A 57671-nucleotide genomic window follows, 5' to 3' on the forward strand; every position below is an offset into this window, starting at 1 on the left:
GACCGGCCTTTTTCATGGGAAATGGTTTCTAGTGTGTGAAACAGCCAAAATCATTTGCGAAAATAAATTGTTTCCTAAAAAAGGAAAGGAGAACCTTGTCAGCCCAAGCTTATATTCACCACGTGCTGATTGAGGTCTTCTGTTTTTCGTATTAGTCATTATTTCTAGTTTATGCTACAATTCAAAAGTGAAGATTTGATTAGTTTGGGGGAAAAAATGTGTTTTATTACTTAATTGCCCTTTTGGTCATAGCTTTCGATCAGCTGACAAAATGGATGATTGTGAAAAAAATGGAGTACGGAGAAAGCATTGAAATTATTGAAAACCTTCTATATATCACCTCGCATCGTAACCGTGGGGCCGCATGGGGAATTCTACAAGGTCAAATGTGGTTTTTCTACATCATCACCATCGCTGTCATTATTGGACTTGTCTATTATATTCAGAAAATGGCGAAGGAAAGCCGTTTGCTTGGAGTTTCACTTGCGCTCATGCTAGGCGGTGCGATTGGTAATTTTATCGACCGTGTTGTTCGTCAGGAAGTAGTCGATTTCGTTCATACCTATATATTCAGCTATAGTTTCCCGGTATTTAATGTTGCTGATGCTGCGCTTTCAATTGGTGTCGGACTGCTCGTGATTCATATGTTTTTAGAAGAAAAAAACGCTAAGGAGTAAGATAATGGATAAAAGGTTATACAGCATCGATGAAACACTAAAAGGCGTTAGGATTGATAAGGCTCTTTCTACATTAAATGAGGAATGGTCACGTACTCAAGTCCAGCAATGGATTAAAGATGACCATGTTTTAGTTAATGGGGCTGCAATAAAAACGAATTACAAATGTATTACAGGCGATACAATTGAAGTAACGATTCCTGAACTTGAGGAATTGGATGCAATCGCTGAAGAAATGAATTTGGACATCTATTATGAAGATGCAGATGTGCTGGTTGTTAATAAACCGAGCGGTATGGTTGTCCACCCAGCGCCAGGACATGTATCTGGTACACTTGTAAATGGATTGATGGCTCACTGCCAGGATCTTTCTGGAATCAACGGTGTAATGCGTCCAGGTATCGTTCACCGAATCGATAAAGATACATCAGGTTTATTAATGGTTGCTAAAAATGATATGGCGCATGAAAAGCTTGTTCAGCAACTGGTTGATAAAACTGTTACCCGTAAGTATCAAGCTGTAGTTCATGGGGTTATCCCACATGACTTCGGAACGATTGACGCTCCAATTGGCCGTGATAAAAAAGAACGCCAAAGCATGACGGTAACAGACTCTAACTCCAAAAATGCTGTAACTCATTTCCGTGTCATCGAACGTTTCACTGCTTTTACTTTGGTGGAATGTCAGCTTGAAACAGGAAGAACTCATCAAATCCGTGTTCATATGAAATATATCGGATTCCCGCTTGCAGGAGATCCAAAATATGGTCCGAAGAAGACGTTGAAGTTAGATGGACAAGCATTGCATGCCGGATTGCTTGGTTTCGTTCATCCTCGTACAAATGAGTATATGGAATTCGAAGCACCAGTTCCGGAAGAGTTCGAAAATCTTATTAATCAATTACGTAGAAGTAAGGATTGACAATAGAGTTTTTATGATATATTATAATAATAACTTAATGAGAACCTTTAACACAGTCCAGAGAGACTGAGAAGGAAACGGATACGCTAAATGGGATAATTGTACCCATAGCGATGAAATCCTCACGCCTTCTGGGTGTGAGGATTTTTTGTTAAAGGGGACAAATCAGATGAAAGAATTCGGGGTGGCCAATATGTTGAATGAGAAAGCAATAGTACTTGATGAACAGGCCATTAGCAGAGCCTTGACGAGAATTGCCCATGAGATTATTGAGAAAAATAAGGGGATTGAGGATTGCGTCTTAATTGGGATTCGTACACGCGGGATTTTCTTGGCTGACCGACTTGCAAAGCGCATCAATCAAATTGAAGGTAAAGAAATTCAGTTAGGTGAACTTGATATTACACTTTACCGCGATGACCTAACGAAAAATACGAATGATGGTGAACCGGTCGTAAAAGGTTCAGACATTCCAGTCAATATTAGCGATAAGAAAGTGATTTTAGTAGATGATGTTCTCTTTACCGGTAGAACTGTTAGGGCGGCAATGGATGCACTTGTAGATCTGGGAAGACCTTCACAAATCCAGCTCGCAGTATTAGTTGACAGAGGACATAGGGAGTTGCCGATCCGTGCAGATTTCGTTGGGAAGAACGTTCCAACATCACAATCGGAAAAAATTACCGTTACTTTAACAGAAGTAGATGAAGTAGATCAAGTCACTATACTAGAAAAATAAACAACAACATGAAAATTAAATAAGACCCTTTTAAAGACAGTCCAGAGAGGCTGGCAAAGGGGAGTCAATCGGGAGAGTTGTGCCTATGCATAGGCATCCGCCTTCTGAGAAACCCTCTTTGTATATACTGCAAAGAGGGTTTTTGCAGTTTTGATGCAATTTTCATGGGGGGGATACGAATATGGAAGAAATAAAAAGTGACGTCGTACTTGATGTTGAAGACGTACCTAGAGTTGGCCAGTGGATTACATTAAGCATCCAGCACCTATTCGCAATGTTCGGTGCAACGGTGTTAGTACCATTCCTAGTAGGGTTAAGCCCGGCTGTAGCACTGGTTTCAAGTGGATTAGGAACACTTTCATACTTATTGATTACCAAAGGTCAGATTCCCGCTTATCTCGGTTCATCCTTCGCCTTCATCACGCCAATTATTTTGGCAAAGGGGCTGGGCGGACCGGAAGCGGCAATGATCGGCTGTTTTGCAGCAGGGTTCATATATGGGATAATCGCCTTGATTATCCAAAAAGTCGGGTTACGCTGGTTAATGAATTTACTGCCTCCGGTTGTGGTTGGACCAGTTATCATTGTAATCGGGTTAAGCCTCGCTGGAACGGCTGTAGACATGGCGATGTATGATCCGCAAGATAAATACAGTGTCACATATATTATAATAGCGCTAATAACTTTAGCGGTAACCATTATCTGCAACGTTTTCTTTAAAGGATTCATTAACTTGATTCCCATTTTAATAGGGATTATAGTTGGCTACAGCTGTTCAGCAGTTGCGGGAATTATAGATTATGAACCAATTAAATCTGCACAATGGTGGGAAATGCCGAAATTCATGTTTCCTTATATAACTTATACACCAATCTTCTCATGGGAAGTCATTGCTATCATGGTCCCCGTGGCCGTCGTCACATTATCAGAACATATCGGCCACCAGATGGTACTGAGTAAAGTAGTTGGCAGAAACTTTTTGGAAAAGCCTGGTTTACATCGATCCATCCTAGGGGATGGAGCCGGAATCATGATTGGTTCCCTCATTGGTGGGCCACCACTAACATCATATGGTGAAAATATCGGGGTCCTGACGATGACAAAGGCATTTAGCGTGTATATCATCGGCGGAGCTGCTTTAACTGCAATCGTCTTTGGCTTTAACGGTAAGATTTCAGCTGTCATAAGCTCGATTCCTACAGCTGTGATGGGTGGAATATCAATCTTACTTTTCGGTATCATCGCTTCAAGCGGATTAAGGATGCTAATTGATAATAAAGTTGATTTTGATAAAAAACGCAACCTGATGATAGCTTCAGTCATCCTGGTACTTGGAATCGGCGGAGCGTTTGTACAATTATCGGATACGGTATCGCTATCTGGAATGGCACTTTCAGCGATTGTTGGAATCTTGCTTAACTTGATATTACCGGACAGAGAAAAAATTTCCGGAGACATCTTTGAAAAATAAGTCAAACTGTATCACACAATATATCACCTTTTAAAAGAAGTCCAGAGAGGCTTGAAAGGGTGTTGCTGTAAAGACAAATGAGAACGGGAAATAAACAGCCCTAGTTCTTGCAAGTCTTTATTACCTACACCCTGTCCTTAATGGCGGGGTGTTTTTTTTACCCCGCATCACAACAAATTGTGAAAGGAGCAGGATCAATGAAAAAATTATTGACGATGAAAGAATTGACCATAACTGAAATTGAAAAAATTCTACAAGAAGCAGAGGGGTTTGCTAATGGAACGAGCTGGAACCCTAAACAGCAGACCATGGTTGCCAATCTATTCTTTGAACCAAGTACACGTACGAAATCAAGCTTTGAAATGGCTGAAAGAAAATTAGGTCTTGAGGTCATTCCTTTTGATGCCGGGACATCATCCGTTTTAAAAGGAGAAACCTTATATGACACAGCAAAAACGTTTGAATCAATCGGTGTCAATGCCTTAATTATCCGCCATGAACAGGATAATTACTTTGATGAACTAAAAGAAAAACTCAACATTCCTATAATCAATGCAGGTGATGGTTGTGGAAATCATCCAACGCAGTCATTGCTGGATTTATTGACGATAAAACAAGAGTTTAATAGTTTTACCGGTCTGAAGATTGCAATAATTGGGGACGTAATGCATAGCCGGGTGGCAAAATCGAATGCAGAAGCCTTAACTCGTCTAGGAGCGAATGTCGTATTTTCAGGTCCGCCTGAATGGTTTGATAGAAACAACAGCTTAGGGAGATATGAAGACATCGATCAAGCCATAGCGACATCGGATGTGGTTATGCTACTTCGAATTCAGCATGAAAGACATAATGAAAAATACAATCAGGCAAATGGGGATTATTTGGAAAGATTCGGTTTAACCAAACAACGTGAAAAAAATATGAAACCGGGTGCGATCATCATGCATCCTGCACCAATAAATCGCGGCGTTGAAATTGACAGTGATTTAGTCGAATGTAGCCGTTCAAGAATTTTTAAACAAATGCAAAATGGTGTGTTTATTAGAATGGCCGTATTAAAAAATGTGCTAGAACAATTTGAGGGAGGAATCATCCATGAAAACTGTCATCAAAAATGGAGTATTGCTAGATAATCAAAATTCATTCAAGAAAGCAGATATTGAAATAGAAGGAAAAATCATCACGAAAATCGGAGAGAACCTGGCAACAGAAAATTGTAAGGTAATAGATGCCAAAGGGTTACTTATTACACCAGGATTTATTGACCTGCATATCCATTTACGCGAGCCAGGCGGCGAGCATAAAGAAACAATAGCAACTGGAACGCTTGCAGCAGCAAGAGGCGGTTTTACCACCGTAGCGGCGATGCCTAATACAAGACCTGTTCCTGATACAATTGAAAATCTTGAAGCACTTAACCGGAAAATTGAAGAAACAGCACATGTTCGTGTACTGCCTTATGCATCCATCACGATTAGAGAGGCTGGCAAAGAATTGACTGACTTTTCTTCTTTAAAACAAACTGGGGCTTTCGCCTTTACAGACGACGGCGTTGGTATCCAAGAAGCCGGAATGATGCTGGCTGCGATGAAACAGGCTGCCGCTCAAGATATGGCTATTGTTGCTCATTGTGAAGATAATAGCTTAATCAATAAAGGCTCTGTACATGAAGGAAGATACTCCAAAGAACAAGGAATCAATGGAATCCCATCTGTATGCGAAGCTGTACATATAGCCAGGGATATCCTGCTTGCGGAAGCAGCGGACTGCCATTATCATGTCTGCCACATTTCTACGAAAGAATCGGTGAGAACTGTAAGAGATGCCAAGCGCGCCGGTATCCGGGTCACAGCAGAAGTTACACCTCATCACTTATTGCTGTGTGAAGATGATATCCCAGGACTTGATCCGAATTATAAAATGAACCCGCCTTTAAGAGGACGAGAAGATCGTGACGCATTGATAGAAGGCCTGCTGGACGGAACAATCGACTTTATTGCTACAGATCATGCTCCGCATACAGCTGAGGAAAAAGCTCAAGGGATGCAGCTAGCTCCTTTTGGAATTGTGGGACTAGAAACGGCCTTCCCGCTGCTTTACACAGAATTAGTCAAAAAGGATGTAATCACCTTAAAGCAATTGGTTGACTTCATGACCATCAAACCATCTGAGAGTTTCTCACTTCCTTATGGACAGCTAGTGGAAGGTGCTACTGCTGATATCGTATTAATCGATTTGGATACGGAAAAAGAAATTAATAAAGAAGAGTTTGCTTCAAAAGGTAAGAATACACCTTTTAATGAAAAGAAATGCTATGGCTGGCCAGTTATGACGATTGCAGAAGGAAAAACAGCTTGGGAAAAAGGACGTGTTCAAGGATGAAAAGACAGCTTATTTTAGAAGATGGAACGGTATTCCTCGGCGAAGCATTCGGAGGGGACGTAGAAAAAATAGGTGAAGTTGTTTTTAACACAGGGATGACAGGATATCAGGAGATTTTATCTGATCCCTCTTATTGCGGCCAAATAGTTACGCTAACTTACCCGCTAATCGGAAACTACGGAATAAACCGAGATGACTTTGAATCTATCAATCCAGCGATATCAGGGTTCGTCGTTAAGGAAACAGCTGATCTTCCTTCCAACTGGCGTAACCAATTATCTCTTGATGAATATTTGAAAAAGAAGAACATACCTGGCATAAGTGGAATTGATACGAGAAAGCTGACAAGAATCATCAGGAAATCAGGTGCACTTAAAGGAGCGCTCTGCAATATCAATAAAGATGCTGAAGAGATTGTGTCCCAGCTAAAAGCAACGGTGATTCCTTCTAATCAAGTGAAGCAGGTTTCTACAAAAGCTGCCTACTCAAGTCCTGGAAGAGGCCCACGAGTCGTTCTTGTTGATTATGGCATGAAGCATGGTATTCTACGCGAATTGACGAAGCGTGGTTGTGATGTTGTGGTTGTACCTTATAACGTTACGGCAGAGGAAGTGCTGCAATATCATCCAGATGGAGTGATGCTTTCAAACGGTCCTGGAGATCCGAAAAGTGTTCAGGAAACGCTTGAAATGATTCGTATAGTGCAGAAAGAAGTACCGCTATTTGGAATTTGCCTGGGTCATCAGTTATTCGCGCTGGCTAACGGTGCAGATACAGCAAAATTGAAATTTGGTCATCGAGGATCAAACCATCCGGTTAAAGACCTTCGTACTGGAAAAGTATCCATCACTTCTCAAAATCATGGATATACAGTCGAGGAGCTTTCTATTGAAAACACTGACCTTGTTGTGACACATACAGCATTAAATGACGATACAATTGAAGGCTTACGCCATAAAAAATATCCGGCTTTCACAGTTCAATATCACCCAGAGGCTTCACCTGGTCCGGAAGACGCCAACTACTTATTCAATGAATTTTTACAAATGATTGAAGCTGCACCTACGAAGGGGGAAAAAACATGCCAAAACGCACAGATATAAAAAGCATCCTAGTAATTGGTTCTGGTCCAATCGTAATCGGCCAGGCTGCTGAGTTCGATTATGCAGGAACTCAAGCATGTATTGCCTTAAAGGAAGAGGGTTACCGAGTAATCCTAATTAACTCAAATCCTGCCACAATCATGACAGATAGTGAAATGGCGGATGCGGTATATATCGAGCCGATCACTCTGGAATTTGTTAGCAAAATCATCCGTAAAGAGCGCCCTGATGCTCTGCTTCCGACTCTAGGAGGACAAACGGGTTTGAATATGGCAGTTGAACTAGCCGATGCAGGGATTTTGGAAGAATGCAATGTGCAGATTCTTGGTACGAAGCTTTCCGCTATCCAACAAGCAGAAGACCGTGATTTGTTCCGAACCCTGATGAACGACCTTGGGGAACCTGTTCCTGACAGCGATATTATTCATAATTTGGATGAGGCTTATACGTTCGTGGAACGAGTCGGCTATCCAGTTATCGTACGCCCAGCCTTTACACTAGGTGGAACAGGCGGCGGGATTTGTGATAACGAAGAGCAGTTAATCGAGATTGTTGAAGGTGGCCTAAAAAGCAGCCCGGTTCATCAATGTCTGCTTGAGAAGAGTATTGCCGGTTTTAAAGAAGTGGAATATGAAGTAATGCGTGACTCCAATGACAATGCGATTGTCGTTTGTAATATGGAAAACTTTGATCCTGTGGGAGTACACACAGGAGACTCTATTGTTGCGGCACCAAGCCAAACGTTAAGTGACAGAGAGTATCAAATGCTTCGAAATACGTCATTGAAGATTATCCGCGCCTTGAAAATTGAAGGCGGATGTAATGTTCAGCTTGCGTTAGATCCTAACAGCTATCAGTATTATGTCATCGAAGTTAACCCAAGGGTTAGCCGTTCGTCAGCACTTGCTTCAAAAGCGACGGGCTATCCGATTGCAAAGCTTGCGGCCAAGATAGCGGTTGGTTTGACGCTAGATGAAATGATGAACCCGGTTACAGGCAAAACATATGCCAGCTTTGAACCTGCGCTTGACTATGTAGTCACGAAAATTCCACGCTGGCCTTTTGATAAGTTCGAAAGCGCCAACCGTAGACTCGGTACACAAATGAAAGCGACTGGAGAAGTCATGGCAATCGGTCGTACATTTGAAGAATCAATTTTAAAAGCTGTGCGCTCCCTTGAAGCAGGACTTTATCATCTCGAGTTGAACGACGAGTTCGAGGATGAAAAAATAGAAAAAAGGATTCGGAAAGCAGGAGATGAGCGGTTATTTTATATCGGTGAGGCACTAAGAAGAGGCAAAACAATCGAAACCATTCACGAATGGAGCCAGATCGATTTATTCTTCCTGCATAAGCTGAAAAAGATTATCGACTTTGAAAAAGAGCTTCGTGAACATTCATTCGATTGTGAAGTCCTGCAGAAGGCTAAGGAACTTTGCTTTTCAGATAAAACGATTGCAGATATATGGGAAGTTGCTGAAAAGAAAATTTATGAGTATCGGAAACAACAAGGAATCGTGCCGGTTTATAAAATGGTCGATACATGCGCAGCGGAATTTGAATCGGAAACACCATATTTTTACGGAACATACGAAGATGAAAATGAATCAATTGTTACAGATAAGAAAAGTGTCATTGTGCTAGGATCGGGTCCAATACGGATTGGACAGGGGGTAGAGTTTGACTACGCGACCGTCCATTCAGTCTGGGCCATCAAAGAGGCAGGCTATGAAGCGATCATCATCAACAACAATCCGGAAACGGTTTCGACGGATTTCAGTATATCTGACAAGCTTTATTTCGAGCCATTAACACTTGAAGATGTGATACATGTTATCGATTTGGAAAAACCAGAAGGTGTTATCGTCCAATTTGGTGGTCAGACTGCCATCAATCTTGCAGATGGTCTTGTTGAAAGAGGAGTGAAGATCCTAGGTACTTCTCTAGAAGACTTGGATCGTGCGGAGAATCGTAATAAATTCGAAAGTGCTCTTAAGGATTTAGGAATTCCGCAACCAAAAGGTAAAACGGCCACATCTGTAAATGAAGCTATCGTCATAGCTGAAGATATCGGCTATCCAGTTTTAGTAAGACCTTCGTATGTTCTCGGAGGAAGAGCAATGGAAATCGTCTATAAACAAGAAGAATTGCTGCATTACATGAAAAATGCGGTGAAAATCAATCCGGATCATCCTGTCCTGATTGACCGTTACTTAACGGGGAAAGAGGTCGAAGTCGACGGGATTTCTGATGGTGAAACGGTCGTTATTCCTGGAATCATGGAGCACATCGAGCGCGCAGGCGTCCACTCCGGTGATTCGATTGCCGTCTACCCTCCGCAAAGCCTAACGGAAAAACAAAAAGAAGTGATCATCGATTACACGACTAGATTGGCAAAAGGCTTGAATATTATCGGTCTCTTGAACATTCAATATGTCATCAGTGATGACGAAGTGTATGTCATTGAAGTAAATCCGCGTTCTAGCCGCACGGTTCCATTCTTAAGTAAGATCACGAATGTGCCGATGGCGAACTTGGCCACGAAGGTCATTTTAGGACACTCTCTTGAAAGCCAGGGCTACCAATCCGGTTTAGTTCCGGAACAAAGCGGAGTCTTTGTAAAAGTTCCGGTCTTCTCCTTTGCAAAATTAAGAGGTGTGGACATTTCACTCGGACCTGAAATGAAATCGACTGGTGAAGTAATGGGGAAAGACAGTACACTTGAAAAGGCTTTATACAAAGGGCTTGTTGCTTCCGGCTTCAAAATTCAAGGTCACGGTTCAGTCTTGTTAACGATATCGGATAAAGATAAGCAAGAAGCACTATTGCTGGCAAGACGTTTTCATAATATTGGCTTCAAGTTGATTGCCACAAGCGGAACCGCCGCCCTGTTGGAGCAATCTGGTATCCCAACTGCGGTTGTTGGTAAGATTGGTGAAGAGGGAAGAAACCTTTTGGATGTTATCCGAAATGGGGACGCACAATTCGTCATCAACACTTTGACGAAAGGGAAGCAGCCGGAACGAGATGGTTTTAGAATACGTCGCGAATCTGTTGAAAATGGAGTGACATGTCTGACATCCCTGGATACAGCAGAAGCCATATTAAGAGTGATTGAATCCATGACCTTTTCGGCAGAAGCCATGGGGAAAACGGAAAAAAGTCGTGAGGTGAGCTATACATGATCAAGAAGGAAACGATGAAGGTGTTGACTCATAAAGAACTGGCTCCATCCATATTTGAACTTACCCTACAAGGTGAATTAGTTTCAGAAATGAAGCAACCGGGCCAGTTTGTACACGTAAAGACAACTGAAGGCAACGAGCCTTTGTTAAGACGCCCGATTTCGATTTCTTCTTATAACAGTAGTGAAAAACAGTTCACGATGATATACCGGGCTGAAGGGAAAGGAACGACACTGTTGTCACAGTGTAAGCAGGCAGAAGGTGTAGATATCCTCGGTCCGCTTGGCAACGGCTTTCCGGTTCATGAAGCAAATAAGGGAGAAACAGCTCTGTTGGTTGGTGGTGGGATTGGTGTCCCACCTCTGTATCAGTTATCGCAGATGTTGGTTGCTAAAGGAGTTAGGGTAATACATGTACTAGGCTTCCAAACGAAGTCTGCCATTTTTTACGAAAAAGAGTTTAGTAAATTAGGTGATACCTATATTGCCACAGTAGATGGATCGTATGGAACAAAAGGATTTGTTACGACAGTGATTGACAAGTTGGATACGGAGTTTGAAACAATCTTTTCCTGCGGGCCAACACCAATGCTAAAAGCATTGGAAGCGGGCTATCGTGAAAAAAAGCTTTACCTGTCTCTTGAAGAAAGGATGGGCTGCGGAATTGGTGCGTGTTTTGCCTGCGTGTGTCATACAGGAGATGATCCGAATGGTTTCAGTTACAAAAAAGTATGCAGTGACGGACCCGTATTCCGGGCAGGAGAGGTGGTATTATGAGCAGACTTTCAGTTGAGTTACCAGGATTACACCTGAAAAATCCGGTCATGCCAGCATCTGGTTGCTTTGGATTTGGTCGTGAATACAGCCAGTTCTTCAACTTGGATGTACTGGGTGCAATTATGATTAAAGCGACAACTCCTGAGCCGCGGTTCGGTAATCCAACCCCGCGTGTTGCGGAAACTTCTTCGGGAATGCTGAACGCGATTGGTTTACAAAATCCAGGTTTGGCTAAAGTCATCAATGAGGAACTGGACTGGCTAAGTGGGTATGATGTTCCTATTATCGCTAACGTTGCGGGATCTCAAATAGCTGATTATGTTAAGGTGGCTAGTAACATCAGTAAGGTGGGAAATGTGAAGGCTCTTGAGTTGAATATTTCTTGTCCAAATGTAAAAGAAGGTGGCATCGCTTTTGGTACGGTTCCGGAAGTTGCCAAAGAGGTAACCAAGGCAGTCAAGGAAGTCTCCTCTGTGCCTGTTTATGTGAAGCTTTCTCCAAATGTCAGCAATATTGTGGAAATGGCCAAAGCGGTCGAAGATGGCGGTGCCGACGGGCTGACAATGATTAATACATTAGTCGGTATGCGTTTGGATTTAAAAACAGGTCGACCGATTCTATCGAACAAAACTGGTGGGTTATCAGGTCCTGCGATTAAACCGGTCGCTCTCCGGATGATATATGAGGTAAGCCAGCAAGTTTCGATTCCAATCATTGGAATGGGAGGAATCGCTTCAGCGGAAGATGTCATTGAGTTTTTCTACGCAGGTGCGAGCGCTGTTGCAGTGGGAACCGCTAACTTCGTGGATCCGTTTGTATGCCCAACGATCATTGAAGAATTACCCAATCTGCTGGATGAGCTAGGATTTGATCATATTTCACAATGTACCGGAAGGAGCTGGAAGCAGAATGAAGCAGTCGCTAATTATCGCGCTTGATTTTCCCAACCTTATACAAACAGAACAATTTTTAAACCAGTTTTCATCTGAAAAACTAGCTGTAAAAGTGGGGATGGAATTATTTTATCAGAATGGACCGTCCATCATTTCTTACGTAAAAGAACAAGGCCACGATGTGTTTTTAGACTTAAAGCTTCATGATATTCCGAACACAGTCAAAAAGGCAATGACAGGTCTGGCAGCATTAGGCGCTGACATGGTAAATGTCCATGCGGCAGGTGGCCGAAATATGATGGAAGCAGCTCTGGAAGGTTTAGATAGTGGAACAGCTGCAGGAAAAAAACGTCCGTTATGTATAGGGGTTACACAGCTGACAAGCACGTCACAGGAACAAATGAATCTTGACCAAAACATTGCCGGCTCTCTAGAGGATTCGGTGCTTCATTATGCAAAGCTTACTCAGCAGGCCGGATTAGACGGCGTTGTTTGTTCGTCGCATGAAGTAAAGACAATTCATGAACGTATTAGCCCGGAATTTTTAACGGTCACACCTGGTATCCGTAATGCAGGTGGCCAAACACACGATCAAGAAAGAATTGCCACGCCTGAACAGGCAAGAAATTTTGGAGCTGATGCCATCGTTGTAGGTAGAGCGATAACTGGGGCGAAAGATCCATTAACAGCATACTTAGATATGAAAGCAGCCTGGGAGGGAATATCATGTTAAACCAAACTATAGCCGAACACCTATTAGAAATTAAAGCAGTGTACCTACAGCCGAATGAACCATTCACATGGGCATCTGGAATTAAATCCCCTATTTACTGCGATAACCGCTTAACCCTTTCTTACCCTGAGGTTCGAAAGGAAATAGCAGAAGGATTGAAAGTATTAATTGAACAGCATTTCCCTGAGGCTGAATTGATTGCCGGTACTGCAACGGCAGGCATTCCGCATGCGGCTTGGGTGAGTGAAAAATTAGATGCACCAATGTGCTATGTTCGCTCCAAAGCGAAGGAGCACGGTAAGGGCAATCAAATCGAAGGTCGCGCTGTTCCAGGGCAAAAAGTTGTGGTTGTGGAAGATTTGATTTCAACCGGTGGAAGTGTAATTACGGCTGTAAACGCGCTTAAAGAAGCAGGCTGTGATGTCCTTGGGGTCGTTTCTATCTTTTCTTACCAACTGGAAAAGGGAAAAGAAAAGTTCCTTGCTGAAGGCATTACGAACTATTCATTAAGTGACTATTCGACCTTAATCAAAGTCGCTAACGAAAAAGGCTACATCACAGAAGGCGAACTGGAAAAGTTGAAAAAATGGCGGGAAAACCCAGAAGATACCGCGTGGATTTTAGCATAAAAAAGTGTGTCCCAATCTTGTAGATTGGGACACACTTATATTTTTGTATTTAAATCAATCCTTTACAGCTTCTGCTTCTTTTAAGCGAATAACTGTATCTGCATCTGGTGTAATATATACGGTTTGCTGCTGTTCATAGATGACAAAGCCGGGCTTCGAGCCATTCGGCTTCTTTACATGGCGAACTTGTGTAAAGTCTACGGGCACCGAACTCGATTGCTTTGCTTTACTGAAGAAGGCTGCTAAAACTGCTGCTTCTTTTATGGTTTCTTCACTCGGTGATTCATTCCTAATCACAACATGTGACCCAGGGATGTCTTTTGTATGAAGCCAAATTTCATCGCGACGTGCAAATTTATTCGTTAAATAATCATTTTGTTTATTGTTTTTCCCGACAAAAATGAGATCTCCATCTGTGGAATAATATGTTTCAAGTTGTGGTTTTGCATTGGCAGGCTTTTTCATGCCTTTTTTCTTTTTTTGACGAATATATCCTTCTTCCTGAAGTTCCTCGCGTATTTCCTCAATATCTTTAGGTGAAGCCGATTGGAGTTGCTGATGCAACGCTTCAAAGTAGGCTAATTCCAATTTTGCTTTCTCGATTTGCTCTTGTACGACACCGACTGCATTTTTGGACTTTTGGTATCTAGAGAAGTACTTTTGCGCATTATCAGATGGGTTTTTTAATGGGTCAAGAGGGATTATGACCATACTTTGTTCATCATCATAATAATTGACCACTTCAATTTCCTTCATGCCTTTTTTCATTTGATATAAGTTAGCTGTCAGCAGTTCACCGAACAATTGGTATTGTTCTCCGCGTTCCGTTTCCTTTAATGTTCGTTCGAGTTTGCCGATTTTTTTTGAGTTCTTTTCAATTTCATTCGCAATGAAACGGTCTACATCCTGACTCTTTTGCTTTACCCGATCTCGCTCTGCCTTTCCAAAGTAATACCGATCAAGCATCTCGCTTAATGAAGAAAATGTTCTGTGTTTTCCAGTCAGGTGCTCTAGCGAAAGCATATAAAACACTTCTTTGTTGCCGTCTTGTTTTATAGTTGCGGAATATTTTTGTTCCGATATTTCCTTGATAAGACTTGAAAAGGCCGATGGAAGAGTGGTACTGTTGGCCAACCCTGCCCGATAAACGGCCTCCTTTGCAACTAACGGAGAAACTCCAGAAAATTGGGCAACAAGTTGACGATCGAGTTTTCCCGCATTAAAGTCGATATTTTTCCTTATATCATCCTCAGTAGCATCAAAGGGGTTATGCTTTTCTTGTGCAGGGGGCACTTTGTATTCCTGCCCAGGTAATATCGCCCGATAGCTGTTCACAGCGTAAGAGACATGCTTAATGCTGTCTAATATCATATTCCGTTCTTTATCAACTAAAACAATATTACTGTGACGACCCATGATTTCCACGATTAACTGCTTTTGCGAGACATCACCAAGCTCGTTACGACCCTTCACCTCAAAAATAATCATCCGATCTAGTTCATATTGATAAATATCTTCAATCGTATAGCCTTCGAGATGCTTTCGAAGCAGCATACAGAACATTGGCGGCTCTTTTGGATTTTCATAACTTTCTTCTGTCAACTGTACTCTTGAATAGCTTGGATGGGCTGATAATAAGAGTTTATGGTTCTTACCTCCAGCGCGAACAACCAGGATAACTTCATTTTTATAAGGCTGATGAACTTTATTGATGCGTCCACCTTTTAGTATAGAAGCGATTTCTTCCGTCATCGCTTTCGTAAATAATCCATCAAATGACATTCTATTTTTACTTCCTTTACATAAGATTTTCTATGACTCCATTGATTTTAATTGATGTTAGTTACAGAGAGTTTTTCGTCCTATAATTAACTCGCAAAAGTGACATTTGCAAGTTTAGAAAAACTCGATGAAGCGAGCTTTAAAATGTTCAGGTAAATTGAATTGATCAATTCTTATATGTACCTAGTTTAAACTAGCCAAAGTTTACCTTTTAAGGTGGCCTATTTTTATACGCAGTTGTTCGTTCAATTTTGGATAAGGTTCGTTCATCTTTCGCATTTCTGTTTAATTATAGCATTTTTTTGGACGAGTCTGAATAATCATGGAAGAAGAGCAGATTGTTTTATGTATTTAGTATGCGGACAGGTGTTGGATGAGCAGAGCTAGAGCGCCTGTTTGGTTGTATACAGGGGCCTATTTCATTCTATTCAAAGGGATGTGTGATACTTGATGGAGTTCAAGGAAATGAATAAGCAAGAAATGGAGAGAGCGCTTCAAACAAACGTTACACACGGTTTGGACGATGATGAAGTAAAGGACAGGCTGCATAAGCATGGTTTTAACGAATTAAAAGAAGGAGAAAAACAGTCAGCTATCCTTTTATTTTTCGCACAATTTAAAGATTTTATGGTCATTGTTTTACTTGCGGCGACCTTGGTCTCCGGTATTCTGGGTGAGTATATCGATGCGATTGCCATCATGGCGATTGTTTTTTTGAATGGAGTGCTAGGCTTTTTTCAAGAACGAAAGGCCGAAAAATCTTTGGATGCCCTGAAGGAAATGTCAGCGCCACAAGTTCATGTTCTTAGGAATGGTCACTGGCTGAAGATTCCATCTAGAGAAGTCGTAGTGGGGGATATCTTGAAATTTTCGAGCGGGGATAGAATTGGCGCCGATTTACGGATTGTTGATAATTCAAGCCTTGAGATTGAAGAGTCGGCACTTACCGGTGAGTCGCTCCCGGCTGTTAAATGTTCTGATCCGATAATTAATGAGTTAGAAGGTATTGGTGATCAGGAAAATATGGCTTTTATGGGAACCATGGTTACAAGAGGGAATGGAGTCGGTATTGTTGTCGCTACAGGCATGAATACTGCGATGGGGAAGATTGCCGACTTGCTTCAGACAGCTGAAACAAAAGAAACACCTTTACAGCGCCGTTTAGAGCAGCTTGGTAAAATTTTAATCGTCACGGCGTTGATATTAACGGTGATCGTCGTACTGACTGGAGTCATTCAAGGACATGATCTCTATACAATGTTTTTAGCAGGCGTTTCTTTAGCAGTTGCGGCGATTCCGGAAGGATTGCCAGCAATTGTGACTGTAGCCTTGTCGTTAGGCGTTCAGCGTATGATCAAGCAAAAAGCGATCGTACGTAAGCTTCCAGCGGTCGAAACGCTTGGTTGCGCAACAGTGATTTGCTCAGATAAAACAGGTACACTGACGCAAAACAAAATGACGGTGACTAAAATTTGGAGTGGAGGTAAAACCTGGGATGTCAGTGGGACTGGATATAATCCGATTGGGGAGTTTTCATTAGGTGGAGTTTCCGTTGCTCCGAAAAACCACAAAGCTTTGCTTCAAATGATGACATTTGGACTGCTCTGTAACAAAGCTGAACTAAACGAGAAAGGAAAACAATATGTCCTTGATGGAGATCCGACAGAAGGGGCGATGTTGGTTGCCGCAATGAAGGCAGGTTTGACAAGGGAATACTTATCTAATCGGTTCACGATAGTGAAGGAGTTTCCATTTGACTCGGGCCGGAAAATGATGAGCGTTATAGTGAAGGATGATAAAGAGAATCATTTCGTCATCGTAAAAGGGGCCCCTGATGTATTGCTCGCCCAGTGCGACACGATTCTATGGGAAGGGAAGTCGGGCCCGCTGAATCGGGAAAGTAAGGAAAGAGTTCAACAAGACATGAGCGAGTTAGCTTCACAGGCACTGCGGATGATTGCCGTTGGTTATAAGCCCCTTTCGAAAGGAACAATTCTGCTCCATGAAACAGAAGCTGAGCGCAATTTGACCTTCATGGGACTGCAGGGCATGATTGACCCTCCGCGTCCAGAGGTGAAGCAGGCGGTTAAAGAGTGCCGTGATGCGGGAATCAAAACCGTCATGATCACTGGTGACCATGTAATAACCGCAAAGGCGATAGCTAAAGAACTTGGTATTTTAAAAGGGAAAGACCTCGTACTAGAAGGCAGACAATTATCAGATATGGAAGTAGGAGAGCTTGAGGAAATAGTAGAAAATGTTTCGGTGTTTGCTCGCGTTTCCCCGGAACATAAGCTAAAAATCGTAAAGGCATTGCAAAATAAAGGACATGTAGTAGCGATGACAGGTGATGGAGTCAATGATGCACCAGCAATAAAATCAGCGGATATTGGTATATCTATGGGAATCACCGGGACAGATGTTGCCAAAGAGGCTTCCTCCTTGATATTGGTTGATGATAATTTTGCAACAATAAAATCAGCCATTAAAGAAGGCAGAAATATCTATGAAAATATCCGAAAGTTTATTCGTTATTTGCTAGCATCCAATGTTGGAGAGATTTTGGTTATGTTTTTTGCGATGCTATGCGGCTTGCCTTTACCATTAATCCCGATCCAAATTCTATTCGTGAACCTCGTTACGGACGGTCTTCCTGCGATGGCTTTGGGGCTTGATGCGCCAGAAGACGATGTGATGAAGAGAAATCCTAGAAATGCAAATGAAGGTGTATTCGGCAGAGGACTTGGATGGAAAATTATCTCTCGTGGTTTTCTAATTGGAATTTCAACACTGATAGCGTTTTACGTGGTATATCGAGCGAACCCTGATAATCTGACTTATGCACAAACGATCGCATTTGCTACCCTTGTTCTTGCTCAACTAATCCACGTTTTCGATTGTAGAAGTGAACGATCAATCTTTTCGAGAAATCCATTTGGTAATCTATATTTAGTGGGAGCTGTGCTGTCTTCCCTTTTGTTAATGCTCGCCGTCATGTATGTTCAGCCCTTGCAAGCGATATTCCATACCGTTCCGATTTCGGGGAGGGATTGGCTTTTAGTATTAGGAATGTCGTCCATCCCAACTTTTTTACTAGCAGGAACTTTTTTAGCAAGAAAAGCACAATGAAATATGATATAATCTTTAAGGTGGTAGAGTCTTGCTCTATTACCTTTTTATTTTTATAGCCTTTTATTTATAAGCTCAAGCGTTCGTGCTGAAGCTGATATATAATTAATGTAAACGCCAAGTTACTACATTATGCTTGATAGGAAGTGAAGCCATGGTTACCAGTATGACGGGCTATGGAAGAGAAGAAGCAGCAAACGAACAGGTCAAGATTTTTGCCGAAATCAAGACGGTGAACCATCGTTTTTGTGAATATACGATTCGAATGCCGCGCCAACTTTTGGTTTTGGAAGAAAAAGTGAAGAAAAAGGCGAATCAATACATAAGAAGGGGACGGGTGGAAATCTTCATTACAGTAGAAGGTGATAGCCTAGTTTCCAAAAAGGTCAAGATCGATTGGGATCTTGCTGATCAGTATGTGAGTTTGATGGATAAGGTTAAAGGGAAATACAACCTGGAAAGTTCCGTTACATTACAGGATATGCTACAACTTGAATCAATTTTCGTGACGGAAGAAGTACCGATTGTTCCCACTGATTTGGAAGCCTTGCTTATGGAGGCTGTTTCGGGGGCATTGGAAAACTTGAAAAAAATGCGGACTCAGGAAGGTCAGGAGCTGGCCCAGGATCTGCAACATCAGCTGAAAAAGTTTGGTGAGATTGTAGTGGGAGTTAAAAACTATGCGCCTTCAGTTGTCGAGAAATATAAAGCACGGTTGGCAATCAAGCTAGCTGAGTTGACAGAAGGATTGATTGAGGATAGCCGTATTGTGACAGAAGCGGCCATTTTTGCTGATAAATGTGATATAAATGAAGAGCTGACGAGACTTGAAAGTCATGTACAGCAATTTTCAGAAACGCTTACACATGGTGAACCAATCGGTAGAAAACTTGACTTCCTTGTTCAGGAGATGAATCGAGAAGTCAATACAATTGGATCAAAGGCAAATGATTCGACCATTACTAAAGAAGTGGTTGAAATGAAAAGTCTGCTTGAAAAATTAAAGGAACAGGTTCAAAATATCGAGTAGTCGGTTTATGATGAACCTATCAAGGTGACAATAGAATATGAATGGGGGACAAAAATGTCAATAAAGCTCATTAATATTGGATTTGGGAATATCGTTTCCGCAAACCGGATCGTATCCATCGTGAGTCCTGAATCAGCTCCGATTAAAAGGATTATCCAGGATGCTCGAGATCGCGGATCCTTAATAGATGCTACATACGGTAGAAGAACAAGGGCCGTTATTATTACAGACAGCGACCATGTTATCTTATCAGCGGTTCAACCAGAAACGGTTGCAGCAAGGCTTCAAGATAGAGATGACAGCGTAGAAGAGGGGTAACTAAAAGAATATGAGAGAAAAAGGTTTATTAATCGTTTTGTCCGGTCCATCCGGTGTTGGTAAAGGAACAGTAAGGAAGGCGATCTTTTCTCAGCCTGGTACGGCATTTGAATATTCAATTTCGATGACGACACGACTGCCACGCCATGGTGAAGTGGACGGAGTAGACTATTTCTTTAAAAAACGTGAGGAATTCGAAGCGTTAATTGAAGAAGGTAAACTGCTTGAATATGCTGAGTTCGTCGGCAATTATTATGGAACACCTGTGGATTATGTTCGTGAAACAATCGACTCTGGAAAAGATGTTTTTCTGGAAATCGAAGTTCAAGGAGCCAAACAGGTCAGGGAGAAATTTCCTGAAGGGCTTTTCATTTTTCTTGCACCCCCAAGCTTGACTGAACTCGAAAGCCGAATTGTAACACGCGGTACCGAGACAGAGGAAGCGATTAAGGGGCGGATGAAAGTAGCTAAAGAAGAAATAGAACTTATGGATCTGTATGATTATGTCGTTGAAAATGATCATGTGGATGCTGCTTGTGCTAGAATTAATGCAATTGTAATTGCCGAGCATTGCCGTCGGGAAAGAGTTGCTGTTTTATATAAAAAAATGTTGGAGGCGGAATAAACTATGTTATATCCATCAATTGATTCCCTATTACTAAAAATCGATTCAAAATACTCACTTGTATCAGTAGCAGCTAAACGTGCCAGAGAAATGCAAATTAAAGATAATTGCCTCATTAATAAACCAGTTTCTCATAAATCTGTTGGTCGTGCCCTTGAAGAAATTCATACTGGTAAATTGACTTACGATAATTCTTACGAGGAAAACTAAGCGAACACATAAGCTTGACCTATCGGGCCTGACACCCTAAAGCAAACAGGATGCGTTACATTTGAAAGTTGCTTCCTTCCTGCGGCCAAGGTGTCAGGCCTGTTTTTTTTGATTTTTAGAAATGCTCCTTAAGCAGACGGAAAGCATTGAAAAAGCAGGCATAGACATCACAATAATGCAAAAATCCATATGTTGCTGCGCATATCAAATGAAATTTCTTCTGTAATCCTTCATAATTAAGAAAAATAGAATATATAGTTAGGGGAAATTTGCATGCTTATCGATAAAAAAGTTCTTCTTTGTGTCACCGGCGGAATTGCTGTATATAAGGCTGCTGCCCTGACCAGTAAACTCACACAGGCAGGTGCCCAAGTTAAAGTAATCATGAGTGATTCGGCACGTCAATTTGTGACGCCGCTTACCTTTCAAGCACTTTCGAGACATGATGTTTATACTGATACATTTGATGAAAAAGATTCTTCAGTTATTGCCCACATTGACCTGGCTGATTGGGCAGATATCATCCTTGTGGCTCCAGCTACGGCAAATGTTATTGGCAAGATAGCCAATGGAATCGCAGATGATATGGTCACGACGACAATTTTAGCCACGGAGGCTCCTATTTGGGTGGCACCCGCAATGAATGTCCATATGTACGCACACCCAGCGGTCCAAAAAAATATAGAGACACTTCGTACGTTCGGGTATCAATTCATTGAACCAGGTGAAGGTTATTTGGCTTGCGGATATGTTGGGAAGGGTAGATTGGAGGAACCGGAAACGATTGTAAAACGCCTCAATCTATATTTCGGTGAAAGAAAATTACAACCTCTTAAAGGAAAGAAATATTTGATAACTGCTGGACCGACTCGTGAAGCAATCGATCCGGTTCGTTATGTGACGAATCATTCCAGCGGGAAAATGGGCTATGCCCTTGCTGAGCAGGCAGCTGAGCAGGGGGCTGAGGTGACATTGATTACCGGCCCCGTAAGCTTGACACCTCCTTCAAAGGTCAAGGTCATCCATGTGGAATCAGCAGCAGATATGTATGATGCGGTTTTTGAACAATATGATACTAGTGATGTCGTGATCATGACGGCCGCAGTGGCAGACTATAAACCGAAATTTTATCATGCTCAGAAAATGAAAAAGCAGCCGGGTGAAAATGTGATTGAATTTGAACGGACAAAGGATATCCTTAAGGAACTAGGTGAGAATAAAACCCATCAGATATTGGTAGGGTTTGCAGCGGAAACGAATAATGTTGAAGAGTATGCAAGAGGGAAATTAGCGAAAAAGAAAGCAGATATGATTGTTGCCAATAATGTTACCGTTGCCGGGGCAGGCTTTGGCACGGACACAAATATTGTGACGATTTTCAATAAAGATGGACGTGCTACCGACCTTCCTAAAATGAGTAAAGCGGATATAGCCAAAAGCATTCTGTCAGAAGTATCTCGCATGCAAAAGGAATGATGTCTTATGGATATTGCATCCGTTATTGTGGATGTACCTGCAAAACAAACAGATCGAGAATTTGACTATCGCATCCCTGAAAAATGGAAACAAGTCATCAAGCCTGGAATGCGCGTCATTGTCCCATTTGGCCCGAGAATGGTACAGGGCTTCGTGACCGGATTAAAATCCAAAAGTGATTTTGCGAAATTACGCAATATCAAAGAACCAATGGATTTGGAGCCAATTCTAAATGATGAATTGCTTAAGTTGGGTGACTGGTTGACCAAAGAGGCCATGTGTTTTAAAATTTCAGCGCTTCAGGCAATGCTTCCTGCTGCAATGAAAGCAAAATATGAAAAAGTGATCAATATCATTGAAGATAAAAAGGAGCAACTTCCACCTCTCATTCAAAAGCTTTTCGGAAAACATGATTCATTATCCTGGAAAGATGTGATTGAAGGTGAGCATGCCTCCCTTTTTCAAAAAGAAGTACAAAACGGCAATTTAGAGCTAATGTATTATGTGAAAAACCGCCTTAATAAGAAGACGGTCCGTATCATTAAACCGTTACTTTCCCCAGAGGAATTGAAAGAAATGGCTTCTACACTTTCCGGTAATGCAAAAAAACAACAAGAACTTCTTCAATACTTTATTGAACATCCAGAACCAGTCTCGCTTAAGGAACTACTTGAAATGGTTAATGCCTCAAGCGGCACGGTAAAGTCCCTTGTATCAAAAGGGGCTTTAGTGGAACTGGATCAGGAAATATACCGCGACCCCTATGAAAATCGTGTGTTTGAAAAATCCAATCCCTTTACTTTAACGGATGAACAAGCAGCTGCCTTGAAGCCCATTCAGGAGAAAATAAAACATGACGAACATGAAGTTTTCCTTTTATATGGTGTAACAGGAAGCGGGAAGACTGAAGTGTATTTGCAGGCGATTGCCTCTGTCATGGATAAAGGTAAGGAAGCCATTATGCTGGTTCCCGAAATCTCCTTGACGCCACAAACGGTGAAAAGGTTTAAGGAGCGCTTTGGTGAGCAGGTAGCGGTCATGCATAGTGGTTTGTCTGTGGGCGAAAAATATGATGAATGGCGGAAAATCCATCGAAAAGAAGTAAAAGTAGTGGTAGGGGCCCGTTCAGCCGTATTTGCACCTTTTGAAAACCTGGGCCTAGTCATCATTGATGAGGAGCATGAATCCAGTTATAAGCAAGAAGAAACGCCCCGCTATCATGCAAGGGACGTTGCCATTCAAAGAGCGAAATCATATTCATGTCCGGTCATTCTCGGTAGCGCCACTCCGACTCTTGAATCCTTTGCACGTGCCAAGAAAAACGTCTATCAGTTATTGACTCTTAGTCAGCGGATGAATAAAAATGCGTTGCCGGAAGTGGATATTGTTGATATGAGGGAAGAATTAAGGACGGGAAATCGATCGATGTTTTCAGAGCTGCTCTTTACGAAGTTGAAAGACCGGCTTGAAAAGGGGCAACAGGCGGTGTTGATGCTAAATAAACGAGGACATTCCTCCTTCGTGATGTGTCGAAGCTGTGGATTAGTCATCAACTGTCCAAATTGTGACATTTCACTCACCTATCATCGCTTTAATGATATAATGAAATGCCATTATTGTGGATTTGAGGAAGGAATGCCTTCTGATTGCCCTGAATGTGCTAGTGAACATATCCGATTCTTCGGTACAGGTACGCAAAAAGTGGAGGAAGAACTTGCAAAAATTCTCCCAGATGCACGAGTAATACGAATGGATGTCGATACAACAAGTAAAAAAGGTTCACATGAGCGGTTGCTGAATGCCTTTGGTGAGGGGAAGGCTGATATATTACTCGGCACCCAAATGATTGCCAAGGGACTTGATTTTCCCAATATCACTTTAGTTGGAGTCCTTTCAGCGGACACAATGCTCCATTTGCCCGATTTCCGTTCATCGGAAAAAACGTTCCAACTGCTGACACAAGTAAGTGGAAGAGCGGGACGTCACCAACTCCCAGGAGAGGTAGTCATTCAAACCTATACGCCTGAGCATTACAGCATCGAGCTTTCAGCTATGCAGGATTATGATTTCTTTTTTGAGCGAGAGATGTATCTCCGCAGGCAAAGTCATTACCCTCCCTATTATTATGTTGTGCTTATAACTGTTTCACATGAAGACTTAATGAAAACAGTGAGTGTCACGGATAAAATCACCAATTATTTAAGTTCACGATTGAATCGGGATTCTATCGTACTCGGTCCTGTTGCTTCGCCCATTAGTCGAATCAACAATAGATATCGCTACCAATGTCTGATAAAATACAAACGAGAGCCGGATCTTAATCAGCATTTACGTACACTTTTAGAGCATTATCAAAAAGAAACGGCCCAAAATCATCTGCAGATTTCAATAGATTTAAATCCGCAGATTATGATGTAATTGTTTTAGCGTTGGATGATTACCGCGAGCTGTTCTAGCTTGCGTTTTTATATAGTGAAGTTTTGGTTTTTATATTTAGGAGGGTACCTTTAATTTTGGCTATTTTACCGATTGTCTTGTTTCCTGAAAAAATTTTACAACAAAAATGCGATAAAATAACAAGTTTTGATAAAAAATTGGCTAAGCTGTTAAATAACATGTACGAAACGATGGTTGAAGCTGATGGCGTTGGCCTTGCTGCACCTCAGGTTGGCGTGAAAAAGCAAGTCGCGGTCGTTGAAATAGATGAAGGATCTGGTGTAATCGAACTGATTAATCCAGAAGTGCTAGAAGTGGAAGGCGAACAGACAGCCGTTGAAGGCTGTTTGAGTTTTCCAAGTATATACGGGGAAGTATCACGCCCATACCGCGTCAAGGTGCGGGCACAGGACCGAAAAGGATCCTTTTTCGAAATAGAAGCGGAGGATTTCCTGGCTAGAGCTCTCCAGCACGAAATAGATCATTTGCAGGGAGTGTTATTTACAAGTAAGGTTTCACGCTATATTACGGAAGAAGAGTTAGAAAGGTTTGAAGAAGAATGACAAAAATTATTTTTATGGGAACTCCGGACTTTTCAGTACCGGTACTTAAAAGAATCCTTGACGAAGGTTATGACGTGATTGCGGTTGTTACACAGCCTGACCGTCCAGTGGGTCGCAAAAAGGTGCTAACACCTCCGCCTGTTAAGGTTGAGGCTGAAAAGCAGGGAATTCCCGTTTATCAACCCGAAAAAATCCGTGAAAAAGAAGATCTAGAAAAAATCATTGCATTGAAACCTGACTTAGTGGTGACGGCTGCTTTCGGACAAATTCTACCGAATGAATTGTTGGAAGCTCCAAAATACGGATGTATTAATGTACATGCTTCCCTGCTTCCTGAACTACGTGGAGGAGCACCTATCCATTATTCCATATTACAGGGGAAAGAAAAGACAGGAATAACTATCATGTATATGGCCGAGAAACTGGATGCTGGGGATATATTAACACAGGCAGAAGTTACCATAGAAGAAGAAGACAATGTCGGCACTCTACATGATAAATTAAGCAAGGTCGGTTCTGATTTACTTGCAGAAACATTGCCAAAGCTTATAAATGATGGGTTAAATGCGATTAAGCAAGAAGAAGATAAAGCAACTTTCGCACCTAACATTAGGCGGTCGGAGGAAAAAATCGACTGGTCGAAAACAGGGGAAGACATTTATAACCATGTACGTGGCCTGAATCCATGGCCTGTTGCCTACACACTCTTAAATGAATCCATTTTAAAAATTTGGCAGGCAAACAAGCTTGAACATAACAATCAGGCAGTGCCGGGGACGATTATTGATGTACGTAACGATGGTTTCGTCGTTTCGACAGGCAATGAGACGGCTATACTAGTTACGGAACTGCAGCCTTCAGGAAAGAAAAAAATGCCGGCGAAAGATTACTTGCGCGGAGCCGGGTCGTTCATTAAAGCAGGCATGAAGTTAGGAGAACAGAATGAAGCAAACTAAAAAGGGAGTACGTGAAATTGCTCTCGATATTTTGGAATCTGTAGAAAAAAACCAATCCTACAGCAACCTTTTACTTAACAACTTGATTAAAAAGCACCAGTTATCCGGTGTGGATAGTGGTTTGCTAACAGAAATAAGCTACGGTACGATTCAGCGGAAAATGACTTTGGATTACTATTTGAAGCCATTTATTAAGCAACCGAAAAAAACGCTAAGCTGGGTCATCAACCTACTTAGGCTCTCCGTTTATCAAATGATTTATTTAGATAAAGTACCAGATCACGCGATTATTTTTGAAGCTGTCGAAATCTCGAAAAAGCGTGGCCATAAGGGAACGTCTTCAATGGTCAATGGTGTGCTTCGTAATATTCAAAGAAATGGTGTAGCTCCTCTTGATGATATCAAAGATGAGCTTGAGCGCCTCTCAATCGAGGTAAGCCATCCTGCTTGGCTAGTCAAGCGTTGGGTAGAGCAATTTGGCTATGAGAAAACCAAGGAAATGTGTGAAATTAACTTAACTGCTCCACTGCAGACGGGAAGGGTTAATTTAAAGCAGATTTCTCGCAGTGAACTAATCAGCGTTTTGACAGAAGAAGGCTATGATGTTGAAGCAAGTGATGTTGTTCGAGAGGCAATTGTTAGCTATAAGGGAAATCTTGCTCATTCAGAAAGCTATAAATTGGGGTATCTATCGATTCAAGACGAAAGTTCGATGCTAGTCGCTCATGCGTTAGGAGCCAATGAGAATGATGCTGTTCTCGATTGCTGTGCTGCACCAGGAGGTAAGACAACTCATATCGCAGAAGGCTTAACCACAGGACAAGTATATGCCCTTGATCTTCATGAGCATAAGGTTAAACTCATCAAAGAGCAGGCAGAGCGGCTAAAGCTAAGAAACAACATTAAGACAATGGCCCTTGATAGCAGAAACGTCCAAGAACACTTTAATAAAGAAGGGTTTGACCGGATTCTTATAGATGCACCATGTTCAGGATTAGGTGTTATGCGCCGGAAGCCGGATGTAAAGTACACAAAAACAAAAGATGATATAATGAAACTCTCAAGTATACAAAAACAGTTATTGGAATCAGCTGCCCCGCTAGTAAAACAAGGCGGACGGTTAGTATATAGTACATGTACGGTGGATAAAGAAGAAAATGATAAAGTTGCTGCAGCATTTTTGGAAAACCATCCGGATTTTGAAAGTGATACGACATTGGCCACAAGAATGCCTGAAAGTGTTCAGCCATTTATTGAAGGCCATACGTTGCAAGTGTTCCCGCAATATTTTAGCAGTGATGGATTCTTTATTGCGAGTTTTAGAAAGAAGGTGCTGTAAATGGCAGAGATTACTAAATCATCAAGAGTAAAAAAAGACACAACACCAGAAAAACCATCGATTTATTCATTTGAGCTTCACCAAATTAAAGAATGGCTGGTTGAAAACGGCGAGAAGGCATTCCGTGCAGATCAAATTTATGACTGGCTTTACAAAAAGCGTATTTCTAGTTTTGAAGATATGTCCAACCTTTCGAAATCTTTACGCGATAAACTAGAAGAACAGTTCACATTCACTACATTAAAAACATTGATTCAGCAAACGTCAAATGACGGGACCATGAAGTTTTTATTTGAACTGCATGATGGATATTCGATTGAAACGGTATTAATGCGCCATGAATATGGAAACTCTATCTGTGTTACAACACAGGTGGGTTGTAGGATTGGTTGTACATTCTGTGCATCAACTCTTGGCGGCTTAAAACGAAACCTTGAATCAGGAGAAATCGTTGCCCAGGTCGTTAAGGTACAACAGGCACTTGATGAAGTGGAAGAACGCGTTAGCTCAGTCGTAATCATGGGAATCGGTGAACCGTTTGATAACTATGATAATATGATGTCTTTCTTGAAAAATATAAATCATGAAAAAGGCTTAAACATTGGAGCACGTCATATTACCGTTTCAACAAGTGGTATCATTCCAAAAATTTATAAGTTTGCTGAAGAGAGCATGCAAATCAATTTTGCGGTTTCCCTTCATGCCCCTAATACAGAATTGAGAAGTAAATTGATGCCAATCAACAAGGCCTATAAACTGCCAGACTTGATTGAAGCCATCAAATACTATACAGAAAAAACAGGGCGCCGGGTCAGTTTTGAATATGGTCTATTCGGAGGCGAAAATGATTCTGTGAAACACGCCGAAGAATTAGCCGATTTAATAAAAGACATTAAATGCCATGTCAACTTAATTCCGGTTAACTATGTACCGGAACGCGACTATGTACGTACACCTCGGGACCAAATTTTTGAGTTTGAAAAAACATTGAAAAAGCGTGGTATTAATGTAACGATCCGAAGGGAACAAGGCAGTGATATTGATGCAGCCTGCGGCCAGCTTCGGGCCAAGGAGCGCAAAGAAGAGACGAGGTGACCCTATGAGGGCAATATTTAAAACTGACCGTGGAAAAGTCCGCCAGCATAATGAAGATAATGGCGGAATCTTTAAGAATTCGGAAGGCGTTCGCCTTGCCATCGTTGCAGATGGCATGGGCGGCCACCGAGCCGGAGATGTAGCAAGTGCAATGACGATCGACCTTTTGAAAAAGGGCTGGGAGGAATCCAACGGGATTGATACAGCAAATGATGCAGAGGATTGGCTGAGAAAGAAAATTTTCTTGGTTAATCAATTGCTTTTTGAACATGCCGAGGCGAATACAGAATGCAAGGGCATGGGGACAACCATTGTTGCAGCCATTTGTACTGATAAATTTTCAACTATTGCCAACATCGGGGACAGCCGATGTTATTTGTATAATGAAAGTGGTTTTAAGCAGGTCACTGAAGATCATTCGCTTGTTAATGAATTAGTCCGTTCAGGCCAGATTTCTAAGGAAGACGCCGAGAATCATCCACGGAAAAATGTTTTATTACGAGCCTTAGGTACAGAAATGCAAGTGGAAATGGACATTACGACGGTCATTTTTGAAGAAAGTGATTTACTTTTGCTTTGCTCGGACGGTTTAACGAATAAAGTGAGTGAACAGGAACTTGAAGAAACAGTTACCAATGAGCAACCACTTGAAGAAAAGGCGAATTCGTTAATAGATAAGGCCAATCACTATGGTGGAGAAGATAATATCACCCTTGTGCTTGTTCAATTTATCGATGAAAGCGAAAGCAGGTGAACTCAATGTTGATTGGTAGAAGAATCAACGGCCGTTATAAACTGATCGAGATGGTCGGTGGCGGCGGTATGGCGAATGTTTACCTTGCAAGGGATATGATTTTGGACCGTGATGTAGCGTTGAAAATCCTTCGTATGGATTTTAATAATGACGAGGAGTTCATCAAGCGTTTTAATCGTGAAGCACAATCAGCAACAAGTCTAGCTCATCCGAATATTGTAAGTATTTATGATGTTGGTGAAGAAGATGCTATCTATTATATTGTCATGGAATATGTGGCCGGTTTTACACTAAAGCAATACATACAAAAATATTATCCGATTCCTGTTGAAAAAGCCTTGGATATCATGAAGCAAATTACGGCAGCGATTTCCCATGCCCATCATAACGGGATTATCCATCGGGACATCAAGCCACAGAATATTTTGATTGATAAAGAAGGAACCGTCAAAATTACGGACTTTGGTATTGCATTGGCTCTAAGTGCAACGAATATAACTCAGACGAACGCAGTCTTAGGCTCTGTTCATTATTTATCTCCAGAACAGGCTAGAGGCGGAATGGCCAATAAGAAATCTGATATTTATTCACTTGGTATCGTCATGTTTGAATTGCTAACGGGGAGATTACCCTTTTCAGGTGAATCTGCCGTTTCGATAGCTCTTAAACATTTACAATCAGAAACTCCTTCGCCAAAACGCTGGAACTCTGAAATACCACAAAGTGTGGAAAATATTATCTTAAAAGCGACAGCAAAAGATTCATATTACCGCTATGAAAGTGTAGATTCAATGGAAGATGATATTCGAACGTCGCTTAATCCAGAGCGTTTAAATGAATCTCCTTTTGCTATTCCTGAAGATCATGATGCAACAAAGGCCATACCAATCATCACGGATGATCAACTTTCAAGTATTGATGAGACAATAGTAAGGGGCCCGGAAAAAAACACTCTAGTCTATGTGGATGATGAGGATAGTGAGTCAGAAGCGGACACTAAAACAAAAAAGAAACAGAAGAAACAGAAAAAACAAAAAACAAAGTCAAAACAAAAAGATAAAAAACGAAAAAAATTGTCTACCATTTTAGTTACCATCTTTTTAGTTCTTGCCCTTTTTGCTGTTTTATTTATAACTCTTGCACCGACGATGCTTGATTCGAAGGAAGTTACCATCCCTGATCTTAAAGGGAAAGAGTTGGATGATGCTATTACTGAATTGGTTAATTTGAAACTGGTTGTTGGAAATACGATTGAGATTGAAGATGAAGAGGTCGAAAAAGACCTAGTGATTAAAACGAACCCTAAGCAAGGCAAGACGGTCAAGGTAGGTGCGAAAATTGATATTTACCAGAGTATTGGTAAAGAAACGATTTCGTTGTCTAGCTATGAAGGCAGAAAGTATTCAGATGTCGAATCCTTCCTTGAAAAAATGGGGTTCAAGGACATTGTCGTGACCGAAGAGTATGATGACAGTGCAGCAGGTACGATAATAAAACAAACTCCTTCGGGAGGTACCGAAATCGTACCATCCGATACGGAACTAGAGTTTACCATTAGTAAAGGTGCAGATCGATTAAGCTTAAAGAACCTAACTGGTTTCAATGAAGCTGGCCTAAATGATTACTCTAATGACAGTGGAATAAAGATTGAGGTGGAAGATAAAGTCTATAATGATTCCATTGCAGAGGGGCTTGTCATATCTCAGTCACCTGAACCGGCTACTAGAGTCGAACAAGGTAGTACGGTGAAAGTAGTCCTTTCAAAAGGGAAAGAAGAAATCCCTCCAAAAAAGGTAACAGAGGAAATTACGATTGAGTATGATCCAGTAGAGCCAGGCAAAGCGCAAGAGATCCAAATTTTCATTGAAGATATCAACAATAGCATGACGGAGCCTCAAGAATCATTTTTTATCGTAGAAACGGTAAAACGAAAGATTGATCTAATGGTATCTCCAGATAAGAAAGCCGGATATAAAGTCATGCGGGACAATCAGGTCATTATCGACGAATCCGTCTCTTATCCAAATTAAATATATTAAATTAGGAGTGTGGCTATGCCCGAAGGAAAAATTATTAAAGCATTAAGTGGATTTTATTATGTTCTTGATGGAGAAGAGGTTTTTCAATGCCGAGGCCGTGGAGTATTCCGGAAAAATAAGGTAACACCTCTTGTTGGTGATTATGTGGTTTATCAGGCGGATAATAAAACAGATGGGACTGTAACCGAAATAAAGCCACGTAAGAATGAATTGATTCGTCCTCAGATATCAAATGTAGATCAAGCCATTCTTGTGTTTTCGGCCGTTGAACCTGATTTCAGCCCAGCCTTGCTTGATAGATTTCTCGTTCTTATTGAAGATAACGAAATCGAACCCATTATCGTTGTAACGAAGATGGACTTAGTGACTGCTGAGAGCCAAGAGAAATTGTCTCAGTATATCAAAGACTATCAGAAGTTGGGCTATACAGTGCTGGAGACTTCTTCAGTTTCCACTGGTGGTATTGAAGAGCTTGTTCCTTATATAGAAGGAAAAACAAGTGTATTTGCCGGTCAGTCAGGGGTTGGGAAATCTTCATTGCTGAATGCAATCAATCCTGAATTAGCTTTAAAGACAGATGATATATCGTCCCACTTAGGACGTGGAAAGCACACCACTCGTCATGTGGAATTGATTCATATTGGTTCTGGACTTGTTGCGGATACACCTGGATTTAGTTCACTTGAATTTATGGAAATGGAAGCTGAACGCTTATCCTATTGCTTCCCAGAAATGCATAAGCATGGAGAAGACTGTAAATTCCGGGCTTGCTTGCATGACAAAGAGCCGAAGTGTGCTGTGAAGGAAGCGGTTGATACAGGGGAGATTCCACGGTATCGTTATGAGCACTATATGCAGTTTTTAGAGGAAATTAGAGATAGAAAGCCGAGGTATTAGAATGGTTAAAATTGCACCATCTATTTTATCAGCTGATTTTGCTAAACTTGGAGAAGAGATTCTGGATGTGGAAAGGGGCGGTGCGGACTTTATCCATGTGGATGTCATGGATGGTCATTTCGTGCCCAATATTACGATAGGCTCATTAATTGTCGATGCTATCCGACCGGTGACAAGGCTTCCGCTTGACGTACATTTGATGATTGAACACCCTGATCGTTATATCGAAGCATTCGCGAAAGCGGGAGCTGATTATATAACTGTACATGTTGAGGCATGCACGCATTTGCATCGCACGATTCAGTTAATTAAATCTTTTGGTGTGAATGCAGGCGTTGTGCTTAATCCGGCTACGCCGGCTTCCTTAATTCAGCCTATCATCGAAGATATTGACATGGTGTTGTTAATGACTGTTAACCCGGGGTTTGGCGGGCAAAAGTTCATCGCATCCGTACTACCGAAAATTGCTGAAGTGAAGGCGATGGCAGACAAATATAATCCAAAGCTTGAAATTGAGATTGATGGCGGAGTAAATGAAGAAACGGCTAAACTTTGTATCGAGCAAGGAGCAACCGTGCTTGTGGCCGGATCTGCCATATATAATCAAAAAGATCGCCATGCAGCTATTCAAAGGATTCGTGGAAACTAAAAGAAAAAAGCCGACATTATCATATTCGTATGATAGTGATCGGCTTTTTTTACACAGAAAGTATGTGCTAATAAATAAAAACGATGTTTCTGTAACGATATGAGTGATAAGAATATTTTATGAAGAAGGATGATTTCATGATTATTAGTATAATGGCTGGGGGCCCTGAGTATTTGTGGCCGGATTTAACAGGATATAAAGAGATGACAGATTTATGGGTTGGAGTCGATAGGGGAGTATGGGCGCTGCTTGAAAATGATATAGAGCCTAGGTTCGTATTCGGCGATTTTGATTCAGTTTCAGAAGATGAATATATGAATATTAATCAAAGACTGGAACATATCAATCTATATCCTTCTGAGAAGGATGAAACGGATCTAGAAATTGCTTTTAAATGGGCTGTAGAACAAAAACCAAGTGAAATTCATATATTGGGTGCTACAGGAGGGAGATTGGATCATTTTCTTGGTAATATCCAGTTACTTCAGAAAGAAAGCATCCTTCCTGTTCATAAGGAAATAGATATGTACATAGTTGATAAACAAAATATATTTTCAGTAAAGACACCGGGCTCTTATAAGGTCACTGCATTGAAAGACAAGAAGTATGTGTCTCTACTCCCTGTTACAGCAGAAATCACTGGCATTACACTCTCAGGCTTCAAATATCCGCTAATTGACGCAAGGCTAGAGATAGGGTCGACACTCTGCATTAGCAATGAACTAATTTCTGATTGTGGGAATGTTTCATTTGAGGAAGGCATATTAATGGTGATAAGAAGCAGTGATTAAAATTCATGCTTAGAGCAGATTCGGATATATACGATCATCCTATATCCGCTTAAAAGCTTATGTTGTAATAGAAAAAATTCCACTTCATCTTATTTGTGGGATGCAAAGAGGAGGGGCATGATGAAATTTTATACGATTAAATTGCCAAAAGTTCTGGGCAGTTTGGTAAGGGCTATGCTCGGAGCGTTTAAAAAAGGCTGATACTTATCTCCATAACACCTCTCTATTTAAGGGGGGTGTTATTTTTTCGGAATTATTAGAGGACAATGAAAAGAATAGGCAAGCCATTAATGGGTGATGACTTTATTGAATGAGGACTAGGCCAGATCAAATAAAGCATACCCATTAAAAATGCAGCCATTTCAAATAAAAAGGCATCCTGAGAGGATGCCGTAACATTATACGCGTTCTACTTTGCCCGATTTAAGAGCTCTTGCAGAAACGTATACACGTTTAGGTTTACCGTCAACTAAAATACGTACTTTTTGAAGGTTAGCGCCCCATGTACGCTTGCTAGCGTTCATTGCGTGAGAGCGGCTGTTACCAGAACGAGTTCTTCTTCCAGTGATTACACATTTACGTGCCATGTTAAATTCCCTCCTAACTACAACAAGCTTAAGTTTTTCAAAGTCGTCTTAAGTCTTTGTAAAATACTTTAATAATTTATCATACCTACCGTGAGAATGCAATACTTCAGTTAATTACTTTCAAGAAAAAAACCTTGACATACATACTTTAAAATTGAATTATAATAAGAACCGTAAGACATTTACTTTTAAAACAATAGACATTATAGTAAAATGTCTTTAGTTGATTTGATTTTTGGGAGGGAAAAGAAAATGTCTATCGAATTACAAACAAAATATGGACAAATTGATATCTCTAATGATGTGATCGCTACTGTAGCCGGCGGCGCAGCTGTGGATTGCTACGGAATTATAGGAATGGCTTCCAAAAAACAATTTAAAGACGGCATTGCCGAAATTTTAAGAAAAGAAAACTTTACAAAGGGTGTAATAGTGCGTCAAGTAGAGGAAGAAGTTCATATCGATATGTATATTATCGTGAGTTATGGAACTAAAATCTCGGAGGTTGCGCATAATGTGCAATCAAAGGTAAAATATACTCTGGACAAAACTGTCGGATTAGCTGTTGAATCCGTTAACATTTTTGTACAGGGAGTTCGTGTGACGAACCCTTAAGCAATAGGAGGAAAGTTTTGTGTCAATTACAAGTTTAGACGGAATGCGCTTTGCAGAAATGATCATTCAAGGAGCCAATCATTTAGCAGCTAATGCCCAAATGGTTGATGCATTGAATGTTTTTCCTGTTCCGGATGGTGATACTGGAACAAATATGAATTTATCAATGACTTCCGGAGCGAAGGAAGTACAAAATAATGTGCAGGAACATATCGGGAAAGTGGGTACTTCTCTTTCAAGAGGCCTATTAATGGGTGCACGCGGTAATTCTGGGGTTATCCTTTCACAACTTTTCCGAGGTTTTGCTAAAGCGATTGAACATAAATCGGAAATTAATAGTGAAGAATTTGCCCAAGCTTTTGATGCAGGTGTTCAGACAGCGTATAAAGCCGTTATGAAGCCTGTTGAAGGTACCATTTTAACGGTTGCGAAAGATGCTGCCAAGCAAGCGGTTTCATCAGCAGCTAAGCACCAGGACCTTATTCAGGTAATGGAGGAAATCGTAACTGAGGCAAATGCTTCACTAAAACGCACACCTGATCTTCTTCCTGTATTAAAAGAAGTGGGAGTTGTTGACAGTGGCGGACAAGGGTTGGTTTTCGTGTATGAAGGCTTCCTTGCTGTATTGAAAGGTGAAGCTCTTCCTGTCCGATCAGCAAACGGTCCAAGCATGGATGATTTGGTCAGTGCCGAGCATCACATGAACGTACAAGGACATATGAACACTGAAGATATCGTGTTTGGCTATTGCACAGAATTCATGGTCCGATTGGAAAGTGACAAGCTGGCTAACAAATCGTTTGATGAAGAAAAGTTCCGCAACGATTTAAGTGAATACGGAGATTCATTATTAGTCATCTCTGATGATGAAGTTGTAAAAGTACATATTCACTCAGAACAGCCTGGTAACTGTCTTAATTATGGACAGCAATATGGTAGTTTAATCAAGATGAAAATCGATAATATGCGCGAACAGCATACAGCGATTGTTGGTGAAACAAATGCGTCGCTTCAAACGAAGCCAAAATCGAAAGAAAAATACGGTGTTGTGTCGGTAGCTATGGGCACAGGTATCAGCGAGCTATTCAAAAGCATCGGTGCTAAATCGGTTATTGAAGGCGGACAAACGATGAACCCTAGCACAGAAGACATTGTAAAAGCAGTCGAAGAGGCGCATGCCGAACATGTCATCATCTTACCTAATAATAAAAATATTATTATGGCTGCCAATCAAGCTGCAGATGTTCTGGGAGATTATGTGACTGTTATTCCTACGAAGACAGTGCCACAGGGCATGGCTGCATTGTTGGCTTTTAATCCATCACAAGATGCTTCTGAGAATAAAAAGGCGATGATTGAAGCCCTTTCACATGTGAAAACGGGTCAGATTACTTATGCTGTCCGGGATACGAACATTGATGGCCTTACAATCAAGACCGGAGACTTCATGGGAATCGATGAAGGAACCATCAAAGTGAAAGATAAAGACAAATCTCAGGCAGCAAAGGACCTTCTTTCTGAGATGATCAATGAAGATTCCGAAATCCTGACCATTTTATATGGAGATGATGCAACTAAAGAAGAAGTAGAGGACCTTGTTGCATTTTGTAATGATAATTTTGAAGATGTTGAAGTTGAAGTCCATAACGGAAAACAACCGTTATATTCTTTCATTTTTTCAATTGAATAATTAAGGCATCATTAAAATAAGGGACTGATCCGTCGCTTTGTTATGATACTGTAAGAATAAAAGGCAATAAACTGCATATGTCATTAGGCTATGCAGTTTATTTTTGCGATATTAAGGATAAAAAACAGCTTTGATGGAGCGACTGTAAATTTGGGTACTATATAAATAACTCCCAGCGTGTTCCTTTGAGTTCAGTTATAAAGAAGGAGGAGTAGATCATGAAATTTAGAAGTGTATTTGATATCATAGGCCCAGTAATGATTGGTCCTTCTAGCTCTCATACAGCAGGAGCTGCAAGAATCGGTAGGGTAGCCAGGAATTTATTCAACAGAGAACCAAAATGGGCCCATATTTCCTTTTATGGTTCATTTGCCCAAACCTATAAAGGTCATGGAACAGATGTAGCCATTGTAGGAGGCCTGCTTGATTTTGATACATTTGACGAGAGAATCAAAGAATCTCTTGAAATAGCTCGTAAAAAGAAAATGAAAATTACTTTTCGGGAAGAAGAAGCCGTCCCGGAACATCCTAATACTGCGAAAATAACGGTGGGAGATGATGATGGTGAGCTTGAGCTTGTCGGAATATCGATTGGAGGGGGTAAGATCGAGATTATCGAATTGAATGGGTTTAAATTGAGGCTTTCTGGCCATAACCCTGCAATACTGGTTGTTCATGATGACCGCTTTGGTGCAATTGCCAATGTTTCAAACATTTTAGCTAAGCATCAAATTAATATTGGCCAGATGGAAGTGTCCCGCAAAGAGAAAGGGAAGATGGCTTTGATGACCATAGAAGTGGATCATAATCTAGAAGACCTTGTCATCGATGAAATTGCAGCACTCCCTAACATTACACAAGTGGCAAGGATTGTCGATTAATAGGGCAATCGTTTCCACTTAGGAAGGAGAAGATAATATGTTTCGAAATGTAGCGGAATTAGTAGAATTAGCAGAATCAAAGCAGAAAAAAATATCAACTCTCATGATTGAACAGGAAATGGAAGTAACGGGTAAAAGCCGTGATCAAATTATCGATCAAATGGGAGTTAACTTGGATGTGATGGAACAGGCTGTTGAAAAGGGACTGCAAGGTGTACGTTCTGTTTCAGGCCTTACAGGTGGAGATGCAGTTCTTCTTCAGAATTACATTAAATCTGGAAATGCTTTATCAGGTGAACTGTTGTTGGATGCGGTCAGCAAAGCTGTGGCAACAAACGAAGTGAACGCAGCTATGGGGACTATCTGTGCAACACCCACTGCAGGTTCTGCTGGTGTGGTACCTGGCACCCTTTTTGCTTTGCAAAATAAATTAAAACCGAATCGGGAACAGAAAATTGAGTTTTTATTTACAGCAGGTGCGTTTGGTTTTGTTGTAGCGAATAACGCATCCATCTCTGGAGCGGCAGGAGGCTGTCAGGCGGAAGTCGGCTCGGCTTCGGGTATGGCGGCTGCAGCTATCGTTGAATTGGCGGGAGGGACGCCAGCACAAAGTGCAGAAGCGATGGCAATTACTCTAAAGAATATGCTGGGTCTTGTGTGCGACCCGGTTGCTGGGCTCGTGGAAGTACCGTGTGTGAAGCGAAATGCAATGGGTGCAGCAAATGCAATGGTTGCCGCTGATATGGCGTTAGCAGGGATTACAAGCCGGATACCGTGTGATGAAGTCATCGATGCGATGTACAAAATCGGACAAACGATGCCGTCAGCTCTGAGAGAAACAGCACAAGGAGGTTTAGCGGCTACACCGACTGGACGGGAGTTGGAAGCAAAGATCTTTGGCTTGCCGCTAAATAAAAAGTGAACGTTGCTTTACAGGAACCCATAACAGCAGTTAAAGGTATTGGGGGTGAAACGGCTGCGGCCTTGCAGGAAATGGAGATCCATACCGTCGTAGATCTCCTTGAACATCTTCCCTATCGCTATGAAGATTACCGATTGAGAGATTTAGAAACGGTTGAACATGATGAGAGGGTTACTGTAGAAGGGAAGATTCATACGGTCCCGACTTTAGGTTACTTTGGGAAGAAAAAATCCAGACTGACGATCAAATTACTTACAGGCAGATATTTGATAAATGTCATTTTTTTTAATCAACCTTATCTGAAACCGAAGCTTACGATTGGCGAAACCGTCACGGTGACTGGAAAGTGGGACCGACATCGCCAAACCATTACTGGTTCCGAATGTCATGTCGGGGACCATAGTCGGGAAAAAGAGTTCGAACCCGTGTATTCAGTAAAAGGAACTATTACTGTAAAAGGGATGCGTCGCTTTATCGCCAATGCTTTTTCTCAATATGGGGCCATGATTGAAGAAAATTTGCCACCACAACTGTTGGCCACATACAAACTGATGCCGCGTAAAGAAGCTCTTCGCATGATGCATTTTCCTATATCGGTGAATGATGTCAAACAGGCCCGACGCCGTTTTGTGTATGAAGAATTTTTATTCTTTCAATTGAAAATGCAGGCGCTTCGTAAAATACAGCGTGAGCAGTCAAAAGGAACTGGCCAGGACATTGAGGGAGAGCAAGTGAATACATTCATAAAAACCCTACCTTTTCCTTTAACAAACGCTCAAAATAGGGTCGTCGAAGAAATTTTAAATGACATGAAATCTCCTTACCGGATGAACCGTTTGCTTCAAGGGGATGTTGGGTCAGGAAAAACGGTGGTTGCCGCGGTTTGCCTAAATGCAACGATTTCAGCTGGTTTCCAAGGCGCACTTATGGTCCCAACTGAAATTTTGGCTGAGCAGCACACTCAATCATTGAAGGCAATGCTAGAACCCATCGGAGTAAAGGTAGCCTTGTTGACGAGTTCGGTGAAAGGCAAGAAGCGCAGAGAACTATTACAGAATCTTGAATCAGGGGAACTAGACCTTTTGATAGGAACCCATGCATTAATCCAGGATGAAGTGAATTTTAGGAATCTCGGTCTTGTCATAACCGATGAACAACATCGTTTCGGGGTGGAGCAGCGTCGTATCCTTCGTGAAAAAGGCGAAAATCCAGATGTTCTATTTATGACGGCAACACCAATTCCGCGTACGCTTGCGATTACTGTGTTTGGAGAGATGGACGCTTCGACCATTGACGAAATGCCTGCTGGACGCAAAGCTATTGAAACGTATTGGGCGAAGCACCAAATGCTTGATCGGATTTTAACTTTTGTGGAAAAGGAACTTAAGCAGGGTAGACAGGCATACGTCATTTGTCCTTTAATTGAGGAGTCGGAAAAGCTTGATTCTTTACAAAATGTTCTTGATGTTCATGCAATGATGACACAGTACTTTGCGAACCGTTATAAAGTAGGGCTTATGCATGGGCGTTTGCCAGCGGATGAAAAAGACGAAGTAATGCAGCAATTTAGTTCCAATGAAGTGCAAATTCTTGTCTCGACAACGGTTGTCGAAGTTGGCGTAAATGTCCCGAATGCAACGGTGATGGTCATTTATGATGCTGAACGCTTTGGTCTATCCCAGCTCCATCAGTTGCGAGGGCGAGTAGGACGGGGAAGTGATCAGTCTTTTTGCATTCTTCTGGCTGATCCTAAGACAGAAGTCGGCAAAGAACGAATGAAAATCATGACAGAGACAAATGATGGCTTTGTCCTATCAGAGAAAGATTTAGAACTTAGAGGCCCCGGGGACTTTTTCGGCAAAAAACAAAGCGGGCTTCCTGAGTTCAAAGTAGCCGACATGGTCCACGATTACCGGACCCTAGAAGTTGCTAGGACAGATGCCGCAAAATTGATTGCCTCCCAAAGCTTTTGGCATTCACCAGAATATGCACCTCTAAGGGCTTATTTAGAGAGAACAGGCGTATTAACTGGAGAAAAGCTGGATTAATGAATAATAAAGAAATCCATTAACAGATTGCGAGAATTTCTACAATATCTTGCAATCTGTTTTTAAAATATATATACTACTATTAGTACCTAGTCATAATACTACGGATGGTGACCTTCAAATGCGAAGAAACAAGAAGGAACGCCAGCAATTATTAATCGATACGATTAAACAGAATCCTTTTGTAACGGATGAGGAGCTGGCTGAAAAGTATTCGGTGAGCGTCCAAACAATTAGGCTCGACCGTCTTGAATTATCGATACCGGAGCTTCGAGAACGTATTAAAAACGTGGCCGAGAAAAAATTCAGTGACGAAATTAGAGCTTTGCCTTTGGATGAAATCATCGGGGAAGTAATTGATCTTAATTTAGATGAAAATGCAATTTCTATTTTAGATATAAAAAAAGAGCATGTCTTTAAGCGGAATGGAATTGCAAGGGGACATCACCTTTTTGCCCAAGCAAATTCTTTAGCTGTCGCGGTTATCAATGATGAACTGGCATTAACAGCGAAAGCATCCATTTTATTTACTCGTTCTGTTAAAGAAAATGAAAGAGTGGTAGCTAAAGCGAAAGTTAAAAACGTGGACCACACTACAGATCGTTCCGTGGTGGAAGTCAGAAGCTACGTGGGAAATGAACTGGTTTTTAAAGGCGAGTTCGATATGTATCGCTCTTAACTTTCTAGAAAAGGATGAAAGAACATGAAAATAACGATAGATGCAATGGGTGGCGATAATGCTCCCAAGGCACAGGTGTTAGGGGCAATGAAAGCTGTCGAGGCCTTTTCCGATGTAGAAATAACCTTGGTAGGCAATAAAGCTGAAATTAGTCCATACTTAACGGAACATGACCGGATAAATGTTATACATACAGAAGAAAAGATTTTAAGTACCGATGAACCAGTTCGTGCAGTTCGCCGCAAGAAAAGTGCTTCGATGGTATTGGCAGCTCAACAGGTGGCTGACGGAGAGGCAGATGCATGCATTTCTTCCGGTAATACAGGTGCATTAATGGCTGCAGGCTTGTTTGTTGTTGGTAGAATAGAAGGAATTGAACGTCCTGCATTGGCTCCGACCTTACCGACAATCGATGGAAAAGGTTTTGTTCTTCTTGATGTAGGTGCGAATTCCGATGCGAAACCGGAGCATCTGCTTCAATTTGCCATAATGGGTTCTGTATATGCAAAAAAAGTACGCGGTATTGAAAAGCCCCGCGTCGGACTTTTGAATATCGGGACTGAAGAAAAAAAAGGAAATGAACTGACGAAGCATGCTTTCACATTGCTGCAGCAATCATCAGAAATTTCCTTTATCGGTAATGTAGAAGCTAGGGATCTCCTTAACGGACCAGCAGATGTAGTCGTAACGGACGGCTTCACTGGCAATATGGTATTGAAGACCCTTGAAGGTACGGCTATGAGTGTCTTTAAAATGGTAAAAACAGCGTTGATGAGCAATCTGAAGAGTAAGATTGCTGCAGCACTAGTGAAACCGGAACTAAAAGGCATTAAAAATAAAATGGATTACTCGGAGTATGGTGGTGCCGGATTATTCGGTTTGAAGGCACCTGTCATTAAGGCGCATGGATCTTCCGATGCGAACGCTGTCTATAATGCAATCCGCCAGACACGTGATATGGTTAGCCATGACGTCATTCCGACCATTGCGAAGACGATAGAAAAAGATCAATAATTTATAGAGGTAGGGGATTAACTGATGGGTAAAATTGCTTTTGTCTTTCCCGGACAAGGTTCACAGTCAATAGGAATGGGTCAGAACTTATTTCAGGAAAACGAGCGAGCTCAGCACATTTTCCGAACAGCGGATGAAAAACTTGATTTTCCACTTTCTGAGCTTATCTTTAATGGAACACAACAAGAATTAACGGTAACCTACAATGCGCAACCCGCATTATTGACTACAAGTTATGCCTTTGTTAGGGCATTAGAAGAAGAAGGTATCAAACCCGATTTTACGGCAGGACATAGTTTAGGAGAATATACTGCATTAGTAGCGTCAGGTGCAATTTCTTTTGAAGATGCCGTTTATACTGTCCGTAAGCGTGGCGAATTCATGGAAGCTGCGGTACCGAATGGTCAAGGCTCAATGGCTGCGATTCTAGGAATGGACCGTGAAGCACTTACTGAGGTAACTGCTGGAATTACTGCAACAGGGGAATCTGTTCAATTAGCTAATATAAATTGTCCGGGACAAATCGTCATTTCAGGGACTACAGAAGGCGTAAAGCTGGCTAGTGCAAAAGCAAAGGAAAATGGAGCAAAGCGGGCACTTCCACTTGAAGTAAGCGGGCCGTTTCATTCAGAATTGATGAAACCAGCGGCTGAAAAATTACAGAATGTACTTGATGAAGTGAGCTTTCAACAAGCGGAAATACCAGTGATTTCAAATGTAACGGCAAACCCTATTACCGCTCCGGCAGAAATTAAAGAAAAATTAATTGAACAGCTGTACTCACCAGTACTTTGGGAAGATTGCGTTAAAAAACTACTTGAATTAGGTGTTGATACGTTCATCGAAGTAGGCCCTGGAAAAGTATTAGGCGGATTAATAAAGAAAATTGATCGTTCTGTTAACATTTACTCAGTTTCTGATCTAGATACTCTAACTAAAACAGTTGAAGCATTGAAGGGGGTATAAGCATGATCTTAGAAGGTAAAAAAGCACTTGTAACTGGAGCGTCCCGTGGTATTGGAAGGGAAGTTGCTTTAGAACTTGCTCGACAGGGAGCAGATGTTGCTATCAATTATGCTGGCAGCGAATCGAAAGCCAATGAAGTGGTAAGTGAAATCAAGGCATTGGGCCGTAAAGCATTTGCGATTCAATGTGATGTTGCAAATAGTGAATCGGTAACAAGCATGATCAAAGAGGTCGTCGAACAGTTTGGCCGAGTAGATATTCTAGTTAATAATGCTGGTATCACACGTGATAACCTACTGATGCGGATGAAAGAAGAAGAATGGGATTCAGTCATTAATACGAATTTAAAAGGTGTGTTCCTTTGCACAAAAGCAGTCACTAGACAAATGATGAAGCAACGTAGCGGAAGGATCATCAATATGGCATCAATCGTCGGCGTTAGCGGAAATGCAGGGCAGGCTAATTATGTAGCGGCCAAAGCTGGAGTGATCGGCTTGACTAAAACTACAGCCAAGGAACTTGCATCAAGAGGGATTACGGTCAATGCGATTGCTCCAGGCTTTATCTCGACGGATATGACAGGGGAATTGCCTGAAGATGTCCAAAAAGCGATGCTGGATCAAATTCCACTGGCACGTTTTGGTGACCCTAAAGACATAGCTGCAGTGACGTCTTTCCTGGCTTCAGATGCAAGCAAATATATGACTGGACAAACACTTCATGTTGATGGCGGCATGGTTATGTAGATTTTCTTTGATTTTTTTCAAAATTAATTTATAATGTTTTGAGGGGAGGTGAACACATTGGCAGATGTATTAGAAAGAGTAACTAAAATCGTTGTAGATCGTTTGAACGTTGAAGAATCAGAAGTGAAACTTGAAGCTTCTTTCAAAGAAGATCTTGGTGCCGATTCCCTAGATGTAGTCGAACTAGTTATGGAATTTGAAGACGAGTTTGATATGGAAATTTCGGACGATGATGCTGAAAAAATCGCCACAGTAGGTGATGCTGTGAATTACATAAAAAGCACTATGTAATGAAATGTCCTTTGACTAAAAGCTCCGTTTTTTAACGGAGCTTTCTCTTATTAAGAAGCCTGAAGCAGCGGCCGATTTTAAGGGAATAAGTATACATCCAACTGAGCCTCCGTCTGCTTAGCTGTAAGCCGGCCGGCTAGTTTTCATTAAGCGGATTATACTGTATGATGGTACATAGGAAGGCTTGACAGGAATTCCTGCCAAGTTTCTTTTTATATATTGGAAAAATATGTTTTTTGAACCGTTGTGGAGGGTTTTGTGTGATACGTAGGAACGGAAATAATCGTAAACCATCAATCAAAGATAATAAATTTAAACAGTTACAAGAAAGTTTAGGTTTCTATTTTCAAGATGAAAATTTATTGAAACAAGCTTTTACACATTCATCTTATGTGAATGAGCATCGCCGTAAGCCTTATGAAGATAACGAAAGGCTTGAATTCTTAGGAGACGCTGTACTTGAACTGACTATATCTAAATACTTGTATCAAAAATATCCGATGATGAGTGAAGGGGAGCTTACAAAATTAAGGGCAGCCATTGTCTGTGAGCCATCACTTGTTGCCTTTGCCAATAGTCTTTCTTACGGGGAATATGTATTACTTGGAAAAGGGGAAGAAATGACAGGCGGAAGAGAACGTCCTGCCATGCTTGCGGATGTATTTGAAGCTTATATAGGGGCTTTGTACCTCGATCAAGGATTAGAGCCAGTTGTGCAGTTTTTGAAAAATGTTGTATTTCCGAAGATAGACGAGGGTGCTTTTTCTCATGTGATGGATTATAAGAGCCAGCTTCAAGAGCTCATACAGAGAGATGCTATCGGTGTCCTGCAATATAAAATTTTGCATGAAAAAGGGCCGGCCCATAATCGTGAATTTGTTTCGACTGTCTCTTTGAATGGAGAAGATTTGGGTTCTGGAGTAGGAAAATCGAAAAAAGAAGCGGAGCAGCATGCTGCCGAGCACGCATTGATCGTTTTAAAAGAAAAAAGCTCAACAAGATAGTTGAACAGTAGAGGAGGAAAGGTCATGTTCCTCAAACGCTTGGACGTTGTAGGATTTAAATCTTTCGCAGATAAAATTTCGATTGATTTTGTACCTGGTGTCACGGCAGTGGTTGGACCAAACGGAAGCGGTAAAAGTAATGTGACCGACGCAGTCCGCTGGGTACTTGGAGAGCAGTCTGCAAAATCGCTGCGTGGTGCAAAAATGGAAGATATCATCTTTTCAGGAAGTGACACGAGAAAAGCGTTAAATTTTGCAGAGGTTTCCCTGACCCTTGATAACGAGACCAATACCCTGCCGATTGACTTTCATGAAGTCAGTGTGACAAGACGGGTGTATCGATCGGGTGAAAGTGAATTTTTCATTAATAATCAAGGTTGCCGACTGAAAGATATCATTGAATTGTTTATGGATTCTGGTCTTGGTCGCGAAGCATTTTCTATCATTAGCCAAGGGAAAGTAGAAGAAATCCTAAGCAGTAAGGCAGAAGAAAGACGTGTTATCTTTGAAGAAGCAGCCGGCGTCTTAAAATATAAAACAAGAAAACGTAAAGCGGAATCGAAGCTAACGGAAACACAGGATAACTTAAACCGGGTCCATGATATTCTCCATGAATTAGAGGGCCAAGTGGAACCGTTAAAAATTCAATCTTCCCTCGCCAAGGAATATTTGGAGAAGAAAGAGGAGCTTGAACAAATAGAAGTAGCTTTAACCGTTTTTGAAATAGAAGAACTTTATGCAAAATGGGAAAGCTTGTCCCAAGAGCTTGAAAAACATAATGAGATGGAGCAACAAATGGGTGGCCAGCTTCATGAGCGGGAAGAGCATCTCAAAAATGTCCGGGGCAATCTAGCCACACTTGAGACATCAATTAATGGACTTCAGGAAATACTGTTGAATGCAAGTGAAGAGCTTGAAAAGCTTGAAGGCCGTAAAGAAGTATTGAAAGAACGAAAAAAAAATGCTGCCCAAAATAAGTCACAGCTTCAAAAAGCGATCGTAGAAGGTGAAGCAGCGGTTGAGCGTTTGTCTTTACAAAAGGAAAGAGAAACGGAAATTCTAAATGTACTCAACTCCGAAGTAAAGGGCATACAAGAAATTTTACATGAAAAGCAAAAAAGCCTAGGCCTATTCAATAGCGATATCGAAGCCATGATCGAAGTGAAAAAGAGTGACTACATCGAGTGGTTGAACAAGCAGGCATCGGCAAAAAATGAAAAGCAATACCTGCTTCAGCAGCTTACACAGCAGGAACATAAAAATGCCAAGCTTGATCAGGAAAACGAAAAGTTTTTAAAGGAAAGAACAGATATCACCGCAAAAAAAAAGGAATATACACAGCTGATGGAAAAGGTGACCAAGCAGCTTGAAGACCATGTTTCTTTTTTCCGAAATCAGCAGAATAAACTAAATGCAGCAAAAGATACGTATCAAAAACAAGAAACGACACTATATAAGGCCTATCAATTCCTTCAACAAGCAAAATCACGCAAAGAGCTGCTTGAAGAAATGGAAGATGATTATGCAGGCTTTTTTCAAGGTGTTAAAGAAGTTTTAAAAGCGAAAGAAACCCTTCGAGGCATTGAAGGGGCAGTTGCAGAATTAATTAAGGTTCCAAAGGAATATGAAACGGCCATTGAAACGGCACTGGGTGGAGCGATGCAGCATGTGGTTGTAGAGCGCGAAGAGCATGCACGTGAAGCCATCACCTTCCTGAAGAAAAATCGGTACGGCAGAGCGACTTTCTTGCCTTTATCAGTCATAAAAGGAAGAGAGATTTCACCGAACCAATTATCGATGCTGAAAAACCATGCTGCTTTTGTCGGGACTGGTTCATCATTAATCCAATATGATGAAAGACATGCAGCAATCGCGGCAAACCTACTTGGCACCGTCATTATCACGACAGATTTAAAGGGTGCTAATGACCTGGCAAAAATGGTGCAGCACCGTTTCCGCTTTGTAACGCTTGAAGGGGATGTCGTCAATCCAGGTGGTTCAATGACAGGTGGAGCGCTTAAGCAAAAAACAACCTCTCTGCTTTCAAGGAAAACTGAATTGGAAGAACTGCACCAAAAACTTGCCGCCATGGAATCGAAAACGAATCAGCTTGAAAAGCAGGTCAAACAGTTTAAAGTGGATGTTGGTGTTCAAGAGCAAACGCTTGAACAAACCAGAAAAGCAGGTGAAACCCTTCGTTTACAGGAACAATCCCTAAAGGGTGAACTTCGTGAAGTGGAGCTGCAGGAAAGAAATGTGAATGATCGTCTGCATCTTTATGATTTGGATAAAAATTCATATTTAGAAGAGCAACAGCAAAAAACAGCTAGACTGGAAGAATTGGAAGAGCTCTTGGATTCATGTAAAACTGAAATTGAAGAGCTTGACCGATTGATTGCTGATATGACGAAACAAAAACAATCTCAACAAACCTCTAAAGAGAGCCTTTCTGAAGAAACAAATGAGTTAAGAGTTACATTGGCCTCTAAACGTGGACAGCTACAAAACCATAAAGAAAAGATGGAGCGCCTTGAATCGGATCTTGCAAAAGAAACAAGCAGACTTGCTGAAAATAAGGATGATTTGGGACTCTTGACTAATGAAATGACTGACAGTTCGAGTGGAGAAGAGACACTTGAGGATATGGCACAGCAGAAATTGCTTGATAAAAATAGAGCAATTGAAGAAATTTCCCTGAAAAAACAAGAAAAAGCCGAAATGCAATCGCAGGTTGAAGCGTTTGAAATATCCTTAAAAGAGGAAAGCCGCCTTTATAAGGGTATCGTAGAAGTGATTAAGGATGAAGAGGTTAAACTAACCCGACTTGATGTGGAATTAGAAAATCGACTAGACCATTTACGCGAAGAATATACGCTATCCTTTGAAGGGGCTAAAGAACAGTATCCATTGGTGATGCCTGTAGAAGAAGCTCAAAAGAAGGTGAAGCTCATCAAACTTGCCATCGAGGAATTAGGGACGGTTAATTTAGGGGCGATTGAGGAATACGCGCGCGTGGCCGAACGCTATGAGTTCCTTCTTAGCCAAAAGGAAGATCTTCAGCAGGCGAAAGATACATTATTCCAAGTTATCGATGAGATGGATGATGAAATGAAACGCCGCTTTGCGGATACCTTCTATGCGATTCGTGAAGAGTTTGAGCAAGTCTTTAAAGCGTTGTTTGGCGGGGGTAGGGCTGAGTTGAAACTGACAAATCAAGATGATTTACTTAATACGGGAGTAGATATCATTGCTCAGCCGCCGGGGAAAAAATTGCAGAATTTAAGTCTCTTATCCGGTGGAGAACGAGCGTTGACCGCGATTGCACTTTTATTCTCCATTTTAAAAGTTCGACCAGTGCCTTTCTGTATCCTTGATGAAGTCGAGGCAGCTCTTGATGAGGCGAACGTAGTACGTTTCAGCCAATTTTTAAAGAAATTCAGTAGGGAAACACAGTTTATCGTGATTACTCATCGTAAAGGTACGATGGAGGAGGCAGATGTCCTCTATGGCATTACGATGCAGGAGTCAGGTGTCTCCAAACTCGTTTCCGTCCGCATGGAAGAATCAGAGAACTTTGTAGAAGTATAAATTCATGAATTAGAGGAAGTGGGACAATGAGTTTTTTCAAGAAGCTAAAAGAAAAATTTACGACCCAGGAAGAAAAAGAAGTAGAAGTATCCATTGGCGAAAAATTTAAGCAAGGTTTAACTAAGACGAGGAATTCCTTTACTGGACGGGTTAATGAACTCGTTGCCCGTTACCGGAAAGTGGATGAAGACTTTTTTGAAGAACTTGAGGAAATCCTCATCCAGGCTGACGTAGGCTTCGATACAGTAATGGAATTAATCGATCAATTAAAAATGGAAGTGAAACTCCGCAATATCTCTGATACGAGAGAAGTGCAATCTGTTATTTCCGAAAAACTTGTCGAAATCTATCAAGGTGATGAGGAAAAGACATCAAGCCTGAACATACAAGAAGATGGTTTAACTGTCATACTGTTTGTCGGAGTGAATGGGGTAGGTAAAACAACGACAATTGGTAAACTTGCTCATAAGTTTAAGGCAGAAGGGAAATCGGTTGTATTAGCAGCTGGTGATACATTCCGTGCCGGAGCAATTGAACAGCTCGAGGTATGGGGAGAACGTGTTGGTGTCAGTGTAATCAAGCAAGGAGAAGGTTCTGATCCTGCCGCGGTTATGTTCGATGCCATTCAGGCTGCTAAGGCACGTAAGGCGGATATCCTGATTTGTGATACAGCTGGACGTTTGCAAAATAAAGTGAATTTAATGAAGGAATTGGAAAAGGTGAAACGTGTAATTGAACGTGAAATACCTGGTGCACCACATGAAGTGTTACTTGCTCTTGATGCAACAACAGGACAAAATGCACTTATTCAAGCCAAGACGTTCAAGGAAGCGACCAATGTTTCTGGAATAGTCTTAACGAAGCTTGATGGCACAGCGAAAGGTGGAATTGTCTTGGCAATCCGCAATGAGCTATCTATTCCCGTTAAATTTGTCGGGCTTGGTGAAAAAATGGACGATCTTCAGGAATTCGATGCTGAGAAATATGTATACGGCCTCTTTGCTGATATCATTGATAAAGAAGAAACCTAATATTTTATGGTAGTCCGGAAGGGATTTTCTCTTCCGGATTTTTTTGTCATTTTTTTTTGCACATCTCCATTACATTTCAGCATATTTATACATATGTTGACGCCACAGGCAGAAGCATCTGACCCGAAGGTTAAAATATCGATTGAACCAGGTTTTGATAGATACATAAAGCGTTCAATGGCAATGCCAATGAAAGTGCAAATTGAAAATAAGGGAGAGGCCGGACAAGGCCAACAAGGGGGTCAAGAGGACAACAAGGCGTCGGACAGGGCCAACAATCAGGACGAGGCGGTAATGGCGGTGGAGGGAAAGGAGGAAGACGGGAAGGAAAAGAACATAACACTCTCAAAGGTGTCCATTGGCAGCGGCGAGGACTTGGCCGAATTCGGAACAGGGCGTTTTTACGATGTCACGGATGCCTCCTTAATTCCAAGCATTTTATCACGTGAAACGGTGATGGCAAGCCGTCCATATATCGAGGACAATCCGTTTTATCCATCCATACAGAATACTCCTGAATGGAATGGCTTGTTTAATGATGGAGTACCTAAGATAAATGCAAACATCGCTACAACGACGAAACAGTGTGCTTTCCTGCCGTTGGTCAGTGAAAAAGATGATCCAGTCCTCGTTCTATGGCAATATGGAATGGGGACGACGGTGGCCTTCACTTCGGATCTAAGTGGCAAATGGTCTGGGGATTGGCCTGCTTGGGGTAAGTGGGGCTCTTTCCTCAATCAAATTGGTCACAATCACGCTACCTAAATTCGAAAGTGAGCCATATACTCTTACACAGGAAAATAGTGGTGAAGAAACCGTGATTATACTAGAATCAGCCTCACAAAACAACCTGCCTTTATCTGCAAATGTGGTTTCGGAAAATGGACAAATAGTTGATGCGAATACAAAACTCGTAGCTCCCGGGCAATATGAAATTATTATTCCGAAGCAGTCTGGTATGTATTATATCAGTGTAAAACAGGAAAACAATGAGGGTGGTACGAACCTGTATCAAACAGGTTTCACTGTGCCCTATTCAGAAGAGTACCTGCAGCAAGGTCTAAATAAGTCGCTTATCAAGGAATTGTTGGCTGTTTCGGGTGGCCAGGAGTTGAAAACGGAGGCTCAGGCATTCCGTGATTTACAGACCACATCCAGACAAAAGTAAAGCATTAGCCATTGGCTTCTCTTAACGGCGTTCCTACTTTTATTTGTAGAAATTACAATACGGCGTTTTGGCTTGCATAGAGTTTTACACCTATTTTCAGGAATTCCTAAAAAGACAGGAAGTAAATCATTAAAATCGGCTGAAACAGTCAAGAAACTGAAAACTGTGCAAGATGCGACACATAAAACACATATAACTGGGAAGGCAAATCTGAAATCAGAGTCTAATAATCAATCTGTAAGACCAGTGACAGAACGCAGGAAACAGAACCAATCTGAAAAGAAATTATCCGAATCAGAACGAGAGAGCCAGATGAAACGCCTTCTGGAAGCGAGAAAACGAAAAAAATAACGCTTTCCAAACAAGTGGTAAGGAGTTTAGCTTGACATCAAATACGCAACGCTATACAATATAAACTTGTAAAGGGTTTTCACTTAACAGCAGGGAGGCTTGCTAAGATGCTTGAAAAGACAACGCGGATTAACTATTTGTATGACTTTTACCAATCGTTGTTAACAGAGAAGCAGCAGAGCTATATGTCCCTCTACTATCTGGATGATTACTCTCTTGGGGAGATTGCCGATGAATACGAAGTGAGTAGACAGGCAGTCTATGATAATATAAAAAGAACAGAAGCGATGCTTGAGGAATACGAAGCAAAGCTATTGTTATTTCAAAAATTTCAAGAGCGTAACCAGTGGATTGCGAATATGAAGGAACTCATAGAAAAGGAAACCTTTTCAAAAGAGAATCTGCTTGACGCAATCACAACGCTTGAGAAGTTGGATTAGGAGGCGGCAATATGGCATTTGAAGGATTGGCCGACCGACTGCAGAGCACGATGCAAAAGATCCGCGGAAAAGGGAAGGTCAACGAAGCAGACGTTAAAGAAATGATGCGTGAAGTTCGATTGGCCCTACTTGAAGCGGACGTTAACTTTAAAGTCGTGAAGGAATTTGTAAAGCGTGTAAGTGAACGTTCGGTAGGCCAGGAAGTGCTAAAAAGCTTAACCCCCGGTCAACAGGTAATTAAAGTAGTTAAGGAAGAATTGACGGAGCTGATGGGCGGCGAACAGAGCAAGATAGCCGTTGCCTCGAAACCACCGACTGTCATTATGATGGTAGGGCTTCAAGGGGCAGGTAAAACGACAACCACCGGAAAGCTTGCCAATCTTCTTAGAAAAAAATACAACCGCACGCCATTGCTCGTTGCGGCTGATATTTACCGTCCGGCGGCGATTAAGCAGCTTGAAACACTTGGCAAACAATTAAGCATGCCTGTTTTTTCCCTTGGGGATCAGGTCAGTCCTGTTGAAATTGCCAAACAGGCGATCGAAAAAGCGAAGGAAGAACATCATGATTATGTGTTGATTGATACCGCAGGTCGTCTTCATGTTGATGAAAACCTGATGGGCGAACTGAAAGATATCAAAGAATTGACCAAACCGGATGAAATCTTCCTCGTTGTTGATGCGATGACCGGGCAGGATGCTGTCAATGTGGCCCAAAGCTTTAATGAGCAGCTTGGCCTGACTGGGGTCGTATTAACGAAACTTGATGGGGATACACGTGGTGGTGCGGCACTTTCGATTCGTTCAGTTACCAACACGCCGATTAAATTCGTCGGTATGGGTGAAAAATTGGATGCACTTGAAGCATTCCATCCAGAACGGATGGCTTCAAGAATCCTTGGTATGGGTGATGTATTAACCCTTATCGAAAAAGCACAGGCCAATGTAGATGAAGAAAAAGCGAAAGAATTAGAGAAAAAGATGCGTACCGCTACTTTTACCTTTGATGATTTCCTTGAGCAGCTTGGTCAGGTGCGTAATATGGGACCGCTTGATGACATTTTGAAAATGATTCCTGGTGCGAACAAGATGAAAGGGATGGATAACCTTCAAATCGATGAGAAACAGATCGGTCATGTTGAAGCTATCATCCGTTCAATGACAACACAGGAAAAGGAACATCCAGAAACCATGAATGCATCCCGCAAAAAACGGATTGCCAAAGGAAGCGGCAGATCTATTCAAGAAGTGAACCGTTTACTAAAGCAATTTGAAGAAATGAAAAAGATGATGAAACAGGTTACAAACATGCAAAAAGGGAAGAAAAAGGGATTCAAATTCCCGTTCATGTAAGGTTTATTTTAGGTCGAAACGAGGCGTAAATACAGGCTGAAGCCATGTATTTCAACACTTTTTTTACCTGTTAAGAAAAAAACCTTTACAAACATACAAGACATTTGATATTATACTATCTTGTGTGAAACTATTCGGAGGTGCTTATTTAAAATGGCAGTAAAAATTCGCTTAAAACGTATGGGAGCTAAAAAATCTCCTTTCTATCGTATTGTAGTTGCAGATTCTCGTTCACCACGTGACGGACGTTACATTGAAGTTGTAGGAACTTATAACCCGGTGACTCAACCAGCTAAAGTTGACATCAACGAAGAGCTTGCTCTTAAATGGTTACAAGATGGAGCTAAACCATCTGATACAGTTCGTAACTTATTCTCAACACAAGGCATCATGGAAAAATTCCATGTTGCAAAAAACAGCAAGTAATCGACGGTAGTTGATGAAAGCTTTAATTGAAACAATTGTTTCAGCACTTGTGGATTATCCGGAAGAAGTCATAGTGACTTCGAAGGAAGAGTCCGACCGAATTGTTTATGTCCTCTCCGTTCATAAAGAAGACATGGGCAAGGTCATCGGTAAACAAGGGCGTGTTGCTAAGGCGGTTCGGACTGTGGTATATGCAGCAGGATCCTCACAGCAGAAGAAAATCTATTTGGAGATTTCCGAATAAGGAGGGCTAATACCCCTCCTTTTTTTGTACTTCAAGAAAGTTGAATTCCGACTTTAATCATATTCAAATATTACTCAGAGTTTAAACTTTACGCCTTTTTAAGACGCATCTTTTACCGATTTACGTTATACTTAAGAGAATGACCCCCATTTTTCAAAAAGATTACCCTATCATACATATTTTTTGAATGAAATAAGAAATCATAGATAATAGGAGGTGCTGGAATGAAAATTCTCCAAAATGTAATCGTTAACCAAGTATTAACGGAATCCAGCAAGAATCAGCTCCTCGAGAAGTACAAATCAAAACGTCTACAGCTTCAAAAAGAGAGTGAACAGCTTCGTTTTGAACTGAAAAAACTTGAAAAAACTAGGAACCTTCAGCCCGCTAGTCTCCGTGCTCATTTTGAAAAAGAAATAAACCAAAGGCAAGAAAAAATCAAACTGCTTGAATTTCAAATGGAACAGTTGGAAATCCTTCCTACTGGAAGCGAACTGAAGGAACGGGAAGTTCAAAGTATCATTGAGGTAGAAATTGGGGCAGATTGGGACGAACTTATGACAACGAAGACTATTGTCATTAAAGATGGAATCGTCTCGGAAATTCGTTAGAGGTGAAAGAATGGAAAATTGGTTTAATGTAGGTAAAATTGTCAACACACATGGTCTTTTAGGTGAAGTCCGTGTTATTTCATCAACAGACTTTCCGGAAAAGCGTTTCAAAGTAGGCAATACGCTGTATTTATTTAGAGAAACAGAGAAAAAGCCTTTGCCACTTATTATCAGGTCGCATCGCAACCATAAAAACTTTAACTTATTGACGTTTGAAAACTACTACAACGTCGGTCAGGTCGAGGCTTTCCGGAATGGAGTCTTGAAAATTAAGGAAGCTCAGCTAGGTAAATTGGATGAAGGTGAATTCTACTTCCATGAAATCATCGGCTGTTCGGTGTTTACAGATGAAGGTGTAGAAATAGGGGAGATCATTGAGGTTCTAACGCCGGGCGCCAATGATGTTTGGGTCATTAAGAAAGCTGGCAGTAAGGATATTTTAATTCCATATATTGATCAAATTGTGAAAGAAGTAGATATATCTGCTAAAAAAGTTATCATCACACCGATGGAAGGGCTTTTAGACTGATGAAAATCGATGTACTTTCGCTATTTCCAGAAATGTTCGAAGGGGTATTTGGCTCGTCAATTTTAAAAAAGGCCGCAGAAAAACAGGCTGTCAGCTACAATGTGACCAATTTTCGTGATTATGCAGACAATAAGCATTCGACAGTAGATGATTATCCGTATGGTGGCGGTGCAGGGATGGTATTGAAGGCACAACCCATTTTTGACGCCGTAGAAGCCCTTAAAGGGCACGCTGAGCAAACGCCACGAGTTGTCTTGCTATGTCCACAGGGAGAGCGTTACACGCAGAGAAAAGCTGAAGAGTTTGCGAAAGAAGATCATCTTATTTTCATTTGCGGACATTATGAAGGGTATGATGAGCGCATCCGGGAGCATATTGTCACAGATGAAATATCAATAGGTGACTTTGTGCTTACAGGTGGTGAATTGGGTGCTATGGTTATTATAGACAGCGTTGTTCGCTTACTTCCGGGCGTGTTAGGAAATGTAGACTCCCCGATTCTTGATTCATATTCTTCTGGTTTGTTAGAGCATCCCCATTATACTAGACCTGCAGATTTCAGGGGAATGAAAGTTCCTGATACGCTTATATCCGGTAATCATAAAAAAATCGATGAATGGCGGATGAAAGAGTCATTACGCAGGACGTGGAATCGACGACCGGATTTGCTCGAAAGCTATGAACTTTCGGACGTTGAAAAAAAATTATTGTCAGAGATTCAAAAAGAAGACTGATGTCTATTGCATCAGCATCTAGAGTATGATAGGATATACCTTGTGACTTGGGCAAAATGCTCAGTCTTATAACGATGTTCCGCTGCAAACAATTAGTATTTGTAAGAGCGTCCAGGAGGAGTTGAAATCGATGCAAAATCTTATTAACGATATCACAAAAGAACAACTTCGCACAGATCTTCCATCATTCAGACCTGGTGACACAGTACGTGTACACGTAAAGGTTATTGAAGGAACTCGCGAACGTATCCAGTTGTTTGAAGGCGTTGTAATCAAACGTCGTGGCGGCGGAGTTAGTGAAACTTTCACAGTACGTAAGATTTCTTACGGCGTTGGAGTGGAACGTGCTTTCCCTCTTCACACACCAAAAATTGCGCAATTAGAAGTTATCCGTCACGGTAAAGTACGTCGTGCGAAACTTTATTACCTACGCGAACTTCGTGGTAAAAAAGCACGTATTAAAGAAATTCGTCGTTAATTCTTCGAATATCTCTATGCGGGTTTGCCATGATTCACATATGGTGAGTAACCAAACAGTATTATGCAAAAAAGGAGCTTGTTTAACAGGCTCCTTTTTTTGCACTTGAAGAAAAAATAATCGCTCATCAGGGTGAAGACTATAAAGAATCCTGCTCGCTATAGCGTCCGCAACATGTTAAAATAATTGTTGATATGCTTTCTAAAAGGGTGGGTAAGGATGACGAAAAAGAAAAATGAATTGTGGGAATGGACTAAGGCGGTCATAATCGCGGTTATAGCAGCCACGCTGATTCGTTATTTCCTCCTGGCTCCGATTGTCGTGGACGGCAATTCCATGATGCCGACATTAAAGGACACGGACCGCATGCTCGTAAATAAAATCTCCTATTCAATTAGTGAACCGAAAAGATTCGATATTATTGTTTTTGAAGCCCCTGAAGGCAAGGATTATATAAAACGGGTCATTGGGTTACCAGGCGAAAAAATAGAATATAAAGATGATACGCTTTACGTGAATGGAAAAGCCTATGCAGAGCCATACTTGGATGAATATAAAAAGCAGTTGATTGATGGCGGGGCTTTGACAGAACCATTTACATTAAGCGATGTCATAGAACAAGAAACCGTGCCTGAAGACCATCTATTTGTCTTAGGAGATAATCGCCGTTTTAGTAAGGACAGCCGCCATATTGGCGTTGGTGTTGTTCCTTACAATAAGGTGTTAGGTAAAACTAAATTAGTTTATTGGCCGATTGAAGATTTTCGATTGGCGGAATAGTAGGAAGGTTGATTCCATTGACAATACAGTGGTTCCCTGGCCATATGGCCAAAGCAAGAAGGGAAGTAACAGAAAAATTAAAACTGATCGATATCATCTTTGAACTTGTGGATGCCCGGATTCCTGCATCTTCACGAAATCCGATGATCGATGAAATCATACAGCATAAACCAAGGGTTATCCTTTTGAATAAGGCTGATATGGCTGATCCGGTAAAAACCAATGAGTGGCTTGAGTATTATAAATCACAAGGTAAAACGGCAATCGCTATTAACTCACAGGCAGGAAATGGCTTAAACCAGATTACAGCTGCCTCTAAGAAACTTTTAAAAGAAAAGTATGATCGGATGGAATCAAGAGGAATTAAGCCGCGTGCGATTCGTGCTATGATTGTCGGTATTCCGAACGTAGGGAAATCTACTTTAATCAATCGTCTTGCTAAAAAAAACATTGCCAAAACAGGGAATACACCTGGTGTTACGAAAGCACAGCAATGGATAAAAGTAGGAAAGGAATTAGAACTTCTGGATACTCCGGGGATCCTCTGGCCTAAATTTGAGGATCAGGAAGTTGGCTTAAGACTAGCGCTAACAGGAGCAATCAAAGATACGATTTTAAACTTGCATGAAGTTTCTTTATACGGCCTTCGCTTTTTGGAAAGAGAATATCCGGATCGTTTGAAATCCCGTTATAATCTGGATGTAATTCCTCAAGAAACGCTAGAACTATTTGATGCAGTTGGAAAGTTCAGAGGTTGTCTAGCATCTGGGGGCTTTATTGATTATGATAAAACCGCAGAATTGGTCGTTCGAGAAATCCGTTCTGAAAAGATGGGGCCGCTCACGTTTGAGCTACCGATAGAAAAAGAAGAAGAAAATACCCCCGAATAACTTCTTT

At 41.4% G+C, this 57671-nt stretch carries 57 protein-coding genes; 55 read left to right on the top strand and 2 right to left on the bottom strand.

The window, feature by feature from the left end; all coding sequences use genetic code 11:
- Positions 1 to 218: 218 nt before the first annotated feature.
- The 12 genes from lspA to pyrE all read left to right on the top strand — a co-directional run bounded on the left by lspA (position 219) and on the right by pyrE (position 13510).
- Positions 219 to 677 (top strand): signal peptidase II, encoded by a 459-nt coding sequence (gene lspA, locus AKG34_RS06070; protein WP_053345257.1) that lies wholly within the window; start codon positions 219 to 221, stop codon positions 675 to 677.
- 4 nt (positions 678 to 681) lie between these two features.
- Entirely contained in the window at positions 682 to 1599 is a 918-nt protein-coding gene (locus AKG34_RS06075) for an RluA family pseudouridine synthase (RefSeq protein ID WP_053345258.1), read from the top strand.
- 193 nt (positions 1600 to 1792) lie between these two features.
- Positions 1793 to 2338: a bifunctional pyr operon transcriptional regulator/uracil phosphoribosyltransferase PyrR gene (pyrR, locus tag AKG34_RS06080; protein ID WP_053348010.1), complete on the top strand. Its 546-nt coding sequence runs from the start codon at positions 1793 to 1795 to the stop codon at positions 2336 to 2338.
- A 181-nt stretch (positions 2339 to 2519) separates the two neighbouring features.
- On the top strand, positions 2520 to 3809 hold the full coding sequence (locus AKG34_RS06085) for a solute carrier family 23 protein (protein WP_053345259.1): 1290 nt from the start codon (positions 2520 to 2522) through the stop codon (positions 3807 to 3809).
- Positions 3810 to 4006: 197 nt separating this feature from the next.
- Positions 4007 to 4942, top strand: coding sequence for an aspartate carbamoyltransferase catalytic subunit (locus AKG34_RS06090; RefSeq protein ID WP_053345260.1), 936 nt, complete (start codon positions 4007 to 4009; stop codon positions 4940 to 4942).
- Positions 4905 to 6191, top strand: coding sequence for a dihydroorotase (locus AKG34_RS06095; RefSeq protein ID WP_053345261.1), 1287 nt, complete (start codon positions 4905 to 4907; stop codon positions 6189 to 6191). Before AKG34_RS06090 ends, AKG34_RS06095 begins: the two co-directional genes overlap by 38 nt.
- Positions 6188 to 7294, top strand: a complete 1107-nt coding sequence (locus AKG34_RS06100) for a carbamoyl phosphate synthase small subunit (protein ID WP_053345262.1) — start codon at positions 6188 to 6190, stop codon at positions 7292 to 7294. Before AKG34_RS06095 ends, AKG34_RS06100 begins: the two co-directional genes overlap by 4 nt.
- Positions 7273 to 10479 carry a carbamoyl-phosphate synthase large subunit gene (carB, locus tag AKG34_RS06105; protein WP_053345263.1) on the top strand — a complete coding sequence of 1069 codons (3207 nt, stop codon included), beginning with the start codon at positions 7273 to 7275 and terminating at the stop codon, positions 10477 to 10479. Before AKG34_RS06100 ends, carB begins: the two co-directional genes overlap by 22 nt.
- Positions 10476 to 11255 (top strand): dihydroorotate dehydrogenase electron transfer subunit, encoded by a 780-nt coding sequence (locus AKG34_RS06110; protein ID WP_053345264.1) that lies wholly within the window; start codon positions 10476 to 10478, stop codon positions 11253 to 11255. Before carB ends, AKG34_RS06110 begins: the two co-directional genes overlap by 4 nt.
- On the top strand, positions 11252 to 12193 hold the full coding sequence (locus tag AKG34_RS06115) for a dihydroorotate dehydrogenase (RefSeq protein ID WP_053345265.1): 942 nt from the start codon (positions 11252 to 11254) through the stop codon (positions 12191 to 12193). Before AKG34_RS06110 ends, AKG34_RS06115 begins: the two co-directional genes overlap by 4 nt.
- Complete coding sequence (gene pyrF, locus AKG34_RS06120) at positions 12165 to 12881, top strand: orotidine-5'-phosphate decarboxylase (protein ID WP_053345266.1); 717 nt, start codon at positions 12165 to 12167, stop codon at positions 12879 to 12881. Before AKG34_RS06115 ends, pyrF begins: the two co-directional genes overlap by 29 nt.
- A complete protein-coding gene (gene pyrE / locus AKG34_RS06125; RefSeq protein ID WP_053345267.1) occupies positions 12875 to 13510 on the top strand; it encodes an orotate phosphoribosyltransferase in 636 nt (211 codons plus the stop codon). Before pyrF ends, pyrE begins: the two co-directional genes overlap by 7 nt.
- Positions 13511 to 13564: 54 nt before the next feature.
- On the opposite strand, the gene AKG34_RS06130 is transcribed toward pyrE, so the two are convergent.
- Positions 13565 to 15292, bottom strand: coding sequence for an Rqc2 family fibronectin-binding protein (locus AKG34_RS06130; protein WP_053345268.1), 1728 nt, complete (start codon positions 15290 to 15292; stop codon positions 13565 to 13567).
- Positions 15293 to 15742: 450 nt separating this feature from the next.
- Between AKG34_RS06130 and AKG34_RS06135 the strand changes: the two genes are divergently transcribed.
- From AKG34_RS06135 to spoVM, 17 genes are all read left to right on the top strand, one after another.
- Positions 15743 to 18421, top strand: coding sequence for a calcium-translocating P-type ATPase, SERCA-type (locus tag AKG34_RS06135; protein ID WP_053348011.1), 2679 nt, complete (start codon positions 15743 to 15745; stop codon positions 18419 to 18421).
- Between the two features lie 154 nt (positions 18422 to 18575).
- Positions 18576 to 19451 carry a YicC/YloC family endoribonuclease gene (locus AKG34_RS06140; protein ID WP_053345269.1) on the top strand — a complete coding sequence of 292 codons (876 nt, stop codon included), beginning with the start codon at positions 18576 to 18578 and terminating at the stop codon, positions 19449 to 19451.
- A gap of 54 nt (positions 19452 to 19505) precedes the next feature.
- Positions 19506 to 19769: an extracellular matrix/biofilm regulator RemA gene (gene remA / locus AKG34_RS06145; RefSeq protein ID WP_034313813.1), complete on the top strand. Its 264-nt coding sequence runs from the start codon at positions 19506 to 19508 to the stop codon at positions 19767 to 19769.
- 10 nt (positions 19770 to 19779) lie between these two features.
- On the top strand, positions 19780 to 20394 hold the full coding sequence (gene gmk / locus AKG34_RS06150) for a guanylate kinase (protein ID WP_034313809.1): 615 nt from the start codon (positions 19780 to 19782) through the stop codon (positions 20392 to 20394).
- A gap of 3 nt (positions 20395 to 20397) precedes the next feature.
- Positions 20398 to 20604, top strand: a complete 207-nt coding sequence (gene rpoZ / locus AKG34_RS06155; protein ID WP_053345270.1) for a DNA-directed RNA polymerase subunit omega — start codon at positions 20398 to 20400, stop codon at positions 20602 to 20604.
- 273 nt (positions 20605 to 20877) lie between these two features.
- A complete protein-coding gene (coaBC, locus tag AKG34_RS06160) occupies positions 20878 to 22080 on the top strand; it encodes a bifunctional phosphopantothenoylcysteine decarboxylase/phosphopantothenate--cysteine ligase CoaBC (RefSeq protein ID WP_053345271.1) in 1203 nt (400 codons plus the stop codon).
- Positions 22081 to 22086: 6 nt separating this feature from the next.
- Positions 22087 to 24498 (top strand): primosomal protein N', encoded by a 2412-nt coding sequence (gene priA, locus AKG34_RS06165; protein ID WP_053345272.1) that lies wholly within the window; start codon positions 22087 to 22089, stop codon positions 24496 to 24498.
- A 95-nt stretch (positions 24499 to 24593) separates the two neighbouring features.
- Positions 24594 to 25079 carry a peptide deformylase gene (gene def / locus AKG34_RS06170; protein ID WP_053345273.1) on the top strand — a complete coding sequence of 162 codons (486 nt, stop codon included), beginning with the start codon at positions 24594 to 24596 and terminating at the stop codon, positions 25077 to 25079.
- Positions 25076 to 26035 carry a methionyl-tRNA formyltransferase gene (fmt, locus tag AKG34_RS06175; RefSeq protein ID WP_053345274.1) on the top strand — a complete coding sequence of 320 codons (960 nt, stop codon included), beginning with the start codon at positions 25076 to 25078 and terminating at the stop codon, positions 26033 to 26035. Before def ends, fmt begins: the two co-directional genes overlap by 4 nt.
- Positions 26022 to 27374, top strand: coding sequence for a 16S rRNA (cytosine(967)-C(5))-methyltransferase RsmB (gene rsmB, locus AKG34_RS06180; protein ID WP_053345275.1), 1353 nt, complete (start codon positions 26022 to 26024; stop codon positions 27372 to 27374). Before fmt ends, rsmB begins: the two co-directional genes overlap by 14 nt.
- Positions 27375 to 28469 carry a dual-specificity RNA methyltransferase RlmN gene (gene rlmN / locus AKG34_RS06185; RefSeq protein WP_053345276.1) on the top strand — a complete coding sequence of 365 codons (1095 nt, stop codon included), beginning with the start codon at positions 27375 to 27377 and terminating at the stop codon, positions 28467 to 28469.
- A 4-nt stretch (positions 28470 to 28473) separates the two neighbouring features.
- The gene (locus AKG34_RS06190) at positions 28474 to 29223 is read left to right on the top strand and encodes a Stp1/IreP family PP2C-type Ser/Thr phosphatase (protein ID WP_053345277.1); all 750 of its coding nucleotides are present in this window, start codon (positions 28474 to 28476) and stop codon (positions 29221 to 29223) included.
- A gap of 5 nt (positions 29224 to 29228) precedes the next feature.
- On the top strand, positions 29229 to 31253 hold the full coding sequence (gene pknB / locus AKG34_RS06195) for a Stk1 family PASTA domain-containing Ser/Thr kinase (RefSeq protein ID WP_053345278.1): 2025 nt from the start codon (positions 29229 to 29231) through the stop codon (positions 31251 to 31253).
- A gap of 24 nt (positions 31254 to 31277) precedes the next feature.
- Positions 31278 to 32159: a ribosome small subunit-dependent GTPase A gene (rsgA, locus tag AKG34_RS06200; protein ID WP_053345279.1), complete on the top strand. Its 882-nt coding sequence runs from the start codon at positions 31278 to 31280 to the stop codon at positions 32157 to 32159.
- Between the two features lies 1 nt (position 32160).
- Positions 32161 to 32808 (top strand): ribulose-phosphate 3-epimerase, encoded by a 648-nt coding sequence (gene rpe / locus AKG34_RS06205; protein WP_053345280.1) that lies wholly within the window; start codon positions 32161 to 32163, stop codon positions 32806 to 32808.
- Positions 32809 to 32945: 137 nt separating this feature from the next.
- Positions 32946 to 33599, top strand: a complete 654-nt coding sequence (locus AKG34_RS06210; protein WP_053345281.1) for a thiamine diphosphokinase — start codon at positions 32946 to 32948, stop codon at positions 33597 to 33599.
- 120 nt (positions 33600 to 33719) lie between these two features.
- Entirely contained in the window at positions 33720 to 33800 is an 81-nt protein-coding gene (spoVM, locus tag AKG34_RS06215) for a stage V sporulation protein SpoVM (RefSeq protein ID WP_034313769.1), read from the top strand.
- Between the two features lie 197 nt (positions 33801 to 33997).
- Here spoVM and rpmB read toward each other — a convergent pair whose 3' ends face one another.
- Positions 33998 to 34186 (bottom strand): 50S ribosomal protein L28, encoded by a 189-nt coding sequence (gene rpmB, locus AKG34_RS06220; RefSeq protein ID WP_034313767.1) that lies wholly within the window; start codon positions 34184 to 34186, stop codon positions 33998 to 34000.
- 252 nt (positions 34187 to 34438) lie between these two features.
- Here rpmB and AKG34_RS06225 point away from each other — a divergent pair, with 252 nt between their 5' ends.
- The 26 genes from AKG34_RS06225 (at position 34439) to ylqF (ending at position 57664) form a co-directional block, all read left to right on the top strand.
- Positions 34439 to 34801: an Asp23/Gls24 family envelope stress response protein gene (locus AKG34_RS06225; RefSeq protein WP_053345282.1), complete on the top strand. Its 363-nt coding sequence runs from the start codon at positions 34439 to 34441 to the stop codon at positions 34799 to 34801.
- Between the two features lie 19 nt (positions 34802 to 34820).
- Positions 34821 to 36491 carry a DAK2 domain-containing protein gene (locus tag AKG34_RS06230; protein ID WP_053345283.1) on the top strand — a complete coding sequence of 557 codons (1671 nt, stop codon included), beginning with the start codon at positions 34821 to 34823 and terminating at the stop codon, positions 36489 to 36491.
- A 218-nt stretch (positions 36492 to 36709) separates the two neighbouring features.
- Complete coding sequence (gene sdaAB, locus AKG34_RS06235) at positions 36710 to 37372, top strand: L-serine ammonia-lyase, iron-sulfur-dependent subunit beta (RefSeq protein WP_053345284.1); 663 nt, start codon at positions 36710 to 36712, stop codon at positions 37370 to 37372.
- A 37-nt stretch (positions 37373 to 37409) separates the two neighbouring features.
- The gene (gene sdaAA / locus AKG34_RS06240) at positions 37410 to 38294 is read left to right on the top strand and encodes an L-serine ammonia-lyase, iron-sulfur-dependent, subunit alpha (protein WP_053345285.1); all 885 of its coding nucleotides are present in this window, start codon (positions 37410 to 37412) and stop codon (positions 38292 to 38294) included.
- A complete protein-coding gene (gene recG, locus AKG34_RS06245) occupies positions 38291 to 40342 on the top strand; it encodes an ATP-dependent DNA helicase RecG (protein WP_053345286.1) in 2052 nt (683 codons plus the stop codon). Before sdaAA ends, recG begins: the two co-directional genes overlap by 4 nt.
- Positions 40343 to 40463: 121 nt before the next feature.
- Complete coding sequence (gene fapR, locus AKG34_RS06250; protein ID WP_053345287.1) at positions 40464 to 41021, top strand: transcription factor FapR; 558 nt, start codon at positions 40464 to 40466, stop codon at positions 41019 to 41021.
- A 24-nt stretch (positions 41022 to 41045) separates the two neighbouring features.
- Positions 41046 to 42035, top strand: a complete 990-nt coding sequence (gene plsX, locus AKG34_RS06255) for a phosphate acyltransferase PlsX (protein WP_053345288.1) — start codon at positions 41046 to 41048, stop codon at positions 42033 to 42035.
- Between the two features lie 24 nt (positions 42036 to 42059).
- Positions 42060 to 43001: an ACP S-malonyltransferase gene (gene fabD, locus AKG34_RS06260; protein ID WP_053345289.1), complete on the top strand. Its 942-nt coding sequence runs from the start codon at positions 42060 to 42062 to the stop codon at positions 42999 to 43001.
- 2 nt (positions 43002 to 43003) lie between these two features.
- Positions 43004 to 43747 (top strand): 3-oxoacyl-[acyl-carrier-protein] reductase, encoded by a 744-nt coding sequence (fabG, locus tag AKG34_RS06265; RefSeq protein WP_053345290.1) that lies wholly within the window; start codon positions 43004 to 43006, stop codon positions 43745 to 43747.
- A 57-nt stretch (positions 43748 to 43804) separates the two neighbouring features.
- Positions 43805 to 44038, top strand: a complete 234-nt coding sequence (locus tag AKG34_RS06270) for an acyl carrier protein (protein WP_053345291.1) — start codon at positions 43805 to 43807, stop codon at positions 44036 to 44038.
- A gap of 263 nt (positions 44039 to 44301) precedes the next feature.
- Positions 44302 to 45042 carry a ribonuclease III gene (gene rnc, locus AKG34_RS06275; protein ID WP_053348012.1) on the top strand — a complete coding sequence of 247 codons (741 nt, stop codon included), beginning with the start codon at positions 44302 to 44304 and terminating at the stop codon, positions 45040 to 45042.
- Positions 45043 to 45066: 24 nt separating this feature from the next.
- A complete protein-coding gene (smc, locus tag AKG34_RS06280; RefSeq protein ID WP_053345292.1) occupies positions 45067 to 48630 on the top strand; it encodes a chromosome segregation protein SMC in 3564 nt (1187 codons plus the stop codon).
- A 26-nt stretch (positions 48631 to 48656) separates the two neighbouring features.
- A complete protein-coding gene (ftsY, locus tag AKG34_RS06285) occupies positions 48657 to 49661 on the top strand; it encodes a signal recognition particle-docking protein FtsY (RefSeq protein ID WP_053345293.1) in 1005 nt (334 codons plus the stop codon).
- A gap of 93 nt (positions 49662 to 49754) precedes the next feature.
- A complete protein-coding gene (locus AKG34_RS06290; protein WP_152952245.1) occupies positions 49755 to 50426 on the top strand; it encodes a hypothetical protein in 672 nt (223 codons plus the stop codon).
- Positions 50427 to 50478: 52 nt separating this feature from the next.
- A complete protein-coding gene (locus AKG34_RS06295; RefSeq protein ID WP_152952246.1) occupies positions 50479 to 50829 on the top strand; it encodes a hypothetical protein in 351 nt (116 codons plus the stop codon).
- A gap of 72 nt (positions 50830 to 50901) precedes the next feature.
- Positions 50902 to 51180 (top strand): hypothetical protein, encoded by a 279-nt coding sequence (locus AKG34_RS06300; RefSeq protein ID WP_053345296.1) that lies wholly within the window; start codon positions 50902 to 50904, stop codon positions 51178 to 51180.
- Positions 51181 to 51287: 107 nt separating this feature from the next.
- Complete coding sequence (locus tag AKG34_RS06305; protein ID WP_053345297.1) at positions 51288 to 51620, top strand: putative DNA-binding protein; 333 nt, start codon at positions 51288 to 51290, stop codon at positions 51618 to 51620.
- Between the two features lie 11 nt (positions 51621 to 51631).
- Positions 51632 to 52972, top strand: a complete 1341-nt coding sequence (ffh, locus tag AKG34_RS06310; protein WP_053345298.1) for a signal recognition particle protein — start codon at positions 51632 to 51634, stop codon at positions 52970 to 52972.
- A gap of 153 nt (positions 52973 to 53125) precedes the next feature.
- Positions 53126 to 53398, top strand: a complete 273-nt coding sequence (gene rpsP, locus AKG34_RS06315; protein WP_053345299.1) for a 30S ribosomal protein S16 — start codon at positions 53126 to 53128, stop codon at positions 53396 to 53398.
- Between the two features lie 13 nt (positions 53399 to 53411).
- Positions 53412 to 53642 (top strand): KH domain-containing protein, encoded by a 231-nt coding sequence (locus AKG34_RS06320; RefSeq protein ID WP_053345300.1) that lies wholly within the window; start codon positions 53412 to 53414, stop codon positions 53640 to 53642.
- A 224-nt stretch (positions 53643 to 53866) separates the two neighbouring features.
- Positions 53867 to 54253 (top strand): YlqD family protein, encoded by a 387-nt coding sequence (locus AKG34_RS06325; protein ID WP_053345301.1) that lies wholly within the window; start codon positions 53867 to 53869, stop codon positions 54251 to 54253.
- 10 nt (positions 54254 to 54263) lie between these two features.
- On the top strand, positions 54264 to 54782 hold the full coding sequence (gene rimM, locus AKG34_RS06330) for a ribosome maturation factor RimM (protein ID WP_053345302.1): 519 nt from the start codon (positions 54264 to 54266) through the stop codon (positions 54780 to 54782).
- Positions 54782 to 55516 carry a tRNA (guanosine(37)-N1)-methyltransferase TrmD gene (gene trmD, locus AKG34_RS06335; protein ID WP_053345303.1) on the top strand — a complete coding sequence of 245 codons (735 nt, stop codon included), beginning with the start codon at positions 54782 to 54784 and terminating at the stop codon, positions 55514 to 55516. The genes rimM and trmD overlap by 1 nt, the downstream gene beginning before the upstream one ends.
- Before the next feature lie 130 nt (positions 55517 to 55646).
- Positions 55647 to 55994: a 50S ribosomal protein L19 gene (rplS, locus tag AKG34_RS06340; RefSeq protein WP_053345304.1), complete on the top strand. Its 348-nt coding sequence runs from the start codon at positions 55647 to 55649 to the stop codon at positions 55992 to 55994.
- Positions 55995 to 56213: 219 nt separating this feature from the next.
- Entirely contained in the window at positions 56214 to 56774 is a 561-nt protein-coding gene (gene lepB / locus AKG34_RS06345) for a signal peptidase I (RefSeq protein WP_053345305.1), read from the top strand.
- Positions 56775 to 56791: 17 nt separating this feature from the next.
- Complete coding sequence (ylqF, locus tag AKG34_RS06350) at positions 56792 to 57664, top strand: ribosome biogenesis GTPase YlqF (RefSeq protein ID WP_053345306.1); 873 nt, start codon at positions 56792 to 56794, stop codon at positions 57662 to 57664.
- The last annotated feature ends 7 nt before the right edge of the window (positions 57665 to 57671 follow it).

This window comes from Peribacillus butanolivorans (assembly GCF_001273755.1).
Classification (GTDB): domain Bacteria; phylum Bacillota; class Bacilli; order Bacillales; family DSM-1321; genus Peribacillus; species Peribacillus butanolivorans.

Coding starts and splice junctions, on each gene's coding strand:
- carB (WP_053345263.1), top strand. CDS start 7,273: ATGCCAAAACGCACAGATATAAAAAGCATCCTAGTAATTGGTTCTGGT.
- AKG34_RS06130 (WP_053345268.1), bottom strand. CDS start 15,292: ATGTCATTTGATGGATTATTTACGAAAGCGATGACGGAAGAAATCGCT.
- rpsP (WP_053345299.1), top strand. CDS start 53,126: ATGGCAGTAAAAATTCGCTTAAAACGTATGGGAGCTAAAAAATCTCCT.
- AKG34_RS06085 (WP_053345259.1), top strand. CDS start 2,520: ATGGAAGAAATAAAAAGTGACGTCGTACTTGATGTTGAAGACGTACCT.
- AKG34_RS06320 (WP_053345300.1), top strand. CDS start 53,412: ATGAAAGCTTTAATTGAAACAATTGTTTCAGCACTTGTGGATTATCCG.
- fmt (WP_053345274.1), top strand. CDS start 25,076: ATGACAAAAATTATTTTTATGGGAACTCCGGACTTTTCAGTACCGGTA.
- AKG34_RS06305 (WP_053345297.1), top strand. CDS start 51,288: ATGCTTGAAAAGACAACGCGGATTAACTATTTGTATGACTTTTACCAA.
- smc (WP_053345292.1), top strand. CDS start 45,067: ATGTTCCTCAAACGCTTGGACGTTGTAGGATTTAAATCTTTCGCAGAT.
- fapR (WP_053345287.1), top strand. CDS start 40,464: ATGCGAAGAAACAAGAAGGAACGCCAGCAATTATTAATCGATACGATT.
- AKG34_RS06110 (WP_053345264.1), top strand. CDS start 10,476: ATGATCAAGAAGGAAACGATGAAGGTGTTGACTCATAAAGAACTGGCT.
- AKG34_RS06115 (WP_053345265.1), top strand. CDS start 11,252: ATGAGCAGACTTTCAGTTGAGTTACCAGGATTACACCTGAAAAATCCG.
- rpmB (WP_034313767.1), bottom strand. CDS start 34,186: ATGGCACGTAAATGTGTAATCACTGGAAGAAGAACTCGTTCTGGTAAC.
- AKG34_RS06100 (WP_053345262.1), top strand. CDS start 6,188: ATGAAAAGACAGCTTATTTTAGAAGATGGAACGGTATTCCTCGGCGAA.
- AKG34_RS06075 (WP_053345258.1), top strand. CDS start 682: ATGGATAAAAGGTTATACAGCATCGATGAAACACTAAAAGGCGTTAGG.
- priA (WP_053345272.1), top strand. CDS start 22,087: ATGGATATTGCATCCGTTATTGTGGATGTACCTGCAAAACAAACAGAT.
- rimM (WP_053345302.1), top strand. CDS start 54,264: ATGGAAAATTGGTTTAATGTAGGTAAAATTGTCAACACACATGGTCTT.
- remA (WP_034313813.1), top strand. CDS start 19,506: ATGTCAATAAAGCTCATTAATATTGGATTTGGGAATATCGTTTCCGCA.
- rplS (WP_053345304.1), top strand. CDS start 55,647: ATGCAAAATCTTATTAACGATATCACAAAAGAACAACTTCGCACAGAT.
- plsX (WP_053345288.1), top strand. CDS start 41,046: ATGAAAATAACGATAGATGCAATGGGTGGCGATAATGCTCCCAAGGCA.
- ftsY (WP_053345293.1), top strand. CDS start 48,657: ATGAGTTTTTTCAAGAAGCTAAAAGAAAAATTTACGACCCAGGAAGAA.
- AKG34_RS06210 (WP_053345281.1), top strand. CDS start 32,946: ATGATTATTAGTATAATGGCTGGGGGCCCTGAGTATTTGTGGCCGGAT.
- rlmN (WP_053345276.1), top strand. CDS start 27,375: ATGGCAGAGATTACTAAATCATCAAGAGTAAAAAAAGACACAACACCA.
- AKG34_RS06090 (WP_053345260.1), top strand. CDS start 4,007: ATGAAAAAATTATTGACGATGAAAGAATTGACCATAACTGAAATTGAA.
- rsgA (WP_053345279.1), top strand. CDS start 31,278: ATGCCCGAAGGAAAAATTATTAAAGCATTAAGTGGATTTTATTATGTT.
- pyrF (WP_053345266.1), top strand. CDS start 12,165: ATGAAGCAGTCGCTAATTATCGCGCTTGATTTTCCCAACCTTATACAA.
- AKG34_RS06325 (WP_053345301.1), top strand. CDS start 53,867: ATGAAAATTCTCCAAAATGTAATCGTTAACCAAGTATTAACGGAATCC.
- pyrR (WP_053348010.1), top strand. CDS start 1,793: ATGTTGAATGAGAAAGCAATAGTACTTGATGAACAGGCCATTAGCAGA.
- AKG34_RS06135 (WP_053348011.1), top strand. CDS start 15,743: ATGGAGTTCAAGGAAATGAATAAGCAAGAAATGGAGAGAGCGCTTCAA.
- AKG34_RS06095 (WP_053345261.1), top strand. CDS start 4,905: ATGAAAACTGTCATCAAAAATGGAGTATTGCTAGATAATCAAAATTCA.
- AKG34_RS06290 (WP_152952245.1), top strand. CDS start 49,755: ATGTTGACGCCACAGGCAGAAGCATCTGACCCGAAGGTTAAAATATCG.
- trmD (WP_053345303.1), top strand. CDS start 54,782: ATGAAAATCGATGTACTTTCGCTATTTCCAGAAATGTTCGAAGGGGTA.
- spoVM (WP_034313769.1), top strand. CDS start 33,720: ATGAAATTTTATACGATTAAATTGCCAAAAGTTCTGGGCAGTTTGGTA.
- rpe (WP_053345280.1), top strand. CDS start 32,161: ATGGTTAAAATTGCACCATCTATTTTATCAGCTGATTTTGCTAAACTT.
- fabD (WP_053345289.1), top strand. CDS start 42,060: ATGGGTAAAATTGCTTTTGTCTTTCCCGGACAAGGTTCACAGTCAATA.
- AKG34_RS06190 (WP_053345277.1), top strand. CDS start 28,474: ATGAGGGCAATATTTAAAACTGACCGTGGAAAAGTCCGCCAGCATAAT.
- sdaAA (WP_053345285.1), top strand. CDS start 37,410: ATGTTTCGAAATGTAGCGGAATTAGTAGAATTAGCAGAATCAAAGCAG.
- coaBC (WP_053345271.1), top strand. CDS start 20,878: ATGCTTATCGATAAAAAAGTTCTTCTTTGTGTCACCGGCGGAATTGCT.
- rpoZ (WP_053345270.1), top strand. CDS start 20,398: ATGTTATATCCATCAATTGATTCCCTATTACTAAAAATCGATTCAAAA.
- rsmB (WP_053345275.1), top strand. CDS start 26,022: ATGAAGCAAACTAAAAAGGGAGTACGTGAAATTGCTCTCGATATTTTG.
- gmk (WP_034313809.1), top strand. CDS start 19,780: ATGAGAGAAAAAGGTTTATTAATCGTTTTGTCCGGTCCATCCGGTGTT.
- pyrE (WP_053345267.1), top strand. CDS start 12,875: ATGTTAAACCAAACTATAGCCGAACACCTATTAGAAATTAAAGCAGTG.
- fabG (WP_053345290.1), top strand. CDS start 43,004: ATGATCTTAGAAGGTAAAAAAGCACTTGTAACTGGAGCGTCCCGTGGT.
- AKG34_RS06140 (WP_053345269.1), top strand. CDS start 18,576: ATGGTTACCAGTATGACGGGCTATGGAAGAGAAGAAGCAGCAAACGAA.
- AKG34_RS06225 (WP_053345282.1), top strand. CDS start 34,439: ATGTCTATCGAATTACAAACAAAATATGGACAAATTGATATCTCTAAT.
- sdaAB (WP_053345284.1), top strand. CDS start 36,710: ATGAAATTTAGAAGTGTATTTGATATCATAGGCCCAGTAATGATTGGT.
- pknB (WP_053345278.1), top strand. CDS start 29,229: ATGTTGATTGGTAGAAGAATCAACGGCCGTTATAAACTGATCGAGATG.
- lepB (WP_053345305.1), top strand. CDS start 56,214: ATGACGAAAAAGAAAAATGAATTGTGGGAATGGACTAAGGCGGTCATA.
- ffh (WP_053345298.1), top strand. CDS start 51,632: ATGGCATTTGAAGGATTGGCCGACCGACTGCAGAGCACGATGCAAAAG.